We start from the raw sequence: 48858 nt of genomic DNA, 5'->3' as shown, positions 1-48858 counted from the left end.
GATTCAGACTCTATCAGAGTCTTTCTCGCTTGCTTTCCAGGTCCTTCGCTTTCGCGCTTTCCCTTTCCGGCGGTTCCGACTCTATCAGATCCTTTCGGGCCTGACCCCCAGTCAGCGGGGTTTGCCTTTCGGGCTGTTGGGCCCTTCCGGCGAGTGAGACAGTAGCGGATTCCCTGCCCCCGAAGCCAATCGGCGGCTGCGTCCTGGAACGCGGATTCCTCATTCGCAAATACGCATGAAAACAAGACGACGGAGTGCGTCGTTCGTTCGAATGTCGTAGTGCGGGATGGCTGTCCGGGGACCGACCGGGGTCGGCGCTCACGTCGGACAACTCGAAGAACCTTACGGATCGGGCACAGGTGTGTCAACCCCTGGCCGGCCGGCGGCGACAGGCCGGAAATCCTCACGTGCTCCTCACGCCCCCGGGTCTACGCTGGTCCCCATGACCACGCACGTGCTCACGCTCAGCCTTCGCTGGTGGGCCGCCTGACGGCGGCCGACCTCCAACGCGAGCACGCATGCGCTCACGGCCGCCGCTCCACGGCGGCCGTTCCTGTTTCTCCCCCGGGAGTGGCTCGGTCGCCCGACGCGGCGGCTCGACACCACACCACCTCAGAGGGAGAGCAGCAGACATGACGAGGATCTTCAGCGGGATCACGCCGTCCGGGCACCTGACGCTGGGCAACTACCTGGGGGCCCTGCGGCAGTGGGTCGCGGCCGAGCACGCGCCCTCCGACGCGCTGTTCTGCGTGGTGGACCTGCACGCGCTCACCACGGAGCACGATCCCGCGCGGGTACGGCGGCTCACCCGGCAGAACGCCTCGCTGTTCCTCGCCGCCGGCCTGGATCCACGGCGGTGCACCCTTTTCGTGCAGAGCCACGTCGCCGAGCACACCCGGCTGTCCTACCTGCTGGAGTGCACCGCCTCCGACGGGGAGCTGCGGCGGATGATCCAGTACCGGGAGAAGGCGGCGAAGGCGGAGGCGGCCGGCAACGGCGTACGGCTGTCGCTGCTGACGTATCCGGTGCTGATGGCGGCCGACATCCTGGCCTACGGCACGGAGGAGGTGCCGGTCGGCGAGGACCAGCGGCAGCACGTGGAGCTGACCCGGGACCTGGCCGTGCGGTTCAACCAGCGGTACGGGCACACGTTCACCGTGCCGAAGGCGACGCTGCCCACCGTGGGCGCGCGGGTCATGGACCTCCAGGACCCGACGTCGAAGATGGGGAAGTCGAGCGAGAGCGGTGCCGGGATCGTCTATCTCCTGGACGAGCCGGCGGTGATCACCAAGAAGGTGATGCGGGCCGTGACCGACAGCGGGGACGGCGGGGTGGTCTACGACCGGGCCGAGCGGCCGGGGGTGGCGAACCTGCTGGACGTCCTGGCCGCCTGTACGGGCGGGGAGCCGGAGAAGCTGGCGGAGGAGTACGAGCAGTACGGGCCGCTGAAGCGGGACGTGGCCGAGGCGGTGGTGGAGCTGCTGCGGCCGCTGCGGGAGCGGCACGCCGGGCTGGCGGCCGATCCGGGTGAGGTGGAGCGGGTGCTGCGCGAGGGGGCCGGGCGGGCGCGGGAGATCGCGCGGCCGGTGGTGGACCGGGCGTACGAGGCGATCGGGCTGCTGGCTCCGTGAAGGGGTGGAGGGGCGTTCCGCGTGCGGCCGCCCCTCCCCCGTCCGTCAGCTGTTGCCGGTGGCGAGTTCGCGGCTGCGGTCGCGGGCCGCTTCGAGGGCGGCGATCAGGGCGGCGCGTACGCCGTGCTTCTCCAGCTCGACGATGGCGTTGATCGTCGTACCGGCCGGGGAGGTGACGGCCTCGCGGAGCTTGACGGGGTGCTCGCCGCTGTCGCGGAGCATCACGGCGGCGCCGATGGCGGCCTGGACGATGAGGTCGTGGGCCTGGGCGCGGGGCAGGCCGAGGAGGATGCCGGCGTCGGTCATGGCCTCGACGAGGAAGTAGAAGTAGGCGGGGCCGGAGCCGGAGAGGGCGGTGGCCGCGTCCTGCTGGGACTCGGGGACGCGCAGGGTCTTGCCGACGCCGCCGAAGATCTCCTCGGTGTGCTGGAGGTGGGCGGCGGTGGCGTGGCTGCCGGCGGAAATGACGGACATGGCCTCGTCGACGAGGGCCGGGGTGTTCGTCATGACGCGGACGACGGGGGTGCCGGGGGCGAGCCGCTCCTCGAAGAAGGCGGTGGGGATTCCGGCGGCGCCGCTGATGACCAGGCGGTCGGCGGGGACGTGCGGGGCGAGCTCTTCGAGGAGCTTGCCCATGTCCTGGGGCTTGACGGTGAGGATGAGGGTGTCGGCGCGCTTGGCGGCCTCGGCGTTGCTGACGGGCTCGACGCCGTAGCGGGTGCGCAGCTCCTCGGCCCGTTCGGGCCGGCGGGCGGTGACGAGCAGTTTGGCGGCCGGCCAGCCGCCGCGGATCATCCCGCTGAGGAGGGCCTCGCCGATCTTGCCGGTACCGAGGACTGCGACTGTCTGGGTCATGCCCGATTCACCTCGCCGAACGAACCTTCAGGACGTACGCCCTCATCCTTGCACCCGTCCGCGTCGTGGCGAGGGGGTGTCCGCTCCGTGGTCAGGGCGTGCGGCGGCGGAGGGTGGCGGCGCCGAGGGCGAGGACGAGGAGGGCGCAGGCCGCCACGATGACGGCGTCGCGCACGAAGTCGGCGGTCATGTCGGTGTGCGTGAGGACCTGGGTCATGCCGTCGACGGCGTAGGACATGGGCAGGACGTCGGAGAGGCCGTCGAGTACGGGCTGCATGGTGTCGCGGGGCGCGAAGAGGCCGCACAGGAGGAGCTGCGGGAAGATCACGGCCGGCATGAACTGGACGGCCTGGAACTCGGAGGCGGCGAAGGCGGAGACGAACAGGCCGAGGGCGGTGCCGAGGAGGGCGTCGAGGAGGGCGACGAGCAGGAGCAGCCAGGGGGAGCCGACGACGTCGAGGCCGAGGAGCCAGAGGGCGAGGCCGGTGGCGAGGAGGGACTGCACGACGGCGACGGCGCCGAAGGCGAGGGCGTAGCCGGCGATGAGGTCGGTCTTGCCGAGGGGCATGGCGAGGAGGCGTTCGAGGGTGCCGGAGGTGCGTTCGCGGAGGGTGGCGATCGAGGTCACGAGGAACATCGTGATGAGGGGGAAGATCCCGAGGAGTGAGGCGCCGATGCTGTCGAAGGTGCGCGGGCTGCCGTCGAAGACGTAGCGCAGCAGGGTGAGCATCAGTACGGGGACCAGCAGCATCAGTGCGATGGAGCGCGGGTCGTGGCGGAGCTGGCGCAGGACGCGGCCGGCGGTGGCGAGGGTGCGGGCGCCGTTCATCGCTGGGTCTCCCTTGCGAGTGCGTTGGCTTCGTCGACGAGGCGGAGGAAGCCTTCCTCGACGGTGGCGGAGCCGGTTCGGGTGCGGAGGGCTTCGGGGGTGTCCTGGGCGAGGATCCGGCCGTCGCGCATGAGGAGCAGGTCGTGGCAGCGCTCGGCCTCGTCCATGACGTGGGAGGAGACGAGGATCGTGGTGCCGCGGCGGGCGGTGAGGTCGTGGAAGAGGTTCCACAGGTCGCGGCGCAGGACGGGGTCGAGGCCGACGGTGGGTTCGTCGAGGACGAGCAGCTCGGGCGTGCCGAGGAGGGCGACGGCGAGGGAGACGCGGCTGCGCTGGCCGCCGGAGAGGTTTCCGGCGAGGGCGGTGGCGCGGGCGGTGAGGTCGACGTCGGCGATGGCCCGGTCGACGGCGGCGCGGCAGCGTTCGGCGGCGGGGCGTCCGGGGTCGAGGACGGCGGCGAAGTAGTCGAGGTTCTGCCGGACGGTGAGGTCGTCGTAGACGGAGGGCGCCTGGGTGACGTAGCCGATGCGGGAGCGGAGCTCGGGGTGGCCGGCGGGGCGGCCGAGGACGTCGAGGGTGCCGGTGACGTGGGCCTGGGTGCCGACGACGGCGCGCATGAGGGTGGACTTGCCGCAGCCGGAGGGTCCGAGGAGGCCGGTGATGCGGCCGCGGGGGACGTCGAAGCCGATGCCGTCGAGGACGGTGCGGGGGGTGCGGCCGGTGCCGCGGCGGACGGTGAGGCCGTGGGCGTGGACGGCGGGAGGGGGTTCCTCCGGCTGGTTATTCATCATGTGATGAATAATGCTCGCGGCTGTGCCGCTCGTCAATGAGCCGGGTGTTCGGAGCTACTTCTTGCGCTTGGGACGGCGGGCGGCCGGGTTGCCCGTACGGGCGCTGCGGCGACGGCCGAATTCGGCCACGGCGCGCTCGTACTCGGTGCGGCGGAGCTTCTCGCCGGGGGCCTCGGAGAGGCTGCGCAGGAAGTACGCGATGAGGGAGCCGATGAAACCGATCGTCTTCAGGCCCTTGAGGGCGGCCTCGTCGGAGGACGGGCGCGGGCGGCGGCCGAAGGACTCCCAGGTCTTGGCGAAGGCGATGGCACTGGCGATCGCGAAGAGCACGACGACGGAGATGCTGAGGAAGGGGCCGACGTCCCCGATCTCCAGGCCTTCGTAGGCGAACCGCAGGAGGTACGCGCCGACGACGGCGGCGGCGAGCGAGCCGACGGCCACGCCGGCGCGGCGCAGGGCGTAGCCGTTGTCGTGGTCCACCCAGGAGGTGCCGAAGAACCGGATCGGCTCGGGCTGCGGGCCGGGGGCCGGCGCGGCGGGCGCGGCGGGGCTCTGGCTCTGGTCTCGCTGCTGCTGGTCGTCGCTCACGCTGCCGATTATCCCCCGACGGACAGAGCCCGCCGGGGGTGTCTCACCTGGCAGAACGGTGACGTCGGCCGGGCGGGTCAGCCGCAGCGCGGGGCGACGTAGCCGTCGCTGCCCGTCTTCACGTAGGCGTCGGAGACGAAGCGGCCGTTGCCGATGCAGTCCCACAGGTCCGTGGTGCCGTACGGGCCCGAGACCGTCGTGCCGGGGCACTGGCAGCGGATCGTCACGTACCCGCCAGCCGGGACGGAGTCGATGATCGAGTAGTTGGTGCCCGGGCCGCTGCGGACGTTCACCCGGTAGCCGGGAGCCGTCGGGAAGGTGGGACCCGCGTCGCCGGAGAGGCTCTGGACTTGGCTTGATTCGTTCTCAACGGACATGTGAAATCTCCCCCCATGGGTGCTGCACTGCGCAACGCGCGCAGGGTAGCAAGCCCTTGGATGTTGCCAGGGGCCATCGACTAGGCTCCGGCGGGGGTGGTGAGCGGTGCAGTCGCGGCGTGCGGACTACGCCGGGTTTCCGGAATACGCCGGGCAGTACCGGCTCGAATCCGTGCTCGGCTCCGGCGGCATGGGCGTCGTCCACCTGGCCGCCTCCAGCTCCGGGCTGAAACTCGCCGTCAAGGTCGTGCACGCCCAGCACGCGGTGGATCCCGAGTTCCGGGCCCGGTTCCGGCAGGAGGTCGCGGCCGCGCGAAGGGTGAGCGGTGCTTTCACCGCGCCCGTCGTGGACGCCGACCCGGACGCCGAGCGGCCCTGGATGGCCACCCTCTTCATCGACGCCCCGACCCTGTCCGAGCGGGTGCGCGAACGCGTGCTGGACCCCGTGGAGCTGACGCGGCTCGCCGCCGGGCTGGCGGAGGCCCTGCGGGACATCCACCGCGCCGGGGTGGTGCACCGGGACCTGAAACCGAGCAACGTGCTGATGGCCCCGGACGGGGTGCGCGTCATCGACTTCGGCATCTCGCGCCCGGCCGACAGCGACCTGCGCACGGAGACCGGCAAGCTGATCGGGACCCCGCCGTTCATGGCGCCGGAGCAGTTCCAGCGGCCCCGCGAGGTCGGGACGGCCGCGGACGTGTTCGCGCTGGGCGCGGTGCTGGTGCACGCGGCGACCGGGCGCGGGCCGTTCGACTCCGACAGCCACTACCTCGTCGCGTACCAGGTGGTGCACAGCGAGCCCGACCTGACGGGGCTGCCGGCCCGGCTGGTGCCGATCGTGGCGCGGTGCCTGGCCAAGGACCCGGCGGAGCGTCCGACCGCCGAGGCGCTGATCGCGGAGATGCGCGCCGTGGCGTACCGGACGGGCGAGGACACCCAGGCGTTCATACCGCAGCCCCGGCTGCCGGCGGCGGCCGAGGAACTCACCCACCAGCGGCGGCAGGTCGCCCTCACTGCGGAGCCGCCGCCCGCCCCGCGCCGGCGCCGGATCCGGCCGGCGCTGCTGGCGGCCGGGCTCGGTGTGCTGCTCACGGCGGGGGGCGTCGGCGGGTACCTGTGGCACGCCGCCGGCTCGGACGCGCCGGACCGGCGGCCCGCCGCCGGCACGTCGGCGGGACCGGGCGGGGCGTTCACCCCGTGGTCGGCCTCGCCGGGCACGCCCCCGGTGTCCTGCTCGGCGGCGGCCGACGGCCTGTTCTGCTCGGGGCCGGGGCTGGCGGGCACCCGGCTCGGCGCGGCCGACGGTTCGACGGCCTGGACCGTACGCGCGAAGGCGCCCTCTTCGGGGGTGGCCAGCAGCACCGCCCCGTCGTACGCGGCCGGAGCGGTCGTGGTGATGGCACCCGGCAGCGAACTGGTCCAGGCGCTGGATCCGGGTACGGGCGCCGAGCGCTGGCAGCGGAAGCTGTCCGGCGGCACGCGCGTGGTGACGGCGGGCCCCTACGTGGTCCTGGTCGCGTCGGACGGCACGGTCACCGCCCTCGACGGGGCCGGCGGCACCCAGAAGTGGAGCCGCCACATCGCCGGAGCCGGGTCCGTGTGGTGGGGCGGGGCCGGAGCCGCGGGCGCGCCCGTGCTCTTCGCCGCGACGGCGGACCTCGACGGCAGCTCGACGCAGCTCGTCGAGATCGACGCCGCCACCGGTGCCGTGCGCTGGCAGACCCGGGCCACCGGAGAGCTCCGGCCGATCGGCGTGTCCCGCGGCGCGCTGCACCTGCTCGACAACGCCGCCGGCGTCAGGACGGCCGGGATCGTACGGGTGGACACGGCCACCCACGCCCTGCGCCGGGTCCAGCTGTCGGCCCCGCTGTACGAGACGGAGGCGACGGTGGGCCCCGACGGGACGGTGTACGCCTTCGGCACGCGGGGCGGTCTCGTGGCGATCGGCGCCGAGAAGGAGCTGTGGCGGCTGGAGTCGGGCGCGGCGTTCGCCTCCCGGCCGGTGTTCGCGGACGGGCGGGTCTACCTGTCGGCCGGGGACGGCCGCCTGCTGGCCGTCGACGCCGGCGCGGGGCGGCTCGTCGGCCAGACCAAGCCCCGCATGGCCGCCGGCGCCCAGGGCACCTTCAGCGCCACCCTCCCGGCCCCCGTCGTCGCCGACGGCCGGGTGTACTCCTCCGCCCCCGACGGCACGGTCTTCGCGGTGGACGCGCGGAACCCGGCGGGGTGGTAGGCCACGGCCGCCGCCGGACGGGGTCCGGCGCAGCGCTCCGAAGCCCGGGAGGCGCCCCGGCGCCGAGCGGTGCGAGGAACGCGTCGGAAAGGGGACGCGCGGAACCCCGCCGGGTGGTGACCCACACCGGCGGGGTTCGGGCGGTACAGGGGACTCAGCCCAGCTTCGTCACGTCGCGGACCGCGCCCTTGTCGGCGCTGGTGGCCATCGCCGCGTAGGCGCGCAGGGCCGCCGAGACGGTGCGCTCGCGGTTCTTCGGCGCGTACACGCCGCCCAGCTCCGCGTGACGGGCGGCCAGCTCCTCCGCGGAGACCAGCAGCTCGATGGACCGGTTCGGGATGTCGATGCGGATCCGGTCGCCGTCCCGGACCACCGCGATGTCGCCGCCCGAGGCCGCCTCCGGGGAGGCGTGGCCGATGGACAGGCCCGAGGTGCCGCCGGAGAAGCGGCCGTCCGTCACCAGGGCGCAGACCTTGCCGAGGCCGCGGCCCTTGAGGAAGGACGTCGGGTAGAGCATCTCCTGCATGCCGGGGCCGCCGCGCGGGCCCTCGTAGCGGATGACGACGACGTCGCCCGGCTGGACCTCCTTGCGGAGGATCTTGTCGACGGCCTCGTCCTGCGACTCGCAGACGACCGCCGGGCCCTCGAAGGTCCAGATCGACTCGTCGACGCCGGCGGTCTTCACCACGCAGCCGTCGACGGCGAGGTTGCCGCGCAGCACGGCGAGGCCGCCGTCCTTGGAGTACGCGTGCTCCACGGAGCGGATGCAGCCGCCCTCGGCGTCGAGGTCGAGGCTCTCCCAGCGCTCGGACTGGGAGAAGGCGGTCGCGGAGCGCTTGCAGCCGGGGGCCGCGTGCCACAGCTCCATGGCCACCTCGGACGCCGTGCCGGAGCGGGCGTCCCACTCGCCGAGCCAGTCGTCCAGGCCCTTGGAGTGGACGGTGCTGACGTCCTTGTTGAGGAGCCCGCCGCGGTGCAGCTCGCCGAGGATGGCGGGGATGCCGCCGGCGCGGTGCACGTCCTCCATGTAGTACGTGCCGCCGGGCGCGACGTTCGGGGCGACCTTGGCCAGGCAGGGCACGCGGCGCGAGACGGCGTCGATGTCCTTCAGGTCGTAGTCCAGGCCCGCCTCCTGCGCGGCGGCCAGCAGGTGCAGGATCGTGTTGGTCGAGCCGCCCATGGCGATGTCCAGGGCCATGGCGTTCTCGAAGGCCTCGCGGGAGGCGATGTTGCGCGGCAGGACGGAGTCGTCGCCGTCCTCGTAGTAGCGCTTGGTGATCTCCACGACCGTGCGGCCGGCGTCCTCGTACAGGGCGCGGCGGGCGGTGTGCGTGGCGAGGACCGAGCCGTTGCCGGGGAGGGCCAGGCCGATGGCCTCGGCGAGGCAGTTCATCGAGTTGGCGGTGAACATGCCCGAACACGAACCGCAGGTCGGACAGGCGTTCTCCTCGATGCGCAGGACGTCCTCGTCGGAGACGTTCTCGTTGGAGGCGTCGACCATCGCGTCGATCAGGTCCAGCTTGCGGACGGTGCCGTCCACCAGGGTCGCCTGGCCGGCCTCCATCGGGCCGCCGGAGACGAAGACCACCGGGATGTTGAGGCGCAGCGCGGCCATCAGCATGCCGGGGGTGATCTTGTCGCAGTTGGAGATGCAGATCAGGGCGTCGGCGCAGTGCGCCTCGACCATGTACTCCACGCTGTCGGCGATCAGGTCGCGCGACGGCAGGGAGTACAGCATGCCGGCGTGGCCCATGGCGATGCCGTCGTCGACCGCGATGGTGTTGAACTCGCGCGGGATGGCTCCGGCGGCGCGGATGGCGTCCGAGACGATGCGGCCGACCGGCGCCAGGTGGGTGTGGCCGGGGACGAACTCGGTGAAGGAGTTGGCCACCGCGATGATCGGCTTGCCGATGTCCTCGCTCGCTACGCCCGACGCGCGCATCAGCGCACGAGCGCCTGCCATGTTGCGGCCGTGGGTGACGGTGCGGGACCTCAGCTCGGGCATGCGGTTTCACTCCCCATGAGTGCGGCCGTACGCGGACGGCCGCGACTGCGGATATGGCTCGGTTACGAGGCTACGCCCCCCGCCCGCGATCCGGACAGTCGGTCCGGATGCCGGGACGGCAGGGTCATTCCCCGGTCACTCCCCCGGCCACTCCCGGCCCGCTCCCGGCCCGCTCCCGGCCCGCTCCCCGGTCACTCGCCGGTCAGGTAGCGCTGGAGCGTGGGAGCCACCAGGGCCACGATGTCCTCCGGGTCCGCGGACGCGAGCGGCTCGACCTGGACCACGTACCTCAGGATCGCGATCCCGACCATGTGCGAGGCCGCCAGCTCCGCCCGGAACGTCGGATCCGGGACGTCCAGATCGGCCGCGATCCGCTCCAGCAGCCGGCGCAGCAGCAGCGTGCGCAGCACCTTCGCGGCGGCCTCGTGGGTGAGCGCCGACCGGATCACCGCGAGCATCGGCACCCGGGTGACCGGGTTCTCCCACACCCCCAGGAAGTACCTGACCAGCCTCTCCCCGATGCCGTCGGCGCCAGCCCCGAGGACGGCCGGGAGCACCAGGGCGGGCTCCATCGTGACCTCGATGGCGGCGGCGAACAGGTCGTCCTTGCTGCCGAAGTAGTGGTGCACCAGCGCCGGGTCCACCCCGGCGACCTTCGCGATGCCGCGCACGGACGTCTTGTCGTACCCGCGCTCCGCGAACACCTCGCGGGCCGCCAGCCGGATCCGTTCCTGGGTGCCGGGGCCGTCGTCGGCCTCGTCCTGGCGGGGCCGGCCGGGGCCGCGGCGCCGCTTCACGGGCTCGGTCACCGGCGCCCGGCCGGCTTCGCGAGGTGCTCCCGGGTGAAGGCCAGCGCCTCGGCGAGGTCGGCCTCCCGCTCGGCGGAGGACATGGCGCGCCGCGTGTTGACCTCGATGACCACGTGCCCGTCGAAGGAGGTCCGGGCCAGCCCCTCCAGCAGCTCGGCACAGGGCTGCGTACCGCGTCCGGGGACCAGGTGCTCGTCCTTCGCCGACCCGTTGCCGTCGGCGAGGTGGACGTGCGCCAGCCGGTCCCCCATCCGGTCGATCATCGCGGTGGCGTCGGTGCGGGCGGTGGCGGTGTGCGAGAGGTCGACGGTGAAGTGCCGGTAGTCGTCCTTCGTCACGTCCCACTCGGGCGCGTACGCGAGCATCTCGCGGTCCCGGTAGCGCCACGGGTACATGTTCTCGACGGCGAAGCGCACATCCGTCTCGTCGGCCATCCGCCAGATCCCGGAGACGAAGTCCCGCGCGTACTGCCGCTGCCAGCGGAACGGCGGGTGCACCACGACGGTCGACGCCCCGAGCCGCTCGGCGGCGGCCTGCGCCCGCTGGAGCTTGGTCCACGGGTCGGTGGACCACACCCGCTGGGTGATGAGCAGGCAGGGCGCGTGCACGGCCAGGATCGGCACCTGGTGGTGGTCCGACAGGCGGCGCAGCGCGTCGACGTCCTGGCTCACCGGGTCCGTCCAGACCATGACCTCCACCCCGTCGTAGCCGAGACGGGCGGCGATCTCGAAGGCGGTCGCCGTGGACTCCGGGTAGACGGAGGCGGTGGACAGGGCGACCTTCGGGGTCCGGCTGTTCGGGATACGGAGCGGATCTGCCACGGTGACAGGTTACGGGGCCCCTCACCGGCGGAACGCAAGTGGCGGCACTTTCGTCATACTTTTCGAATGGAAACCGGGACGATGGCCGAAGCCCGCCGCTGGCTGGCGGAACAGGGCGTGGTGGAGACCCCAGGGGGCTGGACCGACCCCGACCACCCGGGCCGCCTCCTCACCGCGAGCGACGTCGCCCACACGTGGGCCGCCCTCGCCCTCACCGAGGACGACCTCGACGACACCGCGCAGGCGGAGCTGGCCCTGGCCCTCGTCGACCTCCTCGACGAGTACTGGGTCACCTGCGAGCTGCACTTCACCTTCCACGGCACCCTCTACGGCGGCCCGCGCCCGAAGGCCCCCCTCTGGAAGGGCTACCGCACCCGCCTGGAAAGGGAACGGAACCCAAAGCCCGTCCGCTACTCCCTCTGGGTCGACTGGTTCGAGAACCGCGCCACCTCCGCCGAGGCCTTCGCGGAAGTCCTGGGCAACGACATCGAGGCCATCGCCGCCTCCCCCACCCCGGCCACCCTCCGCCGCGCGTCCCGCGTCCTGGCCGACTCGGGCCCGGTCCCCTGGGAGACCAAACACCCGGCCTACCTCACGGCCCACCGCCTCCCGGCCCTCCACGAACCCCTCTTCAAGGCCCTCCTCGCGGGCTACCACGACGCCTACGGCGACCTCCACCCCGCCCAGGCCCTCACCCTCCTGGACTCCCTCACCCTCCCCCCGACCACGGAACACCTCCCCCGCCTCCGCACGGTCCTCACGGCGGGCCACGCCAACCACTACCGCAGCCCGGAGGCGTGGGACGCAGCGTCGGACGCACCCCGTTGACCTACTCACGGTGAGTGGGTCCGCATCATTGCGCGCAATCGGCGCTGCCCGCCCGAACGCGGCAATCCACGGCAATCGGCCCGCAGGGTCGGGCAGTTGCCGTGCTCCGAGCCGGAACCTCCGCCACGATCGTCCGCTACACCGACTGGGGGGAGGAGGACGCCGTCACCGTATTCGGCTCCCGTGACCTGTGGGCAGAAGTCACAGCCGCGCTCAACTGGTACGAGCTGCACGACCGCCCGCACATCACCCGGTTCGGCATCAGCGTCGACCGGGACCACCAGCACGCCTGGCTGGACGACCCGGCCCACCCCCTGGAACCCCAGACGTCCGCCGGACGCCAAACCGGGAGGAGCGCGTAGCGATCCATCGCGCCGGGGTGCTCCGCGGGGCTCTCCAGGGCCCGGCTGCCCGGCAGACCAAAGCCCGGCCCCCCGCCTCGTCACTGACGGGCCCGCCCCTCCCGCTCCTGCCCCGTGACCGTTCCTTCGGGGGCTTCCCGGCAGTCTTTCGGCTTTCCGGGGCGGGTCGGTCGGTCAAGGGTGGCCGAAGGCCATCTCGAAGAGACGCGACGAAGGAGCGCCCTTGACGGACCGGCCCGACACGGAAGGACGATGGACTGCCGGGAAACCCCCGCCCCTCCCCGAGACCGCCCCGGGGAATCCCGCTCCCACCACCCGGCCCGCACCCAGGGAGGCGGGTGGGCAGGCGCCGACCGGCGGCCGGGGTCGAGGGGGAGATGGCGGGCCCGCACCGTGAATCCGTCGCGGAGAACCCGCACGGGAGACCCGCACCGCAAGCCCCCTACAGACCCGCCCCGCGCCGCAAGCCCCGTACGAGCGCGCCCGCGCCGCAAGCCCCGTACGCCCCCTACGGCAGGTGGTCCAGCCTCCGCAGGATGACGCCCTCGCGGAGGGCCCAGGGGCAGATCTCCAGCTGGTCGACGCCGAAGAGGTCCATCGCCGCCTCCGCCACCAGCGCGCCCGCCAGGAGCTGGGCGGCGCGGCCCTCCGAGACGCCCGGGAGCGCGGCGCGTTCGGCGGTGGTCATCGCCGTGAGGCGGGGTACCCACTCCTCCAGGGACTTCCGGGTCAGGTCGCGCTGCACGTACAGGCCGTCGGCCTCGCGGGCCGCGCCGGCGATGCGGGCCAGCTGCTTGAAGGTCTTCGACGTCGCCACCACGTGGTCCGGCGCCCCGAAGCGGCTGAACTCGCCGACCGTCCGGGCGATCTGCGCCCGGACGTGCCGACGCAGCGCCCGCACGTCGGCGGGGTCCGCGAGGTCGCCCGGGAGCCAGGCCGAGGTGAGGCGGCCCGCGCCCAGCGGCAGGGAGGCGGCGGCGTCGGGGTCCTCGTCAATGCCGTACGCGATCTCCAGCGAGCCCCCGCCGATGTCGAGGACCAGCAGCTTCCCGGCCGACCAGCCGAACCACCGCCGGACCGCGAGGAAGGTCAGCCGGGCCTCGTCCTCGCCGCTGAGCACCGGCAGCTCGACGCCGGTCTCGGCCTTGACCCGGGCGAGGACCTCGTCGGCGTTCGGGGCCTCGCGCACCGCGCTGGTCGCGAAGGGCAGCACGTCCTCGCAGCCCTTGTCCTCGGCCGCCTGCACCGCGCCGGCGATCGCCGCGACGAGGCGTTCGACGCCTTCGGGGCTGACCGCGCCGTGCTCGTCGAGCAGCTCGGCGAGCCGCAGCTGCACCTTGTGGGAGTGCGCGGGCTGCGGGCGCGCGCCAGGGTGCGCGTCCACCACCAGCAGATGGATCGTGTTCGAACCCACGTCAAGGACACCGAGTCTCATACGGGAAACGCTACTGGGCCGAACGCGGAGCGGTGGAGGAAGGGGCGCTTAGGCTGGGCTTGTGCCAAATACGAAGAAGGCCAGCAAGAGCAGGACCGAGATCAAGAAGAAGAACAAGGTGTCGGACGAGAAGGGCCTCGACTTCCCCCGGGCCTGGGTGGAGTTCCCCGATCCCGCCGACGACGAGCAGGTCTTCCGCTGCGACCTGACCTGGCTGACCTCCCGCTGGACGTGCATCTTCGGCAGCGGCTGCCAGGGCATCCAGGCGGGCCGTGCCTCCGACGGCTGCTGCACCCTCGGCGCGCACTTCTCCGACGAGGACGACGAGAAGCGGGTCGCCGAGCACGTCGCCCGGCTCACGCCGGAGCTGTGGCAGTTCCACGACGTCGGCAGCGAGTCGGGCTGGACCCAGCTGGACGACGACGGGGACAAGCAGACCCGCCGCTGGGACGGCGCCTGCATCTTCCTGAACCGGCCCGGGTTCCCCGCCGGAGCGGGCTGCTCCCTGCACATCCTGGCGCTGCGCAGCGGCCAAGAGCCGCTGGAAACGAAGCCCGACGTGTGCTGGCAGCTGCCCATCCGGCGGACGTACGACTGGATCGACCGGCCGGACGACACCCGCGTCCTCCAGGTGTCGATCGGCGAGTACGACCGGCGCGGCTGGGGCCCGGGCGGCCACGACCTGCACTGGTGGTGCACGTCGGCGACGTCCGCGCACGGTGCGGGCGACCCGGTGTACGTGTCGTACCGGGCGGAGCTGACGGAGCTGATGGGCAAGGAGGGCTACGCGGAGCTGGTGAAGCTGTGCGAGGCGCGGCTGGCCTCGCTGCTGCCGATGGCCCCGCACCCCGCCGACCCGCAGTAGCCGGGTCCCCTCGGCGCTCCTCAGCCGCCGGAGGCCCCCGGGTCGGGGGAAACCGTTCCTCCTGAGGACGGTGCCGGGGTCGCCGGGTCCGTCGGAGCCGGCGTGGGCGTCGGGGTCGGGGTGGGGTCCGGCGCCGGGGGGGTCGGCGTGGGCGTCGGGGTCGGAGTCGGGTCCGGCGCCGGGGGCGTCGGCGTGGGGTCGGGGGCGGGCGGGGTCGGCTCGGTGGTGGGCGCCGGGCGGCCGCGGCCCTGGATGGAGATCACCGCCCCGCCGGGGTCGACGCCGACCCGGGCCGTCCAGGCGCCGACGGGCTGGGCCGCGGTGTCGACGGTGATCCGGAGGGTGACCGATTCTCCGGGCGCGAGGGTGCCCGCCGTCTGGCTCGCCCGCAGCCAGGGCGCGTCCGACCAGAGCCGCCAGTCGACCGGGCTGCCGCCGGAGGCGGTGAGGGTGAGCAGGGTGGTGGCGCCGCGGGTGGCGGCGGCGACCGTGAGGCGGCCGGGCGCGCCGGGGCCGCCGGCCTCGGGGGTGGCGGGGGCGCCGGCGCTGATGACCTCGACGGAGACGTCGGGGGTTTCGCTGCCGGGGGCGAAGCCGGGCTCGCCGGTGGTGTGGGCGGTGTTCCCGGTGTTCTCGTACCCGGTGAGGGGGCGGCCGGCGGCGTACGGGGGCGGGATCTGCGATTCGCTGGCCGAGATGCGGGTGCCGTCTCCCCCGACGGGTTCGGCGGTGGAGGGCGCGCCCCGGTACGCGGCCCACAGCGCGAGTACGGGTGCCGCGACGACGGTGGCCACGACGGTGGTGGTCACCGCCCGGGCCCGGAACCGGTCGCGGCGGGCGGCGCGGTCCTTGGGGTCCATGGGGAAGCCGGTGCGGTCGAAGCGGGGGCCGGGGCGGCCGCCGCGGCGCCGGCCGGAGCGCAGCATCGCGGCGTGGACGGCGGTGCGGGGGGCGGGGACGAGGGGCAGGGCGGCGTTGATGCCGCCGGAGCCGGGCCAGGGCGCGCCGGCGCCGACGCGTTCGGCGACGCGTCGGCAGCGCGGGCAGTCGTCGACGTGGCGGACGAGCTCGGCGCGCAGGGGTGCGGACAGCAGCACCTGGCCGGGGCCGTCGCCGTCGTCGTCGCCGGTGATGCGGGAGACGGACGGGCAGTTGGCGGTCTCGACGACGGCGAGGGCGGCGCGGGTGCGTTCGACCTCGCAGGCGGCGCCGGAGAGCAGGTCCCGGGCGGTGGTGGGGGCGGTGCCGAGGACGGCGGCGAGTTCGGTGACGCCGAGGCGGTGGCGGACGGCGAGTTCGAGGGCCTCGCGCTGCTCGGGGGTGGTGCCGGCGGCTTCGGGCCAGGCGAGCCGGGCGAGCTCGGTCCGGCGGTACGCGCTCACGTCGAGCGGGCGGTGTGCCCGGGGCGCATGCTCGGGGTCGGTGTGCTCCGGCGTGCGCTGGTCCGGTGTGCGCTGGTCCGGTGTGCGTCGTGCGGAATGCGCGCCCTGGCGTACGCGCCGCCGCTCGGCCAGCCGGCGCAGGCAGGCCCAGCGGGCCAGGGCGTACAGCCAGGCCCGCCGGTCGCCCTCGTCCGGACATCGGCCGGGGTGCCGTTCGGCCACGGCGAGGACGTCGCCGAGCACGTCGGCGGCGGCGTCGTGGTCGCAGAGGACGGAGAGGCAGTAGGTGAAGAGCCCGTCGAGGTAGGGCTCGTGCCGGAAGGGCGGGGGCGCCTGGGGCTCCGGGGCCTCCGCGACCTCCGTGCGAAGGGTTCCGCCGGCTCCGTCACCGCCCCCCGCACCGGCCTCGGCTCCTACCTCAAAGGACGCATCACCGGCAACAGGTGTCACCCCCGCCTCACCCGTTCCGCCTGCCGGATCCGTCCGGTCCGCTCGGGGCGTGCCCCCGTGCGCCCGGTGTGCGCCGGTGCGCGATACGGGGTCTCCCTGGTCGCTGCTCTTCACTCGGCGAACCGTAGGCGGCGCGCCGGTGACCCTCCGGAAGCCTTCCGGGCTTTTAGCCCTTAAGGGTGAACAGATCGCCACTCCGCTGACAGCGGCCCTGACGCCGGCCCGCGCCCGTTGTCGGCGGCGACGGCTACCGTGGGCGGCATGGCTGCCCGTACCTCCCGCTCGTCCGCCAAGGACCGCCCGTCCTACCGCTGCTCCGAATGCGGCTGGACCACCGCGAAATGGCTCGGCCGGTGCCCCGAGTGCCAGGCCTGGGGAACCATCGAGGAGATGGGCGCGCCCGCCGTGCGCACCACCGCGGCCGGCCGCGTCTCGTCCGCCGCGCTGCCGATCGCCCAGGTCGACGGCAAGACCGCGACCGCCCGCAGCACCGGCGTGGACGAGCTGGACCGGGTCCTCGGCGGCGGCCTCGTCCCGGGCGCGGTGGTGCTGCTGGCCGGCGAGCCGGGCGTCGGCAAGTCGACGCTGCTGCTGGACGTCGCCGCGAAGGCGGCCACCGGCGACCACCGCACCCTCTACGTCACCGGCGAGGAGTCCGCGAGCCAGGTGCGGCTGCGGGCCGACCGGATCAACGCCCTCAACGACCACCTCTACCTCGCCGCCGAGACCGACCTGTCCGCCGTACTGGGCCACCTCGACCAGGTCAACCCCTCGCTGCTGGTCCTGGACTCCGTCCAGACCATCGCCTCCCCCGAGATCGACGGCGCACCCGGCGGCATGGCCCAGGTCCGCGAGGTCGCCGGGGCGCTGATCCGCGCCTCGAAGGAGCGGGGCATGGCCACCCTCCTCGTCGGCCACGTCACCAAGGACGGCGCCATCGCCGGCCCCCGCCTGCTGGAGCACCTCGTGGACGTGGTGCTCAGCTTCGAGGGCGACCGGCACGCGCGGCTGCGCCTGGTGCGCGGCGTGAAGAACCGTTACGGGGCCACGGACGAGGTCGGCTGCTTCGAGCTGCACGACGAGGGCATCACCGGGCTCGCCGACCCCAGCGGGCTGTTCCTGACCCGCCGGGCCGAGGCGGTGCCGGGCACCTGCCTGACCGTGACCCTGGAGGGCAAGCGCCCGCTGGTCGCCGAGGTGCAGGCGCTCACCGTCGACTCGCAGATCCCCTCCCCGCGCCGCACCACCTCGGGCCTGGAGACCTCGCGCGTCTCGATGATGCTGGCGGTGCTGGAGCAGCGCGGGCGGATCACCGCACTGGGCAAGCGGGACATCTACAGCGCGACCGTGGGCGGGGTGAAGCTGACCGAGCCGGCCGCCGACCTGGCGATCGCGCTGGCCCTGGCCTCGGCGGCGAGTGACGTGCCGCTGCCGAAGAACCTGGTCGCCATCGGGGAGGTCGGCCTCGCCGGGGAGGTGCGGCGGGTGACCGGTGTGCAGCGGCGCCTGGCCGAGGCGCACCGGCTCGGCTTCACGCACGCGCTGGTCCCGGCGGATCCGGGGAAGGTACCGGCGGGCATGAAGGTGACCGAGGTGGCGGACGTCGGGGACGCGCTGCGGGTGCTGCCGCGCGGGCGCTCGCGTACGCCGTCCAGGGAGCGGGCGGCGGCGGAGTAGGGCGGAGCGGACCCGCACGAGCCGGCCCGCCAGGCGGAACGCTCCCCTCCGCCGACGGGGCCGAACGGCAGGTCAGCGGGCCGACACGAGCCGGACGCGGACCGGACCCGCCACCCGGCTGGGGTCCCCCGACGGGTGGGCCGCAAGGCCCGTACGGGGCCTCGTGGCGGCGGTACGGGCCAAGCCCCGGCGGGCGCACAGCGTGCGCCGGTAGACTTTGTGCTGGTCCGCCCGGCCGTACGCGGCGGCGCAACCCGCGACCGGAGGAGTGCAGTGGCAGCCAAGGACGGGGCAGCAGCATCCGGGAAGTCCGGCGCGAGCTCCAAGCACGAGGCGTTGATGCGCGCTTCGCTCAGCGCGGTCGCGCCTGGTCAGCCCCTGCGCGACGGGCTGGAGCGGATCGTCCGCGGCAACACGGGCGGCCTGATCGTCCTCGGCATGGACAAGGCCGTCGAGGCGATGTGCACCGGCGGCTTCGTGCTGGACGTGGAGTTCACCGCGACCCGGCTGCGCGAGCTGTGCAAGCTCGACGGGGCGCTCATCCTCGACAAGGACATCACCAAGATCCTGCGCGCCGGCGTACAGCTGGTGCCCGACGCGTCGATCCCCACGGAGGAGACGGGCACCCGTCACCGCACGGCGGACCGCGTCTCCAAGCAGTGCGGCTTCCCGGTCGTGTCGGTGTCCCAGTCGATGCGGCTCATCGCCCTGTACGTGGACGGCGAACGGCGCGTCCTGGAGGAATCCGGGGCGATCCTGTCCCGGGCCAACCAGGCGCTGGCGACGCTGGAGCGGTACAAGCTGCGCCTGGACGAGGTCGCGGGCACGCTGTCGGCACTGGAGATCGAGGACCTCGTCACCGTCCGCGACGTGACCGCCGTCGCGCAGCGGCTGGAAATGGTTCGCCGGATCGCGACGGAAATCGCCGAGTACGTGGTCGAACTGGGCACGGACGGGCGACTGCTCTCGCTCCAGCTGGACGAGCTGACGGTCGGCATCGAGCAGGAGCGGGAGCTGGTCATCCGGGACTACGTTCCGGAACCGACGGCGAAGCGTTCCCGCACGGTGGAGGAGGCGCTCCCGGCGCTGGACGCCCTGTCGCATCCGGAACTGCTGGAGCTGGCGATCGTCGCGAAGGCACTCGGGTACACGGGCTCCCCGGAGACCCTGGACTCGGCGGTGTCGCCCCGCGGGTACCGGCTGCTGGCGAAGGTGCCGAGGCTGCCGGGGGCGATCATCGAGCGGCTCGTGGAGCACTTCGGCGGGCTGCAGAAGCTGCTGGCGGCGTCGGTGGACGACCTCCAGACCGTCGACGGCGTCGGCGAGGCCCGTGCGCGCAGCGTCCGCGAGGGGCTGTCCCGCCTGGCGGAGTCCTCGATCCTGGAGCGGTACGTCTAGCCGCTCCCCTGCGGGGTGCGGGTGGTGTGCCGCTGCGCGGAGCCTGCCCCTCCCCACCCTTCGCCCGTTCCCCAGGGCTGCACCCCGGACCCCCTCCTGGGGGCTCCGCCCCCAGACCCCCGCGCCTCAAACGCCGGCGAGGCTGATTTCAGCCTCGCCGGCGTTTGAGGCGCGGGTCCGGGCAGCGCCCGGGGAACGGTGGAAGGGCGGGTAGGGGACCCGTTCCGCGCAGCGGCAACGCACCCGCAGACGACCAACCGGCACCGGCCACCCGAACCGGCCCCGCCCGGCAGGCCGCCGGACGGAGTCCGGCGCAGTGGCGCGAAGCCGGGGAGGCCGCCCGCGGCCGCACCGCGCAAGCGGCGCGTCAAGAAATCAGTCCTGCTTCAGGACGAAGGACGTGCGGGCCACCGGGAGCCCCGGAGCCTTGACCTCGACCACGTACGTGTCGGGCGCCGGGTTCCCCTGCGGAGGGTTCTGGCACTGGTCCGCCGCACTCGGCTTCCGGTCCCACTCCACCGACTGCTTCGCCTCACCCTGCGCCGGCAGCCGGAAGAACGCGTTGGCCGCGCCCGTCGGGCAGTCGGCGGAGGACCAGACGGCCTTGGCGCCCGTCGTCTGGAAGATGGTCACGACCGCCTGCCTCGGGCCCAGCCCGAACTTGCAGGTGCTGCCGGACGTGTTGCGGACGAGCAGTTCGAGGCGGGGCTTCTCGTTCGTCTCGTACTCGTTCTTCACGCTCTTCACCTCCCACTGCAGCGCGCTCGCCGGGCACGTCGGCAGCGGGGAGTCCGCCGGGACCTGGGCCTGGGAGGAGCCGCCGGAGGCGGACGAACCGCCGCTCGCACCGGAGTTGGCCCCGGTGCCGCCCGCGTCGCCGTTCTTGGCCGGGCCGGTGGCTCCCGCACCCCCGCCCGACTCCGCGCGGCCGCCGGGGGCCTGACTGATCGCCGGGCCGCTGCCGGAGGGGCCGGGGGTGATGGTGCGCACGGGTCCGGAGCCGTCGCCGCCGCCCTTGCCGTTCGTACTCGTCTTGCCGGCACCGGAACTGACGAACCATACGGCGAGCAGCGCGACGAGCGCGGCGACGGACGCCAGCACGGCCCTCCGCCGCCAGTAAATGGAGGAGGGGAGCGGCCCGACCGGATTGCGCAGAGATCCCACGCACCGAACCTTACGAGAACTCGTGCCGCGTTCAGCGCCCCACATGCCGCACATCCGGCAGGTTTTGCCGATGATCATCCTGCGGGACTACCCGGGAACGCCCATATCAGGCCAGGGGGCTGACACGGCCGCGACGGGGCGCCGAGTACGGTCGGTGACCATGGACAGCTCCGACCTCTATCGCGACATCACCGACTTCGCCCACACCACGCCCCATTGGGTGCAGAAGGTGGTCGAGGTCTGGACCGAGTACGGCCTCCTCGTGTTCGGCCTGCTCTACATATCCGTCTGGTGGCGTGCGCGCGGGAAACAGGGCGGGGAGCCCCGGGCCCTCGCCCTGTCCGTGCTCGCGCCGCTGGTGACCGCGCTCGTGTACGTCGCGTCCGAGATGGTGAAGTCCACCGTCGACGAGGAGCGGCCCTGCCGGGCGGTGGCCGGGGCGGCCGCCTCCCTGATCCCCTGTCCGCCCTACGGCGACTGGTCCTTCCCCAGCAACCACTCCGCCATCGCCGGCGCCGCCGCCGTCGCCCTGGCGCTGGCCGTGCCCCGCCTGGCGTGGCTGACGGTGCCGATGGGCGTGCTGATGGCCTTCTCCCGCGTCTTCGTCGGGGTGCACTACCCCCACGACGTCGGCATGGGCCTGCTGCTGGGCGCCTCGCTGGCCGTCCTCGCCGTGGCGGCGCTGACCGGTCCGATGATCAGGCTCATCACCGCCGTACAGGGGAGCGGCAACCGCTTGGCCGTCTGGTTCACCGGTCCGGGCCCCGCGCGCCGGCCCTGAAACGTGCCAGGATGCCGTTGCCATGACTGCATCCCCCTCGCACACCTCCGCGTCCCCCGCACCCCCGACCTCCGCGCTGCACGCCCCCGTCATCGCGTGGTTCGACGAGCACGCCCGCGACCTCCCCTGGCGCCGCCCCGAGGCGGGCCCCTGGGGGGTGATGGTCAGCGAGTTCATGCTCCAGCAGACCCCCGTCAGCCGGGTGCTGCCGGTGTACGAGCAGTGGCTCGCCCGGTGGCCCCGGCCCGCCGACCTGGCCGCCGAGGCGCCGGGCGAGGCCGTACGGGCCTGGGGGCGGCTGGGCTACCCGCGGCGGGCGCTGCGCCTGCACGGCGCGGCCTCGGCGATAACGGAACGGCACGGCGGCGACGTGCCCCGGGACCACGCCCAGCTGCTCGCGCTGCCCGGGATCGGCGAGTACACGGCCGCCGCGGTGGCCTCCTTCGCGTACGGGCAGCGGCACGCGGTGCTCGACACCAACGTGCGCCGGGTCTTCGCGCGCGCCGCGACCGGGATCGAGTACCCGCCGAACGCCACCACCGCCGCCGAACGCCGGCTGGCCCGGGAGCTGCTGCCCGGGGACGAGCCGACGGCGGCCCGCTGGGCGGCGGCCTCCATGGAGCTCGGCGCGCTGGTGTGCACCGCGAAGAGCCCGGACTGCGTCCGCTGCCCGGTGGCGGGGCTGTGCGCGTGGCGGCTGGCGGGGAAGCCCCCGCACGACGGGCCGCCGCGGCGCGGTCAGACGTACGCCGGGACCGACCGCCAGGTGCGCGGCAAGCTGCTGGCGGTGCTCCGGGAGGCGGTGGGCGCGGTTCCGCAGGCGGTGCTGGACACGGTGTGGGACGAGCCGGTCCAGCGGGCCCGCGCGCTGGACGGGCTGGTGTCGGACGGGCTGGTGGAGCCCCTCGCGCACGGGATGTACCGGCTGCCGCAGAGCTGACGCGCGGCCGGCGGGCCCCCGGCTCCGCGTCCCTCGGAATTCACTCGAAGTTGACTCGATGATTCCGTTTGGGGCCGGGAAACCGCAGCTCACGGGCACTGTTACACAACCTACGGGTGTCCGTGCGCCCACCGCAGGCTGACCCGCACAGTGCCGTGACAACCCCTCCGTAACTTCGGATCCGTAAGACAGCGGGTACGGGGAACGCAGTGGAGGCGGTCGGAATGGCGCACGGAGAGGTACTCGAGTTCGAGGAGTACGTACGCACTCGGCAGGACGCCCTGCTGCGCAGCGCACGGCGCCTGGTCCCGGACCCCACGGACGCCCAGGACCTGCTCCAGACCGCCCTCGTGCGCACCTACGGCCGCTGGGAGGGCATCGCCGACAAGTCCCTCGCCGACGCCTACCTGCGCCGCGTCATGATCAACACGCGGACCGAGTGGTGGCGGGCCCGCAAGCTCGACGAGGTCCCCACCGAACAGCTCCCGGACGCCTCCGTCGAGGACGGCTCCGACCAGCGCGCCGACCGCGCCCTGCTGATGGACATCCTCAAGGTGCTCGCGCCCAAGCAGCGCAGTGTCGTGGTGCTGCGACACTGGGAGCAGATGAGCACCGAGGAGACGGCCGCGGCGCTCGGTATGTCGGCGGGAACCGTGAAGAGCACACTGCACCGCGCCCTGGCCCGGCTCCGTCAGGAGCTGGAGAGCCGGGACCTGGACATGCGTGCCCTGGAACGCGGTGACCACACCATGCGCTACGAGGGGCGGGAGCGGTGCGCGGCCTGAACGGCCAAAGCCTGAGCGGCAAAAGCTCGCTGGTACTCATGTCGGCGGGGACCTCGGTCCTCGTCGGCACAGTGCTGTTCGCGGCCGGGTGCTCCGCCGGGGGCACCGGCCTGCGCGACGGCGGGCCCGCGCGCACCGACCCGGTCGCGCGCAGCAACCAGCCCACCGGCGGCCCCTCCAAAGCGCCCGCCCCCGGGCACTCCGCCGCCGCGTCCACCGGCAGCCCGGTCAAACGGGTCGACCCGGTGGCCCTGCTGAAGGCCGACCCCAAGGTCAGCGCCGAGATCAAACGGGACCTCAAGCCCTGCACGGGCAAGGAGTACCCGATCGACGTCAGCTACGGGAAGATCACCGGCAGCACCGTCGTCGACGTCGTCGTCAACGTCCTGTCCTGCGCCGACGCGCTCGGCCGGGGCTCCTACGTCTACCGGTCCGACGGCACCACGTACGAGAACGTCTTCGCGGACGAGCAGAAGCCTGTCTACGCGGAGATCGACCGCGGCGACCTCATCGTCAGCAAGCCCGTCTACGGGCACGACGCCGCGCCCTCCGAACCCTCCGGCGAGGACATCATCACGTACCGCTGGAACGGCGAGCGCTTCGCCGAACAGGACCGGGTGCACTCGGAGTACAGCAACGTGTACAACCCCGGGTTGCAGCCGGCCCCGGCCGTCACCCCCAAGAACGACTGACCGTACCGACGATGGAACCGGAGTGAGGCTGGGCATGGCCGAGACCCACGTGCTGTTCGTGGAGGACGACGACGTCATCCGCGAGGCCACGACCCTGGCGCTGGAACGCGACGGGTTCGTGGTCACCGCCATGCCCGACGGCCTGTCCGGCCTGGAGTCCTTCCGGGCCGACCGGCCCGACATCGCCCTGCTCGACGTGATGGTCCCCGGCATGGACGGCGTCAGCCTCTGCCGGCGCATCCGCGACGAGTCCACCGTCCCCGTCATCATGCTGTCGGCGCGCGCCGACAGCATCGACGTGGTCCTCGGCCTGGAGGCCGGCGCGGACGACTACGTCACCAAGCCCTTCGACGGCTCGGTCCTCGTCGCCCGCATCCGCGCCGTGCTGCGCCGCTTCGGCCACGCCGGCGGCCCGCAGAACGGCGCGAACGGCTCCTCCGACACCGACGGCTCCGGCGAACGCGGCGTCCTGTCCTTCGGCGACCTGGAGGTCGACACCGAGGGCATGGAGGTCCGCAAGGCCGGCGCCCCCGTCGCCCTGACCCCCACCGAGATGCGGCTGCTGCTGGAGTTCTCCTCCGCGCCCGGCACCGTCCTGTCCCGCGACCGGCTCCTGGAGCGGGTCTGGGACTACGACTGGGGCGGCGACACCCGCGTCGTGGACGTCCACGTCCAGCGGCTGCGCACCAAGATCGGACAGGACCGGATCGAGACGGTCCGAGGCTTCGGATACAAGCTCAAGGCATGAGTAGAACCGCATGAGGCGCATCACCCTCCGCACGGGGATCCGCTGGAAGATCACGCTCGCCATCGCCGCCGTCGGCGCGCTCACCGCGCTCGCCCTGAGCCTGGTGGTGCACAGCGCTGCCCGCGTGTCGATGATGGAGAGCGCCCGGGACCAGGAACTGGAGCGGGTCCAGTACATCGCCCGCACCCCCGACGCCGGGCGCAAGCCCATCTGGGGCGCCAAGATCAACGACCCCGAGCTCCCCGCCGAGCTGCGCGAGAAGGCCCGCTCCGGGCGGCGCGGCACCTACGTGCAGGAGTACCCGAAGCGGGCCCCCGAGGTGTGGGCGGCCGTGCCGCTCGGCAACGGGCAGGTGCTGTCCATGCACCACCAGTTCCGCGAGAGCGCCAACATGGTGCGCGACCTGGACCGGGCCCTGGTCGTCGGCTCCCTGGCCGTGGTGATCGGCGGCTCCGCCATGGGCGTCCTCATCGGCGGCCAGATCTCGCGCCGGCTCCGCGAGGCCGCGGCCGCCGCACAGCGGGTGGCGCACGGGGACCCCGAAGTACGCGTACGGGACGCCGTGGGCGGTGTCGTACGGGACGAGACCGACGACCTGGCCCGGGCCGTGGACGCCATGGCCGACGCCCTCCAGCAGCGGCTGGAGGCCGAGCGGCGGGTCACGGCGGACATCGCGCACGAACTCCGGACCCCCGTCACCGGCCTGCTCACGGCCGCGGAACTGCTGCCCCCGGGCCGGCCCACCGAGCTGGTGCGCGACCGGGCGCAGGCGATGCGGGCCCTGGTCGAGGACGTACTGGAAGTCGCCCGACTCGACGGCGCGTCCGAGCGGGCCGAACTCCAGGACGTGGCGCTCGGCGAGTTCGTGTCCCGGCGGGTGGCCTCGCTGATGCCGGACGCCTCGGTACGGGTCGTCGCCGACGAGATCGTCAGCACGGACCCGCGCCGGCTGGAGCGGATCCTCGGAAACCTGCTGGCCAACGCCATGCGGTACGGGCGGGCCCCGATCCAGGTCGACGTGGAGGGCCGGGTCGTCCGCGTCCGGGACCACGGACCGGGCTTCCCCGAGGCACTGCTGCGCGAGGGCCCGAGCCGCTTCCGGACCGGGTCCACGGACCGGGCCGGCGTCGGCCACGGACTCGGCCTGACCATCGCGGAGGGGCAGGCCCGGGTGCTCGGCGCCCGGCTGACGTTCCGCAACGTCGCCGCGCGCGGCGGAGCGGAGAACGAGGGCGCCGCCGCGGGCGCGGTGGCGGTGCTGTGGCTGCCGGAACACGCCCCGACGGCGACGGGAAGCTTCCCGATCATCCAGCTCCCGGGCTGACGGCCGTTCCCGGCGATGTTCTAGCATCCGTGCCATGACTGACGGTACGGATCGCCCGAACAGCCCCCAGCCCGGCCCCGCCCCGGGGAGCGGCGGCTACGGATTCCCGCCGCAGACCCCGAACCCCTACCAGCCGGGCCCCGCACAGGGGCAGCCGGCCGGCGGCGGCTTCGGCCCGCCCCCGGGCCCGCCCGAGGAAGCGTTTCCCCCCGCCGCCACCACGCCCCTCCCCTCCCCGTCCACACCGGACTGGCAGGCGATGGCCGACGCCACCGAGGTGCAGCAGCGCAAGCGGAAGCGGCTGACGATCGGCATCGGGGCGCTCGCGCTCGTCCTGGTGGCGGGCGGCGCGGGGTTCCTCGTCCTGAACGGCTCCGACGACGACCCGAAGGACCCTCCGGCGGTCGCCGCCTCGGACTCGCCGAGCGCCTCCGGCAGCCCCTCCGCCCAGTCCCCGGACGGCAAGACCCCCGAGGACGACTCCCCCACCGTGCCGGGCGAACCGAACCTGCTGCGCGACCGCAGCGGCAAGATGGGCATAGCCCTGGGGCCGGGCGCCTCACTCGGCGAACTGGCCAAGCGGACCGAGGTCCGCTTCAAGGGCACCGCGGACTCCTACGCGCAGGGCGCCGAACCCGCAGTGGACGTCACGAAGAGCTTCACCGTCTCCACCCGCGCCTACAACGTGGCCGAGTCCGGCTCGCGCATGGCGGTGAGCCAGGGCGACGGGGACTCGTACTCCTTCGAGCTGGGCTTCGAGGTCGTGAACGGCAAGAAGGCCTGGGTGTTCCGCGTGCAGACCGGCGACAAGGGCCAGGGGGCCACGGCGCAGCAGGTCGTCGCGGACAACGTGGACACCACGCGGCAGTGGACGCTGCTGACGGGGACCTACGACGCGGAGAAGAAGACCATCGCGCTGTGGGTGGACGACAAGCAGGCCGGCCAGGCACAGGTCTCCGGCATCTGGGCCGGTCCGGGCCCCCTCCAGCTGGGCCGGGCCCGCCACCACGGGATCTGGAGCGCCGCGTGGGACGGTCCGCTGGACCACATCCGGACCTTCAACCAGGCGCTGAACCAGGAACAGGTCACGGGCCTGAAGAACAACAAGATCGGGAAGGCCAAGCCCACCCACTCCTGGCTGATCTGACCGGGGTCAGGATCAGACGGTCACGCCGGCGTTGCGCAGGAAGGCCACCGGGTTGACGGCCGAGCCGTAGTTCGGGGTCGTACGGATCTCGAAGTGCAGGTGCGGGCCGCTGCTGTTGCCGGTGTTGCCGGACAGCGCGATCTGCTGGGCGGCGGAGACCTTCTGGCCGATCTTCACCTGGATCTTCGAGAGGTGCGCGTACTGGGAGTACGTGTTGTTCGCGTGCTTGATCACGATGGCGTTGCCGTACGCGGGACCGTCGCCGCCACCGTTCGGGCCGGCCTTCACGACGGTGCCGGCGCCGGCGGCCTTGACCTTGGTGCCGGTCGGGACGGCGAAGTCCTGGCCGGAGTGCTTGTGGGCCCACATGTTGCCGCCCTTGCCGAAGGTCGCGGACAGCGTGTAGCTGTCGACGGGCTTCGCCCACAGGGAGGTCTTCGCAGCCGCGGCCGCGGCCTTGGCCTGCGCCTCGGCCTGCGCCTGGACGGCGGCCACCTCGGCGGAGGCGGACAGGGTGCTGGGGGCCTCGTCTGCGAAGGCGGCGGTCGTCCCGGCCCCGAGAGCCAGCAGCGCACCGAGACCGGTGGCGGCGAGGGCGGTACGGGTACGACGGGTGCTGACGCGCTTCGCGGACATGTGGAGACCTCCGGGGCCGGGGACAAGGGCGTGTTCGGGCAAGAAAGATCCCGGCGCTGCGGACCGAACCGCCACTGCCGGGCTTGCCCCACCTTGGTAACCCGTGCCCCCGGGCTTCCCCAAACGTCCCTTTTACTACCCCGACTCGTAGCCGCCCGATGGATCTCCCCGCTCTTGACGGCACCCGTACTGGGCCGACACAGGGACAAAACAGGACACCAAAATCTACGAGAGCTCCTAGTAGGTCCGTTTTGCCCTGTGCGGCTTGTCACCGCCCCCAGGACGTTTGCCCCACCCCGAACAGGCCCAAGGCCTGGAACCGGGAGGGGGCGGGGGCAGTCGGGGGCGCGGCACGGGCGGGCCGGCGTCCGGGGGCGGTAGCCCCCGGACGGTCTCAGAGAGGGTTGGGGGCTTCCCGGCAGTCCATCGTCCTTCCGGTTCGCACCGGTCCCTCAAGGGCGCTCCTTCGTCGCGTCGCTACGCGATGGCCTTCGGCCACCCTTGACCGACCGGCACGAACCGGAAAGCCGAAAGACTGCCGGGAAACCCCCAAAGAAACGGTCACCGGGCAGAGGCTGGAGGGACGGGCCCGTCAGCGACGAGCGAGGGGCCGGGCCCCGGCCCGCCGGGCATCCGGGCCGTCCAGCCCCGGCCCAGGGCCAGGGGCACGGCTACCTGCACGAAAAGTCGATCAGAGCAGGCCAGGGAGCCGACAGGCGCGACAGATCGCTACGCGCTCCTCCCGGCTTGGCGTCCGGCGACCGCCTGGGGCTGATACCTGCACCAAAAGTCGATCAGAGCAGCGTGGGAGCGCAGGGGCGCGTCAGATCGCTACGCGCTTCTCCCGTTTCGGCGTCCCGCGGCCGTCTGGGGCTGGGATGGGCGAGAAAGACGGCGTGCGGGCCTTCTGTGTGCCTGTGACCAGCCCAGGACGGCCGCCGGTCGCCGAGACGAGAGGAGCGCGTAGCGATCTGTCGCGCCTGTCGGATCCCTGGCCTGCTCTGATCGACTTTTGGTGCAGGTATCAGCCCAGGGCGGTCGTCGGACGCTGAGATAGGAGGAGCGCGTAGCGATCTGCTGCGTCCTGGCCGCGCCCCTGGCCCGGGATCGCTGACGCGGGGCCGAATGACAGGCCGGCCGGCCCCCGGCCCCTCGCCCATCCCTGACGGGCCCGCCCCTGCTCCTTCTCCCCGTGACCGTTCTTTTGGGGGCTTCCCGGCAGTCTTTCGGCTTTCCGGGGCGGGTCGGTCTGTCAAGGGTGGCCGAAGGCCATCGCGAAGCGACGCGACCGCAGGGAGCGCCCTTGACAGGCCGACCCGCCCCGGAAGGACGATGGACTGCCGGGAAACCCCCAAACCTTCTCTGATCCGGCCCATGGGGCTACCGCCCCCAGCCGACCCACCCGCACCCGGGAGGCGGGTGGGCAGCCACCGCCCGACCGACGGGGGTCGAGGGGGAGATAGCGGGCCCCCGCCCCGCCCACGCAAAGGGGCGGCCCCGGGACCTTGTGGTCCCGGGGCCGCCCCTCGGTACTGCCTACTGCCTACCGGCTACCGCTTACGCGCCCTTCGAGAGGTCCGGGCCGGAGCCCGTGGCCTCGATCGGGGGGATGTCGGGCAGGGCCGACTTCTCCTCGCCGCGGAAGGTGAACTTGGCGTCCTCGCCCTCACCCTCCACGCCGACGACCACGATGTGGCCGGGGCGCAGCTCGCCGAAGAGGATCTTCTCCGACAGCAGGTCCTCGATTTCGCGCTGGATGGTCCGGCGCAGCGGGCGGGCACCCATGATCGGGTCGTAGCCGCGCTTGGCCAGGAGCTGCTTCGCGTCACCGCTGAGCTCGATGCCCATGTCGCGGTCCTTGAGGCGCTCGTCCACCTTGGCGATCATCAGGTCGACGATCTGGATGATGTCTTCCTGGCTGAGCTGGTGGAAGACGACCGTGTCGTCGACACGGTTCAGGAACTCGGGCCGGAAGTGCTGCTTGAGCTCTTCGTTGACCTTCGCCTTCATCCGGTCGTAGCCGGTCTTGACGTCGCCCTGGGCGGCGAAGCCCAGGTTGAAGCCCTTGGAGATGTCCCGCGTACCCAGGTTGGTCGTCATGATGATGACCGTGTTCTTGAAGTCCACGACCCGGCCCTGGGAGTCGGTCAGGCGACCGTCCTCCAGGATCTGGAGAAGGGAATTGAAGATATCCGGGTGCGCCTTCTCGACCTCGTCGAAGAGGACGACGGAGAACGGCTTCCGGCGGACCTTCTCGGTCAGCTGGCCGCCCTCTTCGTAGCCCACGTAGCCGGGGGGCGAACCGAAGAGGCGGGAAACCGTGTGCTTCTCGCTGAACTCCGACATGTCGAGGGAGATCAGCGCGTCCTCGTCACCGAAGAGGAATTCGGCGAGCGTCTTGGAGAGCTCGGTCTTACCGACACCGGACGGACCGGCGAAGATGAACGAGCCACCGGGGCGCTTCGGGTCCTTCAGGCCGGCCCGCGTACGGCGGATCGCCTGCGAAAGGGCCTTGATGGCGTCCTTCTGGCCGATGACGCGCTTGTGGAGCTCGTCCTCCATGCGCAGCAGGCGCGAGGACTCCTCCTCGGTCAGCTTGAAGACGGGAATGCCGGTCGCGGTCGCGAGGACCTCGGCGATGAGCTCGCCGTCGACCTCGGCGACGACGTCCATGTCGCCGGCCTTCCATTCCTTCTCGCGCTTGGACTTCGCGGCGAGCAGCTGCTTCTCCGAATCACGGAGCGAAGCCGCCTTCTCGAAGTCCTGGGAGTCGATGGCCGACTCCTTGTCGCGGCGGACGGCCGCGATCTTCTCGTCGAACTCGCGGAGGTCCGGCGGCGCGGTCATCCGGCGGATGCGCATCCGGGAGCCGGCCTCGTCGATCAGGTCGATCGCCTTGTCCGGGAGGAAGCGGTCCGAGATGTACCGGTCGGCCAGGGTCGCGGCCTGGACGAGGGCCTCGTCCGTGATCGAGACGCGGTGGTGGGCCTCGTACCGGTCACGGAGACCCTTGAGGATCTCGATGGTGTGCGGCAGCGACGGCTCCGCGACCTGGATGGGCTGGAAGCGGCGCTCGAGGGCCGCGTCCTTCTCCAGGTGCTTGCGGTACTCGTCCAGCGTGGTGGCACCGATGGTCTGGAGCTCGCCACGGGCCAGCATGGGCTTGAGGATGCTGGCGGCGTCGATCGCGCCCTCGGCGGCGCCCGCACCCACGAGGGTGTGGAGCTCGTCGATGAACAGGATGATGTCGCCGCGGGTGCGGATCTCCTTGAGGACCTTCTTCAGGCGCTCCTCGAAGTCACCGCGGTAGCGGGAGCCGGCGACCAGGGCACCCAGGTCGAGCGTGTAGAGGTGCTTGTCCTTGAGGGTCTCGGGGACCTCGCCCTTGACGATCGCCTGCGCCAGGCCCTCGACGACGGCGGTCTTGCCGACGCCGGGCTCGCCGATGAGGACCGGGTTGTTCTTGGTCCGGCGGGACAGGACCTGCATGACCCGCTCGATCTCCTTCTCGCGCCCGATGACCGGGTCGAGCTTGGATTCGCGGGCAGCCTGGGTGAGGTTGCGGCCGAACTGGTCGAGGACCAGCGAGGTCGAGGGGGTGCCCTCGGCCGGGCCGCCTGCGGTGGCCGACTCCTTGCCGCCCCCGGTGTAGCCGGAGAGCAGCTGGATGACCTGCTGCCGGACCCTGTTCAGATCGGCGCCCAGCTTCACGAGGACCTGGGCGGCGACGCCCTCGCCCTCGCGGATCAGGCCGAGCAGGATGTGCTCGGTGCCGATGTAGTTGTGGCCGAGCTGGAGGGCCTCTCGGAGCGACAGCTCCAGGACCTTCTTCGCCCGCGGGGTGAAGGGGATGTGCCCGGACGGGGCCTGCTGGCCCTGACCGATGATCTCCTCAACCTGCTGGCGAACAGCCTCGAGCGAAATCCCGAGGCTCTCCAGGGCCTTAGCGGCGACACCCTCACCCTCGTGGATCAAGCCCAGGAGGATGTGCTCGGTGCCGATGTAGTTGTGGTTGAGCATCCGGGCTTCTTCCTGAGCCAGGACGACAACCCGCCGCGCGCGGTCGGTGAACCTCTCGAACATCGTTTATCGCTCCTCAGAGCGGTCGGGCAGTTCGGGGTCGGTCCCCGCCCTGTCCTTCCGCATGCTAGTCCCGCGGGACGGGACAGCTCATTCCAACTGCCGACATCCGTCCACGGCTCACCCCCACGTCGGTGAGGAAAACCGGCTGTAAGAGCCGACTACTGCTCCAACTCGATGGTGCGAGACGATGTTCCCGCAGGCCAGGCAGATACCCGTCACAGGTGTACGCCGATGGCGAACGGAACACGCTCAAATCAGCGTGTCGCCCCGATCCACTAGGAATGTCTTACCCGTAAGGACTGACACTCCATGCCGGTACGCATGGTTCCCTCCGCTACGGGCGAACACGCTTGTGTCCCGAATGTGGGACTCCACTCGGCCGATGTTTACGCTACGCGTCGGTATGGGCGCGTCGCGTAACCCGCCGGTCGCCACCGGAGTTGCTCCGGTCATGTCCCTCAGCACCGTGAGCGTCCCCTCGCCCCGCGTCCCGTCCGAGGACGACACCCGCACCTGGTACGAGCGGGTGCTCGGCTGGCCCTGTGCCGGGGGGCCGCCGCCGCGGCTGGTCACCGGGGTCCGCTTCGACGTGCTGGAGCTCCCCCTCGACGCCGGGGCCGCGCTGCTCGGCCGGCCCGGATTCGCCGCCACCGGTCCGGTGGCCGTGGCCGGGCGCAGGATGCGCTTCCTGATCGCTCCTGGCGGTGCCGAGGAGCTGGAGGGGCTGCTCGACTGGCTGGAGTGGGGCGGGGTGGCGCTGGACCTGACCGCCCTGGGCGCGGGGGGCGGGATCACCGCTCCCGTGCCGCCCGGACGGGCGCCGGGGGAATGCCCTCGGGGGGCCGCCGTCTGGCTGCGGCCCCCCGAGCCGGGTTGTGAGGCATCGCTGCCCGCCCTGCCCGGTCCGGGGCAGGGTGCCGGGGCCGGGCCCGGGCTCTGTGCGGAGCCGGCCGGGCCCGATCTCGTACGCCTGGTGGCCGCGGCGGCGACGGAATGCCACCGCGCCCGCCTGGGGCGGCGTACGCCTCAGCCCTTGGCGTTCTCGTAGGCCTCGCGGATCTCGGCGGGGACCCGGCCGCGGTCGTTGACGCTGAGACCCTGGGCCTTGGCCCACGCGCGGATCTCGGCGGTGTCCGGGCTGCCCGCGGCGACGGCGGCGCGGCCCTTGGCGCGGCCGGTGGAGGCGCGCCCGCCGGTGCGGCGGCCCGCCTTCACGAAGTCCTCCAGCGCACCGCGGAGCTTTTCAGCGTTGGCGGTGGTGAGGTCGATCTCGTAGGTCTTGCCATCCAGAGCGAACGTCACGGTCTCGTCCGCCGTGCCACCGTCGAGGTCGTCGACAAGAAGGACCTGAACCTTCTGTGCCACCGGATTTCCTTTCATCGAAAATGCAGTACGCGGAAAGGAAACCGCTTTTGCCTGGAAAACACAAACCCCCGTCGAGAGGTTCAGGACCTCAACAAGGCGGGAAACGTGCGCGATTCGGACATAGGCCACAGGTGGACGGGGGCCCGTAATAGCCTGTCGCGATCGATCAGAGGTGCAGCAGCATCCGGCTGTTGCCCAAGGTGTTCGGCTTCACTCGTTCGAGACCGAGGAACTCGGCGACTCCCTCGTCATAGGAACGCAGGAGCTCCATGTAGACATCGGTCTCCACCGGGGTCTCGCCGATCTCGACGAAGCCGTGCTTCGCGAAGAAGTCCACTTCGAAGGTCAGGCAGAATACCCGGCTCACCCCGACGCGGCGGGCGGTCTCCAACAACTTGGCGAGCACCAGGTGCCCGACACCGGCGCCCTTCAAGTCGCGGTCGACGGCGAGCGTGCGCACTTCGGCGAGGTCTTCCCACATGACGTGGAGGGCCCCGCAGCCCACGACCTGCCCGTCGGAGTCGCGTTCCGCGACCCAGAACTCCTGGATGTCCTCGTAAAGGACCACGGGGGCTTTGTCGAGGAGGATCCGCTGCTGCACGTACTGGTCGAGCAGGCGGCGCAGCGCCGGAACATCACTGGTCCGCGCACGGCGGATCGTCACTGTTTTCGCGTCGTCTGTGGTGGAAAGCTCTCCCATACCCGGACGCTATCGCCCCGGGTCGGTCTCCTGCGCGCCGGAGTCCCCTTCCGGCGCGGCCCTCGACGGGTCCTCGCCGGCCGGTGCGTTCCCGTGTTCGGGTGCGTGTTCGGGTTCGTCGTGCTGGACGATGCGCACGGCGTCCCGGAGGGCCTCGCGCTGTTCGGGGGACATCATGCCGAAGAAGGCGACGAGGGCGGCCGCGGGGCTGTCGCTGGTCGACCAGGCCTCGTTCATGAGGGCGGCCGAGTACGCGGCGCGGGTGGAGACCGCCGTATATCGATAGGCGCGGCCTTCGGCTTCCCGGCGGACCCAGCCCTTCTGATGGAGATTGTCCATAACGGTCATGACCGTGGTGTACGCGATGGACCGTTCCTGCTGGAGGTCTTCCAGGACTTCCCGGACGGTGACCGGGCGGTTCCACTGCCACACCCGCGTCATCACTGCGTCTTCGAGTTCTCCCAAGGGGCGAGGCACAGCAGCACAATAGTGCCGATTGCGGCGAATTGCCCGACTATTCGCCGCAACGCGCGGTGGAAAACCCGGCCGGGGTTACTTCACTTCTGCGACTGCTGGCCGGACTCGGCGCGGGCGAGCGCGGCGTCGACGGCCTCGTCTTCCTTGGCCTTGTTGGCCCCGCCCTGGGTCTTCACGATCGTCACGACGAGTGCGATGAAGAACGCGGCCATCACGAAGGGGGGCACGAGCGCGGAGACGTAGTCCATGCCCCCAAGCGTAGCTACACCGCCGCGCGTCCGGCCGCCGGGGGCGGGGTGGGCTTGCGGCGCGGCGGGAACACCTCGCCCGGCGTGGGCACCGGGCGGGCCGGCGGCTCCTTCGCCGGGACGGGCTTCGGCGGGGGCGGTGTCGGCTGCTCCTTGCCGCCGGCCAGGGCCAGCAGCCGGGTGCGCGGCGCGGGGGCGGCCGCGGGAGCGGTCCCGGTGGCGAGCCTGCGGCGCACGGAGTGCCCGGCGACGGCCCGGGCCCGTTCCAGCACGGCGCCCGCGACCGGGTTGGCCCGCAGGGCGCGCAGGGCGGCCAGGTCGTCGGGCAGGGGCTCGTAGCCGGCGGCCAGGGCGTCCTGGAGGAGCTCCAGATAGCCGGACAGGCTCCCGGGGAGGGCCGCCCGGTACCGGGCGAGATCGTCGAGCAGGAAGGCTCTGAGCCGGCCCGCCTCCAGGACGGCGTCGTCCACCGACGCCGCGAGGCGCAGGCAGTCCTGGACCTCGGGAGCGGTCAGGGGGGCCGTGGAGGACTGGAGGGCGTGGGCGAGGGAACGCCTGAGCACGTGCAGCTCGGCGGCGCTGAACGCCATGCCGCCGCGGGATCCGTAGGGCGTGGGCATGGGGCGAAGATACGCGCTAATCGGACAAAATCCCCTGAGGGTGCGGGATTGCGGCGCGGCGTGGATCCACGCCGCCCCCTCCGGGCGGATCAGCCGGACTCTTTGACGGCTTCCACGAATTGCGCCCAGGCGGCGTGGGTGGTCGCCATCACCAGGTGCGCCGGGTCGGCCCGGTCGGCCACGCGCACCAGGGTGCCGGGCGCGGCCGCCACGTAGACGCAGGCGTCGCCGGCGCCGCAGTAGGACGATTTGCGCCAGTCGGGTCGAGCGTTCGCGGTCATGGTGTCTCCTCCGCAGTGGACGAGGTCGCGGTGCTTCTCGAGCGTGACGCTATCTCCACGAGAGGCACACTCCGGCCAGTTCCGGTAAAAAAACCCGGTCGTCGGAAAGTACGGCCGTTCACAATACGCGCCCCCGGTCACTCCACCGGGAAGGCGTACGCGATCTCGTAGCGGGAGTCGGGGATGACCAGGTCGGCGGTCTCCACGGGGCGGCCGTCGGAGTCGAGGTAGGTGCGCTCGACCCGGGTGATCATGGCGCCGAGGCTGATCCCCAGGAGGTTGGCCTGGTTCTGGTTGGCGCGGGCGGGGCGCGGAACCTCCACCACGGACGTGACGTTGATGCCGATGGAACGCATGCGCGCCACGACCCCGGCGCCGCGGAGCTCTCCCACCTCCGGCAGCACGATCGGGGTCCCGGAGGTGATGGCCAGGGGCTCCCAGGACTCGGAGAGTTCGGCAGGGCTGCCGTCGGCCATGAACTCGTAGCGGGTCAGCACGCAGGGGGAGCCCGGCTCGACGGCCAGCCGGGCCGCGATCCGGTCGGGTGCCGGGACCTGCGGCAGGGTCTTGAACTCCCAGGACGCCGCGATGCCGTGCGCGGCGGCCTCGGAGCGGAAGGTGTTGCCGGAGCCGGGGACCCGGCGGCGGGTGCGGAGCATCCGCATGCGCCGGCGCGGGGTGCGCACGTAGGTGCCGGAGCCGGCGCGGCCTTCGAGGAAGCCCTCGATGATCAGCTGCTCCATGGCCCGCTGGGTGACGCCCTGCCCGACGGAGTACTCCTCCGCGAACCGGGCGCGCGAGGGGAGCCTGTCGCCTATCGCCCATTCACCCGCCTCGATGCGGGTCCGGAGTGATGCGACCACCTGCAAGTACGGTGATTTACGGGGCATTTGGGCCGTCCTGTGCCGTCTCGGCTGTGCCGCTGCGCGAGGGTGTGCGTCCGACGCCGACAAGCTAACCGATCAGGTTCAAGCTGAGGATTCCGCATGACGGACCGCAACCGCGCGGTGGGGCCCCGCCGTACGCGGGACCCCACCGGCGGCCGGACCGGCGGCCGTGTCAGCCGAAGCTGGGCGCGTTGCGCTCGTACACGAGGCGCAGCCCGATCAGCGTCAGCCACGGCTCGTGCTCGTCGATCACCGTGGTCTCCCCGAGGATGACCGGGGCCAGCCCGCCCGTCGCGATGACGCGGACGTCGTCCGGGTCGCCGTCCGGGCCCACCAGGTCCCGGGCGATGCGGTGCACGATCCCGTCGACCTGGCCCGCGAACCCGTAGACCACGCCCGACTGCATCGCCTCGACCGTGGACTTGCCGATCACGTTCCGCGGCCGGGCCAGCTCGATCTTGCGCAGCAGGGCGCCGCGCATCCCGAGCGCCTCCATCGAGATCTCGATGCCCGGGGAGATCACCCCGCCCACGTACTCGCCCCGCACGGACACCGCGTCGAAGGTGGTCGCCGTACCGAGGTCGACGACGATCGCCGGACCCCCGTACAGCTCGACCGCCGCGGCCGCGTTGACGATGCGGTCCGCGCCGACCTCCTTCGGGTTGTCCATCAGGATCGGCACGCCCGTCTTCACGCCGGGCTCCACCACGATCGCCGGCACGTCGCCGTAGTAGCGGCGGGTGACCTCGCGCAGCTCGTGCAGGACCGACGGCACCGTCGAGCAGATCGCGATGCCGTGGATCCCGTCGCCCAGCTCGCTGCCGAGCATCGGGTGCATCCCCATCAGACCCTGCAGCAGGACGGCCAGCTCGTCCGCCGTGCGGCGCGGGTCGGTCGACACCCGCCAGTGCTCGACGATCTCCTCGCCGTCGAACAGGCCCAGGACCGTGTGGGTGTTGCCCACGTCGATGGTGAGCAGCATCGGCTTACACCGCCTCGCGCAGGTCGAGGCCGATGTCCAGGATCGGCGAGGAGTGCGTCAGCGCGCCGACCGCCAGGAAGTCCACACCGGTCTCCGCGTACGCGCGGGCCGTCTCCAGGGTCAGCCGGCCCGAGGACTCCAGGACCGCGCGGCCCGCGACGATGGTCACGGCCTCCTCCGTCTCCGGGACGGTGAAGTTGTCCAGCAGGATCAGGTCGGCGCCCGCGTCCACGACCTCGCGGACCTGGTGCATCGTGTCGACCTCGACCTCCACCGGCACGTCCGGGAAGGCCTCGCGCACGGCCTTGAAGGCCTGCGCGACACCGCCCGCCGCGACCACGTGGTTGTCCTTGACCAGCGCCGCGTCCGACAGCGACATGCGGTGGTTGACGCCGCCGCCGCAGCGGACCGCGTACTTCTCCAGCGACCGCAGACCCGGGGTGGTCTTGCGGGTGTCGCGGACCTTGGCCTTCGTGCCCTCCAGGACGTCCGCCCAGCGGCGGGTGGCCGTCGCGATGCCGGACAGCCGGCACAGGATGTTCAGGGCGCTGCGCTCGGCGGTCAGCAGGTCGCGGGTGCGGGAGCGCACCGACAGCAGCAGCTGGCCGGCCTCGACCTTGTCGCCGTCCTCGGCGTGCCGCTCGACCTCGAAGGCCTCCGTGCAGACGACGGAGAACACGGCCTCGGCGATCCGCAGGCCCGCCACGACGCCGGCCTCGCGGGCCACGAAGTCCGCGATGGCCTCGGCCTCTTCGGAGACGGTCGCGACGGTGGTCACGTCGACCCCGCCGTCCAGGTCCTCGGACAGCGCCATGTGCGCGATGTCCTCGACCTCGATCGGGTCCAGGCCCGCGTCGACGAGGAGCTGGGCGAGCGCCGGGTCCAGGCCGGTCTCCTCGCCGTCGCCGCAGCCGCAGTCGTCGCCGCAGCCGCCTTCGTTCTGCTCGATCAGGGGGAGTTCGGGGGTGCTCACGGTCACTTCTCCAGGCTGAGGGGGTGGTGTACGGACGGGAAGTCCGCGGAGTCGGTGGGGGTGACGACCAGCGCCCGCCGCTCGGTGCTCGACAGCCGCACCACGAGGTGGCGGCGCCAGCCGGCGTCGTCCCGGTCGGGGTGGTCCTCGCGCCAGTGGCAGCCGCGGGTCTCGGCCCGCCGCTGGGCGGCGGCCACCAGGACGCGGGCCACGCACAGCAGGTTGGTCGCCTCCCAGGTCTCCACGCCCGGCACGGCGGTCTTGCCCCGGTTCTCCAGCTCGCCGAGGGCCGTCGTGTACAGGGTCTCCAGCGCCTCCGCGGCCGCCGCGAGGGACCCGGCGGAGCGGAGCACGCCCGCGCCGTCCGTCATGATGCGCTGGACCTCGTACCGGGCCTCGGCCGGCTGGAGCGGACCGGTGGCGGGCACCGGTATCCCCGGGCCGCTGCCCACGGGCGGGTGCGCGGCGATGTCCTCGGCGATCCGCTCGGCGAAGACCAGGCCCTCCAGCAGGGAGTTGGAGGCCAGCCGGTTCGCGCCGTGGACACCGGTGCAGGCCACCTCCCCGCAGGCGTACAGGCCGGGCACGGTCGTGCGGCCGTGCAGGTCGGTGCGTACGCCGCCCGAGGCGTAGTGCGCGGCCGGGGCGACCGGGATCGGCTCGGTCACCGGGTCGATGCCGTGGGCCCGGCAGGCCGCCAGGATCGTGGGGAACCGGTTCTCCCACATCTGCGCCCCGAAGTGCCGGGCGTCCAGGTACATGTGCCGGGCGTCCTGCTCCTGCATGCGCCGCATGATGCCCTTGGCGACGATGTCCCGCGGCGCCAGCTCGGCGAGCTCGTGCTGGCCCACCATGAAGCGGACCCCGTCCGCGTCGACCAGGTACGCGCCCTCGCCGCGGACCGCCTCCGACACCAGCGGCTGCTGGCCCTCGGCGTCCGGGCCGAGGAAGAGGACCGTCGGGTGGAACTGGACGAACTCCAGGTCGGAGACCTCGGCGCCGGCCCGCAGCGCCAGGGCCACCCCGTCGCCCGTGGAGACGGCCGGGTTCGTCGTCGCCGAGAACACCTGGCCCATGCCGCCGGTCGCCAGGATCACCGCGGGCGCGTGGACGGCGCCGACGCCGTCGTGCTGGCCCTCGCCCATCACGTGCAGGGTGACGCCGGCCGTACGGCCCTCCGCGTCCTGGAGCAGGTCCAGGACCAGCGCGTTCTCCACGGTGCGGATGCCCGCCGCGTGCACGGCCTCGACCAGGGCGCGGGAGATCTCCGCACCCGTCGCGTCACCGCCCGCGTGCGCGATGCGGCGGCGGTGGTGCCCGCCCTCGCGGGTCAGCTCGATCTCGCCGGTCTCGGCGGAGGTGTCGAAGACGGCGCCCGCGGCGATCAGCCGGCGCACCGCGTCCGGCCCCTCGGTGACCAGCAGCCGTACGGCCGCCTCGTCGCACAGGCCGGCGCCCGCGACGAGGGTGTCGTCCAGGTGCTGCTCGGGGGTGTCGCCCTCGCCGAGCGCGGCCGCGATGCCGCCCTGCGCCCAGCGGGTGGAGCCGTCGTCGAGCCGCGCCTTGGTGACCACGACCGTACGGCGGCCCGCGGCGGCGCAGCGCAGCGCGGCCGTCAGGCCCGCGACGCCGGAACCGACGACCACGACGTCCGCGTCGACGGACCAGCCGGGGGCGGGGGCGTGCAGCCGTATGCCGGTACCGGCGGCGGCCGCGTTGCCTGGGTTGCCTGTGGTGCTCACGCGTGTGCTCCGAACTCCAATGGGATGTTGTCGATCAGCCGGGTCGTGCCGACCTTCGCCGCGACGGCCAGTACGGCGTGTCCGGTGAAGTCGGGGCCGACGTCGGTGAAGTCCTGCGGGTCCACCAGGGCCAGGTAGTCCAGGACCAGCGGCGGCTCCTGCCGGCCCGCCTCCTCCAGCACGTGCCGCGCGGCGGCCCGTACGGCGTCCGGCAGACCGGTGCCGCCGCCCGCCGCCGACACGGCGTGGGCGTCGGCGGAGGCACGGATCTCGCCGAGCCGGGCCAGGGCGGTGGCGCGCCCGTCGCTGGCGGGGGCCGCCTCCGCGCGGGCGCACAGCGCGGCCTGCGCGGCGAGCCGGTCCCGGCCCGCGAACAGGGCCCGGGACAGGGCCAGCGCGGTACGGCGCTCCACCGGGCCGAGGTAGCGGTTGCGGGAGGACAGGGCGAGCCCGTCGTCCTCCCGGACCGTGGGTACGCCCGCCACCTCGACGGGGAAGTTCAGGTCGGTCACCATGCGCCGGATCAGGGCCAGTTGCTGGGCGTCCTTCTGGCCGAAGAGGGCCAGGTCCGGGCGGGTCAGGTGGAGCAGCTTGGCGACGACGGTCAGCATGCCGTCGAAGTGCCCGGGACGGGTGGCGCCTTCGAGGCGCTCCCCCATCGGCCCGGCGGTGATCCGCACCTGCGGGTCGCCGCCCGGGTAGACCTCGTCGACGGAGGGCGCGAACACGGCGTCGGCACCGGCTTCTTCGGAGATCCGCAGGTCGGCGTCGAGGGTGCGCGGGTAGCGGTCGAGGTCCTCGTTCGCCCCGAACTGGAGGGGGTTGACGAAGACGGTCACCACCACCTGGCCCTCCGGCCCCACCGCCTCGCGGGCCGTGCGGACGAGGGTGGCGTGGCCCTCGTGCAGGGCGCCCATGGTCATCACCACGGCCCGGCGGCCGGTGCGCGGGAGCTTGTGGAGCTCTTCGCCGGTGTTCAGCAGCTGGAGCGGGCCGGTCATCGCTCGGAGTCCTTCGGGTCGGCGGGGTCCGCGAGCACGCCGAGGAGGTCCTCGGCCAGTTCGGGCTTGAGCAGGCCGTGCGCGAGGGCCCGGTCCGCGGTCGTACGGGCCATCGCCAGGTATCCGGCGACGGTGGCCGGAGCGTGCTTGCGCAGTTCCGAGACGTGCGCGGCGACGGTGCCGGCGTCCCCGCGGGCCACCGGCCCGGTGAGGGCGGCGTCGCCGGAGCGCAGGGCGTTGTCCAGGGCCGCGCCCAGCAGCGGGCCGAGCATCCGGTCGGGGTGCTCGACGCCCGCGGTGCGCAGCAGCTCCATGGCCTGGGCGACCAGGGTGACCAGGTGGTTCGCGCCCAGGGCGAGGGCCGCGTGGTAGAGCGGACGGCTCTCCTCCGCGATCCACTCGGGCTCCCCGCCCATCTCGATGACCAGGGCCTCCGCCGCCAGCCGCAGCTCGCCCGGGGCGGTCACGCCGAAGGAGCACCCGGCCAGGCGCTGCACGTCCACCTCGGTACCGGTGAAGGTCATCGCCGGGTGCAGGGCCAGCGGGAGCGCACCCGCGCGCCGCGCGGGGTCCAGCACGGCCGCCCCGTAACGCCCCGAGGTGTGCACGAGGAGCTGCCCGGGACGCACGGAACCCGTCTCCGCGAGGCCCTCCACCAGGCCCGGCAGGGCGTCGTCGGGCACCGTGAGCAGCACCAGCTCGGACCGCTCCAGCACCTGCGCCGGGGACACCAGCGGCACGTCCGGCAGCATCCGCTCGGCCCGGCGCCGGGAGGCGTCGGACACCCCGGACACGGCGACGGGACGGTGCCCGGCCTGCTGCAGCGCACGCGCCAGCGCGGGGCCGACGCGGCCCGCGCCGACGACTCCGACGGTGAGCCGGGCGGGGCGCGGTTCCTGGGATGAGTTCACGCGGTGAGGGCCTTCCGTTCCAGTCCGCGGGGGGTACCGGACGATACGTCGCCATGCTAGGCCCTTTCCCCGGCCCGGTGCCGGTCAGGCCCGCCGGGGGCGGAAAGGGGCCCCGCGGGCCGGGGCGCTTCCGCGATGATCGGGGGCATGAGCGATGACGCGGAGCTGACGAAGCGGCTCGTGGCGGCCTGGAAGGGGGCCCGGCGGGCCCTGACGCACGGCGGGCGGGAGGAGACCGTCCGGGAACTGCTCGCCGGACTCGCCGACGCCCCCTACGACCTGGACGCCCCGGCGGACGTCTACGGCGACGGGGTCGTCGCCGACCTGGAGCAGCGGGTCGCCGGGCTGCTCGGCACCGAGGACGCCGCGTTCTTCCCGTCGGGGACGATGGCCCAGCAGATCGCGCTGCGCTGCTGGGCCGGACGCACCGGGAACCCGGTCGTGGCCCTGCACCCCATGAGCCACCCGGAGCAGTGGGAGGGCGGGGCCCTGACGGCGCTGGCCGGGCTGCGGACCACCCACCCGGTCACGGAGCCCCGCCAGCCGACCCCGCAGGAGGTGCGGGAGCACCCCGAACCGTTCGGCACGCTGATGCTGGAGCTGCCGCTGCGCGACGCCGGGTTCCTGCTGCCGTCCTGGGAGGAGCTGGAGGGGCTGGTGGAGGCCGCCCGGGAGCGGGACGCGGTCGTCCACTTCGACGGGGCCCGGCTGTGGGAGTCCACCGTCCACTTCGGCAGGCCGCTGCCGGAGATCGCGCAGCTCGCGGACTCGGTGTACGTCTCCTTCTACAAGTCGCTGCGCGGGCTGAGCGGGGCCTGCCTCGCCGGACCCCGGGACTTCGTGGAGGAGACCCGGGTGTGGCGCCACCGGTACGGGGGCCGGGTCTTCCGCCAGTTCCCCCAGGCCCTGGCGGCCCTGGCCGGACTGGAACGGGAACTGCCGCGGCTGCCGGCGTACGCGCAGCAGGCCCGGGTCGTCGCGGGCGCGCTGCGGGAGGCCTTCGCGGAGGCGGGCGTCCCGTGGTCCCGGGTCCATCCGGAGGTGCCGCACACCCACCAGTTCCAGGTGTGGCTCCCGTACGACGCCGACCGCCTCACGGAGGCGGGCGCCCGCCTGGCGGAGGAAACGGGCACGGCCCTGTTCCGCCGCTGGTCGGCGGAAGGCCCCCCGGGCCTGTCGGTGACGGAGGTCGAGGTCACGGAGCCGGGCCTGTCCTGGACGGCGGCCGAGGTCCGAGAGGCGGCGGCGGGGTTCCTGGGGCGGGTGTAGGGGCGGGGGCTCACGGTCCGGGCCCGCTATCTCCCCCTCGACCCCCGCCGGCCGGTCGGTGGCTGCCCACCCGCCTCCCGGGTGCGGGTGGGTGCCCGGGTGGGCGGGACCCCCTCGGGCGGTCTCAGAGCAGGTTGGGGGCTTCCCGTCAGTCCCATCGTCCTTCCGGTTCGTGCCGGCCTGTCAAGGGCGCTCCTTCGTCGCGTCGCTACGCGATCGCCTTCGGCGACCCTTGACAGACCGACCCGCCCCGGAAAGCCGAAAGACTGCCGGGAAACCCCCAAAGAAACGGCACGGTCCAGAGGAACAGGGACGGGCCCGTCAGCGATGAGGCGAGGGGCCGGGCCCCGGCCGGCCCGCCAGCCGGGCCCGTCCAGCCCCAGTCCGGGGCCAGGGGCGCGACTACCTGCACGAAAAGTCGATCAGAGCACGCTGACGTGCACCCAAGCGCGACAGATCGCTACGCGCTCCTCCCGTCTCAGCGTCCGACGACCGCCCGAGGCTGATACCTGCACCAAAAGTCGACCAGGGCAGCGCGGAAACGCATGAGCGCGACAGATCGCTACGCGCTTCTCTGATCTCGGCGTCCACCGACCGTCCTGGGCTGGTCTGGGACGGGTTCGACGTTGTCGACAGCGGTGGTGAATTCGAGGCCCGAGGCGTTGCGGATGTAAGCCAGCTCCATCCAGCGTTCGACACCTCTGTCGGAGACGTTTTCGTTGATCACGGCCATCAGCCTGCCTTCGACGCCGGATGCAATGTCACGGACACGGCGGTGGAGAAGACGGTGCGGCACGTACTCGTAACAGTCAGACACCGGTCGGCCCTTCGCAGGTGGGGAGCTCTCCGTTGTCGTCATTCGGCTGAGGGAACGTGGCGATGAACCGTTCCAGGCCATGCGCGGCACGGGCGATCAATTGGCCGGACGGTTGGCAGCAGCCAGGCGACGGGGAAGGCTGCTGCTCGGTGTCGGGGGTCATCCGGTGCCTCTCTCGGAGGGGATCTCTCATCCGGGACCGTATGCGCGGCAGCAGATTGCAACGAGGACACATCAGAGGACATCTCGCGGGAGTAGCGTCATTTCCGCATCTGGCGGATCAGCTGCAGCACGCCCTTGGAGAGCAATGTCCCGGAGCCCTGGAAACCCGGCCTTCCGAACCGCCCGCCTGGAACGCGGATGGCACAGCCAGGCCGACGTGGCCTCCGCCTACGCCGCCCACGCTGCCGCGCTGGGCGAGCCGGGCACCATCGACGTACGGCAGGTGCGGCGATGGGAGTCGGTGAAACCGGGCTGGCCCAACACAGGGGCGAGGAAGGTGCTGCGCGCCATGTTCGGGCTGCCGCTGGAACAGCTCGGCTTCCTCCCGCCCCACAGGGAGAGGACTGGGATTCCAGACCAGGCCGAGGAGGGTGGGGTGCGCAGGCGTTCGTTCCTGCAGGGCGTGCTCAGCGCGGCGCACCTGCTCGGGCCGGCCGGGCAGGACCAACTGGTCGCCGCGCTGGCCCAAGCCCGCCGCTACAGCGACCACTCCTTGGCCGGGCACCTTCGTGCAGCTCTGGACGCGGCGGCGCGTGCCGACGGGAACACCGGACCTCGGCAGGCTCTGCCGGCTGCGATGGAGATCCTGGCGGTCGTCGAGCACCTTGCCTGCGACGCGTCCCCTTCCGTACGGAGGGAGTTACTGGCAGTCGGCGCGCGGGCGGCGGAGTTCACGGCATGGCTTCACCGCGACGCCGGTGCCCCGGCGCACGTCACGGTCTTCTTCCACGACCGGGCCGTCGAGTGGGCGACCGTGACCGGCGACGGTCCCATGCACGCCTACGTTCTCCTGCGCAAGGCGCAGGCCACCGATCGCCATGACGCGCTCCGCATGCTCGACCTCGCCCATGCAGCCGCCCACGGCCCCTGGAACCTGCCGCCCCGGGCCCAGGCCGAGGCCCTTCAGCAGGAAGCCCGCGCTCTGGCCCTCACCGGAGCACCACCGGACGCCGTCGCCCGCACCCTAGACCGAGCCCATCAGGCACTTGACCGAGCAGGAGAAGCAGAACCCGCAAGCTGCACCGGACCTCTGTGCGGGGGATACACCCGGGACCGGCTGATGGCGCAGAGCGCGATCAGCCACCGCGAGGCCGGCCAGCCGGGCCGCGCCGTCGACCTCCTCCAACGGCATCTCGCCGATGGCACGTTCGCCCCTAGGGACCGGGCGTTCTTCACCGCCCACCTCTCAGGCGCCCTCGCTGCCGCAGGTGAACCCGAGCAGGCTGCCGCCATCGGGATGTCCGCGCTGCGCCTCGCCGCTGCTCCCGGTTTCGGACAGGCCCTCGGCGAGCTGCGCCGCACCGCCGCCCAGCTACGTTCCCACGCTCGACGGCCCGCCGTACGCGAACTTCGGCAGGCGTTGACGGCGCTGACCGTCTAGGCGGTCAGGAACCGGCTCACCCGGTCGATGACTTGGGCTTGCCAGATCTGTGTCTGAGGATCGGCGTAGCCGGGATCGTCGTGGACCGCGAAGCCGTGCTGGGCGCCGTCCAGCTCCAGCAGCTCTGCGGAGGCGAAGACGGGCAGGTACCGGCGGGAGGATTCCACCGGGACGAAGGTGTCCTTCGTCCCGTGCACCAGGAGGACCGGCGCCCGGACCGACTTCAGGTAGGTGTCCGGATCCAGGTGGAACACTTCGTTGTGCAGGGCCCTGCCCAGTTCGAACGGCGACTTCTCGGTGAAGCCGCGCTCGTTCAGATCATGTGCGGCCGTGGCCGAGATGTAGTCATGCTCGAAGTACGGGCGGCTGTCGACGTAGCGGTCCCGGTAGTCCAGGCGCGGGTTCAAGAGCACCAGCCGCTCGACATCCTGCGGCCTCGACGCCGCGTGCAGGGCGGCCGCTCCACCCGAGAAGGACGCTGCGATCACGTGCGGCGGGCCGGCCGCTCCCGTCTCCCGGCGAAGGTGGTCTCCGGCAGCCCGGATGTCGTTGGCGACCCCCGCGATGGTGATGTCCTGGGGTCGGCCCCCGCTCGACCCGTGCGCCCGCAGATCGAACCTCAGGGACTGTACGCCCACTGCTGCGAGCCCCTCGGCCAGCCGACGGAAGAAGCCCCCTTCCTCCCTGGTCACACCGGCTCCGTGCACCAGCACGGCCGTTCCCGCCGCGCCCACGGTGGACGGAGCCGCCACCGTTCCCTCCAGCTTCGTACCGTCCAGCGACCGGAACTGCACTTCCCACTCAGAGGCCATGCCCCCGATCGTAGAGAGCGCAAGGGCAGCCCGGACGCCAAACCGGCCAGCCCCTGCGAGGGTGTATCTCCCCATGGGTACCAAGAACGAAGCGCGCGGAGATTTGTCGCGCTTGGGCGCTCGGCAGGACGATGTTGGTCGTCCGATACGACGCCTGGACGGAGTTCTCATGACCGCATGGACGCATCCCACGATCACCTTCACTCGCCGCGCCCCCGAGCAGGCCTCTTCCCTTACGGATCAGCTGCTGGCCGTGTACTCCGAGGTCTACGACACCCCTCCGTACGTGGGTGATCCGTTCTTCGCGGTGACGACGTACGCATCGCGTCTCCAGGCCGCCTACGACATGGAGGGCTTCGAGGTGGTCTCGGCGCACCTCCCGGACGGCGCCATGGCCGGATACGTCCACGGCGTGACCCTCACCCCGGACCGGGCTTGGTGGGAATCACTCCTGCAGGAGGAGAAAGTCCCCGCAGCAGCCGAGAAGGCTGCCGCCGCAGGTGACGTGTTCTGGCTGAGGGAGCTGATGGTTCTCCCCACCCACACAGGCCAAGGGCTCGGCCGCGCCCTCCACGACGCGATGGTGCACGGCCGAAGGGAGTCCTGGACCACCCTGACCTGCATCACCGACAACGAGCCCGCCCGCTCCGCCTACCCGCGCTGGGGCTACGAGGTGATCGGCCGCATCAAGCACGCCCCGGAATCCCCGGTCTACGACGCCATGGTGCTGCCTCCGGGGGCGTAACCCTGGTGCGCGAGGGAAGACGGACTGGCACGATGACTGGCGTGATCATTCGTCGAAAGGCCGATGCCGCGTAGACGGCCGGGCGCGCTACGCGCCGAAGGACCGCTTCCCCGCCTCTGGAGACCGGCACCACCACCCCGCATTCACGGGCTCTCTGCCAGGACGAGCCTGGCCGTGCACCGCGTCGAGCGCCTGAGTACCGACTACTACCTGTACCCGGGTGCCACTGCCCGGGCATTGCGCTGCTACCGCGACTTCCTTGCTCCGGGCAGGCGCCCCCTGTACCCGCAGGAGGCGGAGTGCTCCTGCTCCGGCTGCTCCTTCGACGACGTCAGGCACGCCCGCGACGTGCTCGACGAAGTCTCAGGGAACCTGCCACACCCGGCCCGCGCCGAGCTCCTCCGGCTCCTGCGCCCCCTGGACGCGACGTTCCTGCGCCGCACCCTCCCTGATCCCTTCGCCCACCGGCGCATGTGGCGCGTAGAGCTGTGGTGGTACAGGCGGCTGGCTGACAGGTGGTAGCCACGACGGCTGCCGGACGCTGAGACGGGAGGAGCGCGTAGCGATCTGACGCGCTCATGGGCTCCCGCGCTGCTCTGGTCGACTTTTGGTGCAGGTATCGGCCCAAGGCGGTCGCCGGACGCTGAGACGAGAGAAGCGCGTAGCGATCTGTCGCGTCTGGGTGGTCCGCAGGCCGCTCTGATCGACTTTTCGTGCAGGTAGTCGGGCCCCTGGCGCGGAATGAGGCTGCTGAGGGCTCGGATGCCCGGCGGGCCGGCGCCCGGCCCCTCGCCTCATCGCTGAGAGACCCGTCCCTTGATCATGGACCGTGCCGTTTCTTTGGGGGTTTCCCGGCAGTCTTTCGGCTTTCCGGGGCGGGTCGGCCTGTCAAGGGTGGCCGAAGGCCATCGCGTAGCGACGCGACGAAGGAGCGCCCTTGACAGGCCGGCACGAACCGGAAGGACGATGGGACTGACGGGAAGCCCCCAACCCTCCCTGAGACCGCCCAGGGGAGTACCGCCCCCAGCCGACCCACCCGCACCCGGGAGGCGGGTGGGCAGGCGCCGATCGGCGTCCGGGGGTCGAGGGGGAGATGGCGGGCCCGCACCGCGAGCCCCCTACCCCTACCCCTCCCCCGCCACCCCCGCCACCTCCCGCACCCGGCGCCGGTGGCGGGCCACCCGCTCCCGGTTGCCGCACAGTTCGCTGGAGCACCACCGGCGGCGGTGGCCGCGGGAGGTGTCCAGGTAGAGGCGGCCGCAGCCGTCGCCCTCGCAGGACCGGATCAGGGCCAGGTCGCCGGGGTCGGTGAGGAGCTCCACCGCGTCCCGGGCCACCGCGGCCAGCATCCCGGCGCACTCCACCCCGCCGCAGAGTTCCCGGACCAGGTGGCCCTCCCGGTCCCGTACCGCGCACACGCCCGGGGGCGGTCCCGCGGCGGCCGCGTTCACCCGGGCCAGGGCGTCCTCGTCCGGGGCGGTGCCGGCCCGTTCGGCGCGGACGAGGGTGCCCACGTCGTCGCGCAGCGAGCGGAAGGCCTCCACCCAGTCGGGGCCGAGCCCGGTGAGCGGGGTCCGGTCGGGGACCAGGCCGGCGCCGACGAGCCACAGCCGCAGTGCGTCGCCGTCGCGGATCCCCTCCCGGCATCCGGAACCGGCCCCTTCGGCGCCCTCCGTCGCGAGCAGGTCCAGGCAGACCCGCCCGGAGTCGAACCACATGCCCGTCCACATGCCCGTCACCGCCTCGTCGCCGTGGGACTGGGACCTTCCCCAGAGTGCCGTCGGCCGCC

At 72.5% G+C, this 48858-nt stretch carries 46 protein-coding genes; 18 read left to right on the top strand and 28 right to left on the bottom strand.

Annotated features, from left to right (window positions below; translation table 11 throughout):
- The first annotated feature begins 632 nt into the window (after positions 1-632).
- Complete coding sequence (gene trpS / locus ACIPW5_RS32005) at positions 633-1631, top strand: tryptophan--tRNA ligase (protein ID WP_401252475.1); 999 nt, start codon at positions 633-635, stop codon at positions 1629-1631.
- Between the two features lie 45 nt (positions 1632-1676).
- On the opposite strand, the gene proC is transcribed toward trpS, so the two are convergent.
- The 5 genes from proC to ACIPW5_RS31980 all read right to left on the bottom strand — a co-directional run bounded on the left by proC (position 1677) and on the right by ACIPW5_RS31980 (position 5071).
- A complete protein-coding gene (gene proC, locus ACIPW5_RS32000; protein WP_401252472.1) occupies positions 1677-2486 on the bottom strand; it encodes a pyrroline-5-carboxylate reductase in 810 nt (269 codons plus the stop codon).
- 91 nt (positions 2487-2577) lie between these two features.
- Positions 2578-3315, bottom strand: coding sequence for an ABC transporter permease (locus tag ACIPW5_RS31995; RefSeq protein WP_401252469.1), 738 nt, complete (start codon positions 3313-3315; stop codon positions 2578-2580).
- The gene (locus tag ACIPW5_RS31990; RefSeq protein WP_401252467.1) at positions 3312-4106 is read right to left on the bottom strand and encodes an ABC transporter ATP-binding protein; all 795 of its coding nucleotides are present in this window, start codon (positions 4104-4106) and stop codon (positions 3312-3314) included. The genes ACIPW5_RS31995 and ACIPW5_RS31990 overlap by 4 nt, the downstream gene beginning before the upstream one ends.
- A 54-nt stretch (positions 4107-4160) precedes the next feature.
- Complete coding sequence (locus tag ACIPW5_RS31985) at positions 4161-4694, bottom strand: hypothetical protein (protein WP_401252464.1); 534 nt, start codon at positions 4692-4694, stop codon at positions 4161-4163.
- Positions 4695-4771: 77 nt separating this feature from the next.
- Positions 4772-5071, bottom strand: coding sequence for a peptidase (locus tag ACIPW5_RS31980; RefSeq protein WP_401252461.1), 300 nt, complete (start codon positions 5069-5071; stop codon positions 4772-4774).
- 106 nt (positions 5072-5177) lie between these two features.
- Here ACIPW5_RS31980 and ACIPW5_RS31975 point away from each other — a divergent pair, with 106 nt between their 5' ends.
- Complete coding sequence (locus ACIPW5_RS31975) at positions 5178-7304, top strand: PQQ-binding-like beta-propeller repeat protein (RefSeq protein WP_401252458.1); 2127 nt, start codon at positions 5178-5180, stop codon at positions 7302-7304.
- Between the two features lie 154 nt (positions 7305-7458).
- Here ACIPW5_RS31975 and ilvD read toward each other — a convergent pair whose 3' ends face one another.
- From ilvD to ACIPW5_RS31960, 3 genes are all read right to left on the bottom strand, one after another.
- Complete coding sequence (gene ilvD, locus ACIPW5_RS31970; RefSeq protein WP_401252455.1) at positions 7459-9309, bottom strand: dihydroxy-acid dehydratase; 1851 nt, start codon at positions 9307-9309, stop codon at positions 7459-7461.
- A 191-nt stretch (positions 9310-9500) separates the two neighbouring features.
- Positions 9501-10118, bottom strand: a complete 618-nt coding sequence (locus tag ACIPW5_RS31965; RefSeq protein WP_401252453.1) for a TetR family transcriptional regulator — start codon at positions 10116-10118, stop codon at positions 9501-9503.
- Entirely contained in the window at positions 10115-10939 is an 825-nt protein-coding gene (locus tag ACIPW5_RS31960) for a sugar phosphate isomerase/epimerase family protein (protein ID WP_401252450.1), read from the bottom strand. The genes ACIPW5_RS31965 and ACIPW5_RS31960 overlap by 4 nt, the downstream gene beginning before the upstream one ends.
- A gap of 66 nt (positions 10940-11005) precedes the next feature.
- Here ACIPW5_RS31960 and ACIPW5_RS31955 point away from each other — a divergent pair, with 66 nt between their 5' ends.
- The gene (locus tag ACIPW5_RS31955; protein ID WP_401252447.1) at positions 11006-11767 is read left to right on the top strand and encodes a hypothetical protein; all 762 of its coding nucleotides are present in this window, start codon (positions 11006-11008) and stop codon (positions 11765-11767) included.
- Between the two features lie 101 nt (positions 11768-11868).
- Positions 11869-12129, top strand: coding sequence for a hypothetical protein (locus tag ACIPW5_RS31950; RefSeq protein WP_401252444.1), 261 nt, complete (start codon positions 11869-11871; stop codon positions 12127-12129).
- A 508-nt stretch (positions 12130-12637) separates the two neighbouring features.
- Here the strand turns inward: ACIPW5_RS31950 and ACIPW5_RS31945 are convergent.
- On the bottom strand, positions 12638-13564 hold the full coding sequence (locus tag ACIPW5_RS31945) for a Ppx/GppA family phosphatase (RefSeq protein ID WP_401252441.1): 927 nt from the start codon (positions 13562-13564) through the stop codon (positions 12638-12640).
- A gap of 61 nt (positions 13565-13625) precedes the next feature.
- Here ACIPW5_RS31945 and ACIPW5_RS31940 point away from each other — a divergent pair, with 61 nt between their 5' ends.
- Positions 13626-14429: a hypothetical protein gene (locus tag ACIPW5_RS31940; RefSeq protein WP_401252438.1), complete on the top strand. Its 804-nt coding sequence runs from the start codon at positions 13626-13628 to the stop codon at positions 14427-14429.
- A gap of 20 nt (positions 14430-14449) precedes the next feature.
- Here ACIPW5_RS31940 and ACIPW5_RS31935 read toward each other — a convergent pair whose 3' ends face one another.
- Entirely contained in the window at positions 14450-16261 is a 1812-nt protein-coding gene (locus ACIPW5_RS31935) for a hypothetical protein (RefSeq protein ID WP_401252436.1), read from the bottom strand.
- A 261-nt stretch (positions 16262-16522) separates the two neighbouring features.
- On the opposite strand from ACIPW5_RS31935, the gene radA reads away from it, so the two are divergent.
- A complete protein-coding gene (gene radA, locus ACIPW5_RS31930; RefSeq protein WP_401252433.1) occupies positions 16523-17938 on the top strand; it encodes a DNA repair protein RadA in 1416 nt (471 codons plus the stop codon).
- Positions 17939-18211: 273 nt separating this feature from the next.
- Positions 18212-19336 (top strand): DNA integrity scanning diadenylate cyclase DisA, encoded by a 1125-nt coding sequence (gene disA, locus ACIPW5_RS31925; RefSeq protein WP_401252430.1) that lies wholly within the window; start codon positions 18212-18214, stop codon positions 19334-19336.
- Between the two features lie 375 nt (positions 19337-19711).
- On the opposite strand, the gene ACIPW5_RS31920 is transcribed toward disA, so the two are convergent.
- Entirely contained in the window at positions 19712-20500 is a 789-nt protein-coding gene (locus tag ACIPW5_RS31920) for a hypothetical protein (protein WP_401252427.1), read from the bottom strand.
- A gap of 160 nt (positions 20501-20660) precedes the next feature.
- Here ACIPW5_RS31920 and ACIPW5_RS31915 point away from each other — a divergent pair, with 160 nt between their 5' ends.
- The 7 genes from ACIPW5_RS31915 (at position 20661) to ACIPW5_RS31885 (ending at position 26917) form a co-directional block, all read left to right on the top strand.
- Positions 20661-21281: a phosphatase PAP2 family protein gene (locus ACIPW5_RS31915; protein ID WP_401252425.1), complete on the top strand. Its 621-nt coding sequence runs from the start codon at positions 20661-20663 to the stop codon at positions 21279-21281.
- 22 nt (positions 21282-21303) lie between these two features.
- A complete protein-coding gene (locus ACIPW5_RS31910) occupies positions 21304-22221 on the top strand; it encodes an A/G-specific adenine glycosylase (RefSeq protein ID WP_401252422.1) in 918 nt (305 codons plus the stop codon).
- A gap of 224 nt (positions 22222-22445) precedes the next feature.
- On the top strand, positions 22446-23006 hold the full coding sequence (locus tag ACIPW5_RS31905) for a SigE family RNA polymerase sigma factor (RefSeq protein ID WP_401252419.1): 561 nt from the start codon (positions 22446-22448) through the stop codon (positions 23004-23006).
- A gap of 38 nt (positions 23007-23044) precedes the next feature.
- Positions 23045-23698, top strand: coding sequence for a hypothetical protein (locus ACIPW5_RS31900; protein ID WP_401252416.1), 654 nt, complete (start codon positions 23045-23047; stop codon positions 23696-23698).
- A 34-nt stretch (positions 23699-23732) separates the two neighbouring features.
- Positions 23733-24446, top strand: a complete 714-nt coding sequence (gene cseB, locus ACIPW5_RS31895; RefSeq protein ID WP_401252413.1) for a two-component system response regulator CseB — start codon at positions 23733-23735, stop codon at positions 24444-24446.
- 10 nt (positions 24447-24456) lie between these two features.
- Positions 24457-25770 carry a two-component system sensor histidine kinase CseC gene (cseC, locus tag ACIPW5_RS31890; protein WP_401252410.1) on the top strand — a complete coding sequence of 438 codons (1314 nt, stop codon included), beginning with the start codon at positions 24457-24459 and terminating at the stop codon, positions 25768-25770.
- A 34-nt stretch (positions 25771-25804) separates the two neighbouring features.
- On the top strand, positions 25805-26917 hold the full coding sequence (locus ACIPW5_RS31885) for a LamG-like jellyroll fold domain-containing protein (RefSeq protein WP_401252407.1): 1113 nt from the start codon (positions 25805-25807) through the stop codon (positions 26915-26917).
- A gap of 12 nt (positions 26918-26929) precedes the next feature.
- On the opposite strand, the gene ACIPW5_RS31880 is transcribed toward ACIPW5_RS31885, so the two are convergent.
- Positions 26930-27553 carry a M23 family metallopeptidase gene (locus tag ACIPW5_RS31880; RefSeq protein WP_401252404.1) on the bottom strand — a complete coding sequence of 208 codons (624 nt, stop codon included), beginning with the start codon at positions 27551-27553 and terminating at the stop codon, positions 26930-26932.
- Between the two features lie 1557 nt (positions 27554-29110).
- A complete protein-coding gene (locus ACIPW5_RS31875; protein WP_401252402.1) occupies positions 29111-31636 on the bottom strand; it encodes an ATP-dependent Clp protease ATP-binding subunit in 2526 nt (841 codons plus the stop codon).
- A 451-nt stretch (positions 31637-32087) separates the two neighbouring features.
- Here ACIPW5_RS31875 and ACIPW5_RS31870 point away from each other — a divergent pair, with 451 nt between their 5' ends.
- Positions 32088-32684 (top strand): SCO3374 family protein, encoded by a 597-nt coding sequence (locus ACIPW5_RS31870; RefSeq protein WP_401252399.1) that lies wholly within the window; start codon positions 32088-32090, stop codon positions 32682-32684.
- On the opposite strand, the gene ACIPW5_RS31865 is transcribed toward ACIPW5_RS31870, so the two are convergent.
- The 12 genes from ACIPW5_RS31865 to ACIPW5_RS31810 form a co-directional block, all read right to left on the bottom strand.
- Entirely contained in the window at positions 32663-33001 is a 339-nt protein-coding gene (locus ACIPW5_RS31865) for an Lsr2 family protein (RefSeq protein WP_401252396.1), read from the bottom strand. The two genes, ACIPW5_RS31870 and ACIPW5_RS31865, sit on opposite strands and share 22 nt — an antisense overlap.
- A gap of 166 nt (positions 33002-33167) precedes the next feature.
- Positions 33168-33701, bottom strand: a complete 534-nt coding sequence (locus tag ACIPW5_RS31860; RefSeq protein ID WP_401252393.1) for an amino-acid N-acetyltransferase — start codon at positions 33699-33701, stop codon at positions 33168-33170.
- Positions 33702-33710: 9 nt separating this feature from the next.
- Positions 33711-34178: a BlaI/MecI/CopY family transcriptional regulator gene (locus ACIPW5_RS31855; RefSeq protein WP_401252391.1), complete on the bottom strand. Its 468-nt coding sequence runs from the start codon at positions 34176-34178 to the stop codon at positions 33711-33713.
- 80 nt (positions 34179-34258) lie between these two features.
- Positions 34259-34426, bottom strand: a complete 168-nt coding sequence (locus ACIPW5_RS31850) for a hypothetical protein (protein ID WP_401252389.1) — start codon at positions 34424-34426, stop codon at positions 34259-34261.
- Positions 34427-34440: 14 nt separating this feature from the next.
- A complete protein-coding gene (locus ACIPW5_RS31845) occupies positions 34441-35046 on the bottom strand; it encodes a hypothetical protein (protein ID WP_401252386.1) in 606 nt (201 codons plus the stop codon).
- A gap of 89 nt (positions 35047-35135) precedes the next feature.
- Positions 35136-35327, bottom strand: coding sequence for a DUF397 domain-containing protein (locus tag ACIPW5_RS31840; RefSeq protein ID WP_401252384.1), 192 nt, complete (start codon positions 35325-35327; stop codon positions 35136-35138).
- Positions 35328-35464: 137 nt separating this feature from the next.
- On the bottom strand, positions 35465-36217 hold the full coding sequence (locus ACIPW5_RS31835; RefSeq protein ID WP_401252381.1) for a GntR family transcriptional regulator: 753 nt from the start codon (positions 36215-36217) through the stop codon (positions 35465-35467).
- Positions 36218-36386: 169 nt separating this feature from the next.
- Positions 36387-37196 carry a type III pantothenate kinase gene (locus ACIPW5_RS31830; protein ID WP_401252378.1) on the bottom strand — a complete coding sequence of 270 codons (810 nt, stop codon included), beginning with the start codon at positions 37194-37196 and terminating at the stop codon, positions 36387-36389.
- Positions 37197-37200: 4 nt separating this feature from the next.
- Positions 37201-38169 carry a carboxylating nicotinate-nucleotide diphosphorylase gene (nadC, locus tag ACIPW5_RS31825; protein WP_401252478.1) on the bottom strand — a complete coding sequence of 323 codons (969 nt, stop codon included), beginning with the start codon at positions 38167-38169 and terminating at the stop codon, positions 37201-37203.
- Positions 38170-38171: 2 nt separating this feature from the next.
- Positions 38172-39911, bottom strand: a complete 1740-nt coding sequence (locus ACIPW5_RS31820; protein ID WP_401252375.1) for an L-aspartate oxidase — start codon at positions 39909-39911, stop codon at positions 38172-38174.
- Positions 39908-40912 carry a pantoate--beta-alanine ligase gene (gene panC / locus ACIPW5_RS31815; protein ID WP_401252372.1) on the bottom strand — a complete coding sequence of 335 codons (1005 nt, stop codon included), beginning with the start codon at positions 40910-40912 and terminating at the stop codon, positions 39908-39910. The genes ACIPW5_RS31820 and panC overlap by 4 nt, the downstream gene beginning before the upstream one ends.
- Positions 40909-41823: a Rossmann-like and DUF2520 domain-containing protein gene (locus tag ACIPW5_RS31810; protein ID WP_401252369.1), complete on the bottom strand. Its 915-nt coding sequence runs from the start codon at positions 41821-41823 to the stop codon at positions 40909-40911. Before ACIPW5_RS31810 ends, panC begins: the two co-directional genes overlap by 4 nt.
- 147 nt (positions 41824-41970) lie before the next feature.
- Between ACIPW5_RS31810 and ACIPW5_RS31805 the strand changes: the two genes are divergently transcribed.
- Positions 41971-43092 carry a threonine aldolase family protein gene (locus tag ACIPW5_RS31805; RefSeq protein WP_401252366.1) on the top strand — a complete coding sequence of 374 codons (1122 nt, stop codon included), beginning with the start codon at positions 41971-41973 and terminating at the stop codon, positions 43090-43092.
- 562 nt (positions 43093-43654) lie between these two features.
- On the opposite strand, the gene ACIPW5_RS31800 is transcribed toward ACIPW5_RS31805, so the two are convergent.
- Positions 43655-43909 carry a hypothetical protein gene (locus ACIPW5_RS31800; RefSeq protein WP_401252364.1) on the bottom strand — a complete coding sequence of 85 codons (255 nt, stop codon included), beginning with the start codon at positions 43907-43909 and terminating at the stop codon, positions 43655-43657.
- A 379-nt stretch (positions 43910-44288) separates the two neighbouring features.
- On the opposite strand from ACIPW5_RS31800, the gene ACIPW5_RS31795 reads away from it, so the two are divergent.
- The gene (locus tag ACIPW5_RS31795; protein ID WP_401252361.1) at positions 44289-45512 is read left to right on the top strand and encodes an XRE family transcriptional regulator; all 1224 of its coding nucleotides are present in this window, start codon (positions 44289-44291) and stop codon (positions 45510-45512) included.
- On the opposite strand, the gene ACIPW5_RS31790 is transcribed toward ACIPW5_RS31795, so the two are convergent.
- Positions 45509-46324, bottom strand: a complete 816-nt coding sequence (locus ACIPW5_RS31790) for an alpha/beta hydrolase (protein ID WP_401252359.1) — start codon at positions 46322-46324, stop codon at positions 45509-45511. The two genes, ACIPW5_RS31795 and ACIPW5_RS31790, sit on opposite strands and share 4 nt — an antisense overlap.
- 169 nt (positions 46325-46493) lie before the next feature.
- On the opposite strand from ACIPW5_RS31790, the gene ACIPW5_RS31785 reads away from it, so the two are divergent.
- Positions 46494-47069, top strand: coding sequence for a GNAT family N-acetyltransferase (locus ACIPW5_RS31785; protein WP_401252356.1), 576 nt, complete (start codon positions 46494-46496; stop codon positions 47067-47069).
- A 1124-nt stretch (positions 47070-48193) separates the two neighbouring features.
- On the opposite strand, the gene ACIPW5_RS31780 is transcribed toward ACIPW5_RS31785, so the two are convergent.
- Positions 48194-48799 carry a CGNR zinc finger domain-containing protein gene (locus ACIPW5_RS31780; protein ID WP_401252354.1) on the bottom strand — a complete coding sequence of 202 codons (606 nt, stop codon included), beginning with the start codon at positions 48797-48799 and terminating at the stop codon, positions 48194-48196.
- Between the last annotated feature and the right edge of the window lie 59 nt (positions 48800-48858).

It is taken from the genome of Streptomyces sp. NPDC090077, assembly GCF_044747545.1.
Taxonomy (GTDB): domain Bacteria; phylum Actinomycetota; class Actinomycetes; order Streptomycetales; family Streptomycetaceae; genus Streptomyces.
The sequence above is the reverse complement of the archived record's forward strand: the minus strand, read 5'-3'. Positions and strand labels throughout refer to the sequence as shown.

Bases quoted from the DNA above. Each gene is read 5' to 3' on its own strand.
- ACIPW5_RS31860 (WP_401252393.1), bottom strand. From the start codon at position 33,701: ATGGGAGAGCTTTCCACCACAGACGACGCGAAAACAGTGACGATCCGC.
- ACIPW5_RS31805 (WP_401252366.1), top strand. From the start codon at position 41,971: ATGAGCGATGACGCGGAGCTGACGAAGCGGCTCGTGGCGGCCTGGAAG.
- cseB (WP_401252413.1), top strand. From the start codon at position 23,733: ATGGCCGAGACCCACGTGCTGTTCGTGGAGGACGACGACGTCATCCGC.
- ACIPW5_RS31870 (WP_401252399.1), top strand. From the start codon at position 32,088: ATGTCCCTCAGCACCGTGAGCGTCCCCTCGCCCCGCGTCCCGTCCGAG.
- cseC (WP_401252410.1), top strand. From the start codon at position 24,457: ATGAGGCGCATCACCCTCCGCACGGGGATCCGCTGGAAGATCACGCTC.
- ACIPW5_RS31900 (WP_401252416.1), top strand. From the start codon at position 23,045: ATGTCGGCGGGGACCTCGGTCCTCGTCGGCACAGTGCTGTTCGCGGCC.
- ACIPW5_RS31835 (WP_401252381.1), bottom strand. From the start codon at position 36,217: ATGCCCCGTAAATCACCGTACTTGCAGGTGGTCGCATCACTCCGGACC.
- ACIPW5_RS31910 (WP_401252422.1), top strand. From the start codon at position 21,304: ATGACTGCATCCCCCTCGCACACCTCCGCGTCCCCCGCACCCCCGACC.
- ACIPW5_RS31905 (WP_401252419.1), top strand. From the start codon at position 22,446: ATGGCGCACGGAGAGGTACTCGAGTTCGAGGAGTACGTACGCACTCGG.
- ACIPW5_RS31995 (WP_401252469.1), bottom strand. From the start codon at position 3,315: ATGAACGGCGCCCGCACCCTCGCCACCGCCGGCCGCGTCCTGCGCCAG.
- ACIPW5_RS31980 (WP_401252461.1), bottom strand. From the start codon at position 5,071: ATGTCCGTTGAGAACGAATCAAGCCAAGTCCAGAGCCTCTCCGGCGAC.
- ACIPW5_RS31850 (WP_401252389.1), bottom strand. From the start codon at position 34,426: ATGGACTACGTCTCCGCGCTCGTGCCCCCCTTCGTGATGGCCGCGTTC.
- ACIPW5_RS31880 (WP_401252404.1), bottom strand. From the start codon at position 27,553: ATGTCCGCGAAGCGCGTCAGCACCCGTCGTACCCGTACCGCCCTCGCC.
- ACIPW5_RS31945 (WP_401252441.1), bottom strand. From the start codon at position 13,564: ATGAGACTCGGTGTCCTTGACGTGGGTTCGAACACGATCCATCTGCTG.
- proC (WP_401252472.1), bottom strand. From the start codon at position 2,486: ATGACCCAGACAGTCGCAGTCCTCGGTACCGGCAAGATCGGCGAGGCC.
- ACIPW5_RS31780 (WP_401252354.1), bottom strand. From the start codon at position 48,799: ATGTGGACGGGCATGTGGTTCGACTCCGGGCGGGTCTGCCTGGACCTG.
- ACIPW5_RS31845 (WP_401252386.1), bottom strand. From the start codon at position 35,046: ATGCCCACGCCCTACGGATCCCGCGGCGGCATGGCGTTCAGCGCCGCC.
- radA (WP_401252433.1), top strand. From the start codon at position 16,523: ATGGCTGCCCGTACCTCCCGCTCGTCCGCCAAGGACCGCCCGTCCTAC.
- ACIPW5_RS31785 (WP_401252356.1), top strand. From the start codon at position 46,494: ATGACCGCATGGACGCATCCCACGATCACCTTCACTCGCCGCGCCCCC.
- ACIPW5_RS31830 (WP_401252378.1), bottom strand. From the start codon at position 37,196: ATGCTGCTCACCATCGACGTGGGCAACACCCACACGGTCCTGGGCCTG.
- ACIPW5_RS31790 (WP_401252359.1), bottom strand. From the start codon at position 46,324: ATGGCCTCTGAGTGGGAAGTGCAGTTCCGGTCGCTGGACGGTACGAAG.
- ACIPW5_RS31915 (WP_401252425.1), top strand. From the start codon at position 20,661: ATGGACAGCTCCGACCTCTATCGCGACATCACCGACTTCGCCCACACC.
- ACIPW5_RS31955 (WP_401252447.1), top strand. From the start codon at position 11,006: ATGGAAACCGGGACGATGGCCGAAGCCCGCCGCTGGCTGGCGGAACAG.
- panC (WP_401252372.1), bottom strand. From the start codon at position 40,912: ATGACCGGCCCGCTCCAGCTGCTGAACACCGGCGAAGAGCTCCACAAG.
- ACIPW5_RS31885 (WP_401252407.1), top strand. From the start codon at position 25,805: ATGACTGACGGTACGGATCGCCCGAACAGCCCCCAGCCCGGCCCCGCC.
- ACIPW5_RS31875 (WP_401252402.1), bottom strand. From the start codon at position 31,636: ATGTTCGAGAGGTTCACCGACCGCGCGCGGCGGGTTGTCGTCCTGGCT.
- ACIPW5_RS31840 (WP_401252384.1), bottom strand. From the start codon at position 35,327: ATGACCGCGAACGCTCGACCCGACTGGCGCAAATCGTCCTACTGCGGC.
- ACIPW5_RS31990 (WP_401252467.1), bottom strand. From the start codon at position 4,106: ATGATGAATAACCAGCCGGAGGAACCCCCTCCCGCCGTCCACGCCCAC.
- trpS (WP_401252475.1), top strand. From the start codon at position 633: ATGACGAGGATCTTCAGCGGGATCACGCCGTCCGGGCACCTGACGCTG.
- ilvD (WP_401252455.1), bottom strand. From the start codon at position 9,309: ATGCCCGAGCTGAGGTCCCGCACCGTCACCCACGGCCGCAACATGGCA.